The sequence below is a fragment of the Flavobacterium gelidilacus DSM 15343 genome, assembly GCF_000422685.1.
GTDB lineage: Bacteria > Bacteroidota > Bacteroidia > Flavobacteriales > Flavobacteriaceae > Flavobacterium > Flavobacterium gelidilacus.
In genome coordinates, this window is record NZ_AUGN01000001.1 from 403700 (window position 1) to 461370 (window position 57671).

52 protein-coding genes and 1 tRNA gene (2 of these 53 running past the window's edge) are annotated in these 57671 nt (G+C 29.1%); 20 read left to right on the plus strand and 33 right to left on the minus strand.

Features of this window, described 5'->3' with window-relative positions:
- The 6 genes from G507_RS0101850 to G507_RS0101875 form a co-directional block, all read left to right on the plus strand.
- A protein-coding gene (locus tag G507_RS0101850; protein WP_026715888.1) for a 16S rRNA (uracil(1498)-N(3))-methyltransferase crosses the window boundary here: on the plus strand, nt 1–335 show its final stretch. 370 nt of this gene lie to the left of the window's left edge; the window shows 335 of its 705 coding nt (coding positions 371–705); its start codon lies off the left edge, out of view; the stop codon is at nt 333–335.
- Nucleotides 336–977 (plus strand): DUF4159 domain-containing protein, encoded by a 642-nt coding sequence (locus tag G507_RS0101855; protein WP_026715889.1) that lies wholly within the window; start codon nt 336–338, stop codon nt 975–977.
- 119 nt (nt 978–1096) lie between these two features.
- Nucleotides 1097–2050, plus strand: a complete 954-nt coding sequence (locus G507_RS0101860; protein WP_026715890.1) for a zinc metalloprotease — start codon at nt 1097–1099, stop codon at nt 2048–2050.
- 68 nt (nt 2051–2118) lie between these two features.
- On the plus strand, nt 2119–3207 hold the full coding sequence (locus G507_RS0101865) for an AI-2E family transporter (protein WP_026715891.1): 1089 nt from the start codon (nt 2119–2121) through the stop codon (nt 3205–3207).
- Between the two features lie 2 nt (nt 3208–3209).
- Nucleotides 3210–4391, plus strand: a complete 1182-nt coding sequence (locus G507_RS0101870; protein WP_026715892.1) for a THUMP-like domain-containing protein — start codon at nt 3210–3212, stop codon at nt 4389–4391.
- On the plus strand, nt 4388–4960 hold the full coding sequence (locus G507_RS0101875) for a hypothetical protein (RefSeq protein ID WP_026715893.1): 573 nt from the start codon (nt 4388–4390) through the stop codon (nt 4958–4960). The genes G507_RS0101870 and G507_RS0101875 overlap by 4 nt, the downstream gene beginning before the upstream one ends.
- 57 nt (nt 4961–5017) lie before the next feature.
- Here G507_RS0101875 and G507_RS0101880 read toward each other — a convergent pair.
- The 3 genes from G507_RS0101880 to rpsA all read right to left on the minus strand — a co-directional run bounded on the left by G507_RS0101880 (nt 5018) and on the right by rpsA (nt 7417).
- Nucleotides 5018–5092: transfer RNA gene (locus G507_RS0101880), tRNA-Val, on the minus strand.
- 82 nt (nt 5093–5174) lie between these two features.
- Nucleotides 5175–5561 carry a DUF4258 domain-containing protein gene (locus G507_RS0101885; RefSeq protein WP_026715894.1) on the minus strand — a complete coding sequence of 129 codons (387 nt, stop codon included), beginning with the start codon at nt 5559–5561 and terminating at the stop codon, nt 5175–5177.
- Between the two features lie 86 nt (nt 5562–5647).
- Nucleotides 5648–7417: a 30S ribosomal protein S1 gene (gene rpsA / locus G507_RS0101890; protein WP_026715895.1), complete on the minus strand. Its 1770-nt coding sequence runs from the start codon at nt 7415–7417 to the stop codon at nt 5648–5650.
- 237 nt (nt 7418–7654) lie between these two features.
- On the opposite strand from rpsA, the gene G507_RS0101895 reads away from it, so the two are divergent.
- A complete protein-coding gene (locus tag G507_RS0101895; protein WP_157496460.1) occupies nt 7655–8530 on the plus strand; it encodes a hypothetical protein in 876 nt (291 codons plus the stop codon).
- Here G507_RS0101895 and cmk read toward each other — a convergent pair.
- Nucleotides 8493–9176, minus strand: coding sequence for a (d)CMP kinase (gene cmk / locus G507_RS0101900; RefSeq protein ID WP_026715897.1), 684 nt, complete (start codon nt 9174–9176; stop codon nt 8493–8495). The two genes, G507_RS0101895 and cmk, sit on opposite strands and share 38 nt — an antisense overlap.
- Nucleotides 9177–9191: 15 nt before the next feature.
- Nucleotides 9192–10211, minus strand: coding sequence for a type IX secretion system protein PorQ (gene porQ, locus G507_RS0101905; protein WP_026715898.1), 1020 nt, complete (start codon nt 10209–10211; stop codon nt 9192–9194).
- A gap of 134 nt (nt 10212–10345) precedes the next feature.
- Between porQ and G507_RS0101910 the strand changes: the two genes are divergently transcribed.
- The gene (locus tag G507_RS0101910; protein ID WP_026715899.1) at nt 10346–10882 is read left to right on the plus strand and encodes a hypothetical protein; all 537 of its coding nucleotides are present in this window, start codon (nt 10346–10348) and stop codon (nt 10880–10882) included.
- Between the two features lie 57 nt (nt 10883–10939).
- On the opposite strand, the gene sucC is transcribed toward G507_RS0101910, so the two are convergent.
- Nucleotides 10940–12133, minus strand: coding sequence for an ADP-forming succinate--CoA ligase subunit beta (gene sucC / locus G507_RS0101915; RefSeq protein ID WP_026715900.1), 1194 nt, complete (start codon nt 12131–12133; stop codon nt 10940–10942).
- A gap of 242 nt (nt 12134–12375) precedes the next feature.
- Here sucC and lysA point away from each other — a divergent pair, with 242 nt between their 5' ends.
- On the plus strand, nt 12376–13581 hold the full coding sequence (gene lysA / locus G507_RS0101920) for a diaminopimelate decarboxylase (RefSeq protein ID WP_026715901.1): 1206 nt from the start codon (nt 12376–12378) through the stop codon (nt 13579–13581).
- 70 nt (nt 13582–13651) lie between these two features.
- Here lysA and pafA read toward each other — a convergent pair whose 3' ends face one another.
- The 8 genes from pafA to G507_RS16250 form a co-directional block, all read right to left on the minus strand.
- Entirely contained in the window at nt 13652–15265 is a 1614-nt protein-coding gene (gene pafA / locus G507_RS0101925; protein ID WP_026715902.1) for an alkaline phosphatase PafA, read from the minus strand.
- A 121-nt stretch (nt 15266–15386) separates the two neighbouring features.
- A complete protein-coding gene (locus G507_RS16245; RefSeq protein WP_051191447.1) occupies nt 15387–15839 on the minus strand; it encodes an ArsR/SmtB family transcription factor in 453 nt (150 codons plus the stop codon).
- 173 nt (nt 15840–16012) lie between these two features.
- Nucleotides 16013–16420: a hypothetical protein gene (locus G507_RS0101935; protein ID WP_026715903.1), complete on the minus strand. Its 408-nt coding sequence runs from the start codon at nt 16418–16420 to the stop codon at nt 16013–16015.
- Nucleotides 16421–16425: 5 nt separating this feature from the next.
- Nucleotides 16426–17370, minus strand: coding sequence for an NAD(P)H-dependent flavin oxidoreductase (locus tag G507_RS0101940; protein ID WP_026715904.1), 945 nt, complete (start codon nt 17368–17370; stop codon nt 16426–16428).
- Between the two features lie 30 nt (nt 17371–17400).
- On the minus strand, nt 17401–19011 hold the full coding sequence (locus G507_RS0101945; protein ID WP_026715905.1) for a S8 family serine peptidase: 1611 nt from the start codon (nt 19009–19011) through the stop codon (nt 17401–17403).
- 43 nt (nt 19012–19054) lie between these two features.
- Entirely contained in the window at nt 19055–19990 is a 936-nt protein-coding gene (locus G507_RS0101950) for a calcium/sodium antiporter (protein ID WP_026715906.1), read from the minus strand.
- Nucleotides 19991–19998: 8 nt separating this feature from the next.
- Nucleotides 19999–21186: a tRNA 2-thiouridine(34) synthase MnmA gene (mnmA, locus tag G507_RS0101955; protein WP_026715907.1), complete on the minus strand. Its 1188-nt coding sequence runs from the start codon at nt 21184–21186 to the stop codon at nt 19999–20001.
- Between the two features lie 4 nt (nt 21187–21190).
- Nucleotides 21191–21982: a toxin-antitoxin system YwqK family antitoxin gene (locus G507_RS16250; RefSeq protein WP_211218967.1), complete on the minus strand. Its 792-nt coding sequence runs from the start codon at nt 21980–21982 to the stop codon at nt 21191–21193.
- Between the two features lie 150 nt (nt 21983–22132).
- On the opposite strand from G507_RS16250, the gene G507_RS0101965 reads away from it, so the two are divergent.
- Nucleotides 22133–23071 (plus strand): fasciclin domain-containing protein, encoded by a 939-nt coding sequence (locus G507_RS0101965; protein WP_026715908.1) that lies wholly within the window; start codon nt 22133–22135, stop codon nt 23069–23071.
- Between the two features lie 402 nt (nt 23072–23473).
- Here G507_RS0101965 and yidC read toward each other — a convergent pair whose 3' ends face one another.
- From yidC to corA, 8 genes are all read right to left on the minus strand, one after another.
- Nucleotides 23474–25360, minus strand: a complete 1887-nt coding sequence (gene yidC / locus G507_RS0101970; protein ID WP_026715909.1) for a membrane protein insertase YidC — start codon at nt 25358–25360, stop codon at nt 23474–23476.
- Between the two features lie 53 nt (nt 25361–25413).
- Nucleotides 25414–27048 (minus strand): CTP synthase, encoded by a 1635-nt coding sequence (locus tag G507_RS0101975; RefSeq protein ID WP_026715910.1) that lies wholly within the window; start codon nt 27046–27048, stop codon nt 25414–25416.
- Nucleotides 27049–27147: 99 nt separating this feature from the next.
- Nucleotides 27148–27378 carry a DUF3820 family protein gene (locus G507_RS0101980; protein ID WP_035665389.1) on the minus strand — a complete coding sequence of 77 codons (231 nt, stop codon included), beginning with the start codon at nt 27376–27378 and terminating at the stop codon, nt 27148–27150.
- Nucleotide 27379: 1 nt separating this feature from the next.
- A complete protein-coding gene (locus tag G507_RS0101985) occupies nt 27380–27784 on the minus strand; it encodes an OsmC family protein (RefSeq protein ID WP_026715912.1) in 405 nt (134 codons plus the stop codon).
- Nucleotides 27784–29712: an amino acid ABC transporter substrate-binding protein gene (locus tag G507_RS17200; RefSeq protein WP_026715913.1), complete on the minus strand. Its 1929-nt coding sequence runs from the start codon at nt 29710–29712 to the stop codon at nt 27784–27786. The genes G507_RS0101985 and G507_RS17200 overlap by 1 nt, the downstream gene beginning before the upstream one ends.
- 24 nt (nt 29713–29736) lie before the next feature.
- A complete protein-coding gene (locus G507_RS0101995) occupies nt 29737–30816 on the minus strand; it encodes a LysM peptidoglycan-binding domain-containing protein (RefSeq protein ID WP_026715914.1) in 1080 nt (359 codons plus the stop codon).
- A 92-nt stretch (nt 30817–30908) separates the two neighbouring features.
- Nucleotides 30909–32438, minus strand: coding sequence for a glutamine-hydrolyzing GMP synthase (gene guaA / locus G507_RS0102000; RefSeq protein WP_026715915.1), 1530 nt, complete (start codon nt 32436–32438; stop codon nt 30909–30911).
- 57 nt (nt 32439–32495) lie between these two features.
- The gene (corA, locus tag G507_RS0102005) at nt 32496–33566 is read right to left on the minus strand and encodes a magnesium/cobalt transporter CorA (protein ID WP_026715916.1); all 1071 of its coding nucleotides are present in this window, start codon (nt 33564–33566) and stop codon (nt 32496–32498) included.
- Between the two features lie 74 nt (nt 33567–33640).
- Here corA and hutI point away from each other — a divergent pair, with 74 nt between their 5' ends.
- Nucleotides 33641–34879: an imidazolonepropionase gene (hutI, locus tag G507_RS0102010; protein WP_026715917.1), complete on the plus strand. Its 1239-nt coding sequence runs from the start codon at nt 33641–33643 to the stop codon at nt 34877–34879.
- Between the two features lie 49 nt (nt 34880–34928).
- On the opposite strand, the gene G507_RS0102015 is transcribed toward hutI, so the two are convergent.
- Entirely contained in the window at nt 34929–35813 is an 885-nt protein-coding gene (locus G507_RS0102015; protein ID WP_026715918.1) for a hypothetical protein, read from the minus strand.
- Nucleotides 35814–35914: 101 nt separating this feature from the next.
- On the opposite strand from G507_RS0102015, the gene G507_RS0102020 reads away from it, so the two are divergent.
- Both G507_RS0102020 and G507_RS0102025 read left to right on the plus strand, forming a co-directional pair.
- Nucleotides 35915–36946 (plus strand): formimidoylglutamase, encoded by a 1032-nt coding sequence (locus tag G507_RS0102020; RefSeq protein WP_026715919.1) that lies wholly within the window; start codon nt 35915–35917, stop codon nt 36944–36946.
- Nucleotides 36947–37072: 126 nt separating this feature from the next.
- Entirely contained in the window at nt 37073–38326 is a 1254-nt protein-coding gene (locus G507_RS0102025) for a DEAD/DEAH box helicase (RefSeq protein WP_026715920.1), read from the plus strand.
- Nucleotides 38327–38367: 41 nt separating this feature from the next.
- Here G507_RS0102025 and G507_RS0102030 read toward each other — a convergent pair whose 3' ends face one another.
- The 5 genes from G507_RS0102030 to holA form a co-directional block, all read right to left on the minus strand.
- A complete protein-coding gene (locus G507_RS0102030; RefSeq protein ID WP_026715921.1) occupies nt 38368–38928 on the minus strand; it encodes a hypothetical protein in 561 nt (186 codons plus the stop codon).
- Entirely contained in the window at nt 38925–41021 is a 2097-nt protein-coding gene (locus G507_RS0102035) for a tetratricopeptide repeat-containing hybrid sensor histidine kinase/response regulator (RefSeq protein ID WP_026715922.1), read from the minus strand. The genes G507_RS0102030 and G507_RS0102035 overlap by 4 nt, the downstream gene beginning before the upstream one ends.
- Nucleotides 41022–41135: 114 nt before the next feature.
- Nucleotides 41136–42827: an energy-dependent translational throttle protein EttA gene (ettA, locus tag G507_RS0102040; RefSeq protein ID WP_026715923.1), complete on the minus strand. Its 1692-nt coding sequence runs from the start codon at nt 42825–42827 to the stop codon at nt 41136–41138.
- Between the two features lie 71 nt (nt 42828–42898).
- Entirely contained in the window at nt 42899–43081 is a 183-nt protein-coding gene (locus G507_RS0102045; protein ID WP_026715924.1) for a CAL67264 family membrane protein, read from the minus strand.
- Nucleotides 43082–43226: 145 nt separating this feature from the next.
- A complete protein-coding gene (gene holA, locus G507_RS0102050) occupies nt 43227–44231 on the minus strand; it encodes a DNA polymerase III subunit delta (RefSeq protein WP_026715925.1) in 1005 nt (334 codons plus the stop codon).
- 61 nt (nt 44232–44292) lie between these two features.
- Here holA and G507_RS0102055 point away from each other — a divergent pair, with 61 nt between their 5' ends.
- The 4 genes from G507_RS0102055 to G507_RS0102070 all read left to right on the plus strand — a co-directional run bounded on the left by G507_RS0102055 (nt 44293) and on the right by G507_RS0102070 (nt 47732).
- Nucleotides 44293–44745, plus strand: coding sequence for a type I restriction enzyme HsdR N-terminal domain-containing protein (locus G507_RS0102055; RefSeq protein WP_026715926.1), 453 nt, complete (start codon nt 44293–44295; stop codon nt 44743–44745).
- On the plus strand, nt 44738–45733 hold the full coding sequence (locus G507_RS0102060; protein ID WP_026715927.1) for a glycosyltransferase family 2 protein: 996 nt from the start codon (nt 44738–44740) through the stop codon (nt 45731–45733). Before G507_RS0102055 ends, G507_RS0102060 begins: the two co-directional genes overlap by 8 nt.
- 69 nt (nt 45734–45802) lie before the next feature.
- Nucleotides 45803–46639: an OmpA/MotB family protein gene (locus G507_RS0102065; RefSeq protein ID WP_026715928.1), complete on the plus strand. Its 837-nt coding sequence runs from the start codon at nt 45803–45805 to the stop codon at nt 46637–46639.
- A 193-nt stretch (nt 46640–46832) separates the two neighbouring features.
- Nucleotides 46833–47732, plus strand: a complete 900-nt coding sequence (locus G507_RS0102070; RefSeq protein WP_026715929.1) for a L,D-transpeptidase — start codon at nt 46833–46835, stop codon at nt 47730–47732.
- A 77-nt stretch (nt 47733–47809) separates the two neighbouring features.
- On the opposite strand, the gene G507_RS0102075 is transcribed toward G507_RS0102070, so the two are convergent.
- Together G507_RS0102075 and G507_RS0102080 are read right to left on the minus strand one after the other, a co-directional pair.
- Nucleotides 47810–48829 (minus strand): carboxypeptidase-like regulatory domain-containing protein, encoded by a 1020-nt coding sequence (locus G507_RS0102075; RefSeq protein ID WP_026715930.1) that lies wholly within the window; start codon nt 48827–48829, stop codon nt 47810–47812.
- 7 nt (nt 48830–48836) lie between these two features.
- The gene (locus G507_RS0102080) at nt 48837–49457 is read right to left on the minus strand and encodes an L-threonylcarbamoyladenylate synthase (RefSeq protein ID WP_026715931.1); all 621 of its coding nucleotides are present in this window, start codon (nt 49455–49457) and stop codon (nt 48837–48839) included.
- Between the two features lie 89 nt (nt 49458–49546).
- Here G507_RS0102080 and G507_RS0102085 point away from each other — a divergent pair, with 89 nt between their 5' ends.
- A complete protein-coding gene (locus tag G507_RS0102085) occupies nt 49547–50401 on the plus strand; it encodes an alpha/beta hydrolase (protein WP_026715932.1) in 855 nt (284 codons plus the stop codon).
- On the opposite strand, the gene G507_RS0102090 is transcribed toward G507_RS0102085, so the two are convergent.
- A complete protein-coding gene (locus G507_RS0102090) occupies nt 50402–52735 on the minus strand; it encodes an ATP-dependent helicase (RefSeq protein WP_415776820.1) in 2334 nt (777 codons plus the stop codon).
- 199 nt (nt 52736–52934) lie between these two features.
- On the opposite strand from G507_RS0102090, the gene G507_RS0102095 reads away from it, so the two are divergent.
- Nucleotides 52935–53456 (plus strand): DUF7935 family protein, encoded by a 522-nt coding sequence (locus tag G507_RS0102095; RefSeq protein WP_026715934.1) that lies wholly within the window; start codon nt 52935–52937, stop codon nt 53454–53456.
- On the opposite strand, the gene G507_RS0102100 is transcribed toward G507_RS0102095, so the two are convergent.
- Together G507_RS0102100 and G507_RS16260 are read right to left on the minus strand one after the other, a co-directional pair.
- Entirely contained in the window at nt 53457–54365 is a 909-nt protein-coding gene (locus G507_RS0102100; RefSeq protein WP_026715935.1) for a patatin-like phospholipase family protein, read from the minus strand.
- Between the two features lie 38 nt (nt 54366–54403).
- Nucleotides 54404–56464, minus strand: a complete 2061-nt coding sequence (locus G507_RS16260; protein WP_051191448.1) for a M1 family metallopeptidase — start codon at nt 56462–56464, stop codon at nt 54404–54406.
- Nucleotides 56465–56602: 138 nt separating this feature from the next.
- On the opposite strand from G507_RS16260, the gene recG reads away from it, so the two are divergent.
- Nucleotides 56603–57671, plus strand: the 5' portion of a protein-coding gene (recG, locus tag G507_RS0102110) for an ATP-dependent DNA helicase RecG (RefSeq protein WP_026715936.1). It continues 1037 nt past the right edge of the window; 1069 of the gene's 2106 nt are visible here — the first part of the coding sequence; the start codon lies at nt 56603–56605; its stop codon lies off the right edge, out of view.

Genomic DNA, 57671 nt, shown 5'->3' on the forward strand with positions numbered 1-57671 from the left:
AAAAAATTATTCAAGCAGCAATGAAGCAATCTAACCAGTTTTATTTACCAAAAATCAACGAACCTATTTCATTTATTGAGTTTATATCTAAAGAAACTGATTCTTTAAAATTTATTGCTCATTGTGAAGAAGATAAAAAAGATTTATTCAAAAATGGAATTCAAGCTAATCAAAATATTTTAGTATTAATTGGACCAGAAGGAGATTTTTCTCCTAAAGAAATTGCATTAGCCTTGAAAAATAATTTTATTCCTGTATCTTTGGGAAACACTAGGTTACGAACAGAAACAGCAGGTATTGTTGCTTGTCATACTGTAGCTTTAATTAACGAATAGATGAAAAAAATACTAACTTTTGGCGTTTTATTATTTTGGAGTTTAGGCTTCTCACAAGAAATAGCTTTAGCTAAATATGCTGGTGGAGGCGATTGGTATGCAAACCCAACTTCTTTACCAAACTTAGTAAAATATTGCAATCAAACTATCAATACAAGATTAAACACAAAAGTAGCAACTGTTGAAGTAGGAAGTGCAGAAATATTCTCTTATCCCTTTGTTCACATGACAGGACATGGAAATGTTGTTTTTAGTCCAAATGACGTAGAAAATCTTAGAAACTATCTAAATTCAGGTGGTTTTCTGCATATTGATGATAATTTTGGTATGGATGAATATATCAGAAAAGAAATAAAAAAATTATTCCCAAATAATGATTTAAAGGAAATTCCGTCCAATCATGAGATTTTTCAAGGACCAAATTTATTTTCAAATGGTTTACCAAAAATTCATGAACATGAAAATAAAAAACCACAAGCTTTTGGAATTTTCATAGAAAACAAATTAGTTTTACTTTATACATTTGAATGCGATTTGGGTGATGGTTGGGAAGACAAAGAAGTTCACAATGATCCAGAAAGTGTTAGAGAAAAAGCCTTTAAAATGGGAGCCAATATTATTAATTATGTCTTTAAGAATTAATAATCCTTTACGGTTTTTACGCATATTTAAATAATTTCATATAATTTTTGTAAAAATTTTATTTTTGTGTTAATATTTTAATTAAAATTGCATCATATTAACAAACCAAATTTTATTATATGAAAAAATTGATTTTATCAGCATCTTTATTGATGTTATTATTTTCTTGTACAGAAAATGATTCTACTGATTTAGTTTCTGCAACTAACGAAGTTGCGCACAGAGGTTGTGCCTCACACGATGTTCTTTTAAACAAATTAAATGAAGACCCACAATTAGCTGACAGAATGAATGAAATTGAATCATTTACTGAATTAGCTATGAAAGAAGGTAGATTAGTAAATGGTAGAATTGAAATTCCTGTTGTTGTTAATGTTTTATACAAAACAACAGCTGAGAATATTTCTTTAGCTCAAATTCAATCTCAAATCGATGTATTGAATAAAGACTTTAATGCAACAAATTCAGACTTTAACAATGTGCCTTCTACATTTTCTGGAGTTAAAGCAAACGTTGGGATAACTTTCGTTTTAGATGCTGTTGTTAGAAAAAGTACAACTAAAGTATCTTGGAAAACTGACGATTCAATGAAAAAATCAAATAGAGGTGGAATCGCTCCTACTAGTCCAACTACAAAATTAAACCTTTGGGTATGTAATATGAGTGGTGGAATCTTAGGTTATGCTCAATTTCCTGGAGGTTCTTCTGCGACTGATGGAGTTGTAATAGATAATAATGCTATGGGAACAAATGGATCTGCTTCTGCTCCTTTTAATTTAGGTAGAACTGCAACTCATGAAGTTGGTCACTGGATGAACTTAAGACATATTTGGGGCGATGCAACTTGTGGAAGTGATTTAGTAAATGATACACCTTCTCACAATACTGCAAATTATGGTTGTCCTTCTTTTCCTCATTATTCAACTTGTTCAGGAACTCCTTTAGAAATGACAATGAATTATATGGATTATTCGGATGATGCATGTATGTATATGTTTTCAAACGGCCAAAAAAGTAGAATGCTAACTATTTTCTCTACTGGTGGTGCAAGAAATTCTTTTGCTCAACCTTAATTATTATAAGTTTAAAATTAAATTTAAAAACTCGTTATTTTATAGCGAGTTTTTTTTAATTTAGCCGTATGACATCAAAATCATTAGCTAGCGGAATTTTAAGAGCAATAGGCATATTAATACTTGTTGCGCTAAGTCTTTATATAATTTACCAAGTATCTACAGTTATTGTTTATTTGATAATTTCTATTATTTTTACTTTAATTGCAAGTCCAGTTGTAAAGTTTTTAAAAGGAAAATTAAAGTTCAAAAATACCTTAGCTGTTGCCACTACTTTATTTATATTTATTTTAATTCTCGTTGGTTTTATTCTACTCTTTGTTCCATTAATAATAAATCAAGTTGATAAATTATCTTTACTTGATATTAATTCTTTAAAACAAAATTATACTACAATACTCGAAGAATTAACTACTTACTTTTCAAAATACAACATTAATCTCTCAAAAATATTTGATAGCTCTTCAATGGTTAAAAGTATAGATTTTAATTTTGTACCTAACCTAATCAACGGAATTATAAATGTTTTAGGTAATTTTAGTGTTGGTTTAGTTTCTGTAATTTTTATCACATTTTTTCTATTAAAAGATAAAGCTTATTATTTTAAGAGCTTCAAAAGTCTTTTACCGAATTCAAACAAAGAAAAAATTGTAGATTCAGTTAGAAAAAGTAATGCTCTTTTATCGAGATACTTCATTGGCTTAATGCTTCAATTGTTTATTGTTTTTATTTTATATTTAGTTGTGTTACTTGTATTTGGCGTTGACAATGCCTTTATAATTGCTTTATTATGTGCCATATTAAATATAATACCTTATGTAGGTCCTATAATTAGTACAATTTTAGCTGCTTTATTAACAATGATAAGTAACATTCAAGGAGATTTTTCTACAGAAATAATTCCAACAACAATTTATGTAGTTATTGGATTTATGTTGGTTCAATTTATTGATAATAATTTTAGCCAACCTATTATTTTTTCAAAAAGTACAGATTCACATCCTTTACAAATATTTTTAGTTATTCTTATGGCTGGTTATCTTTTTGGAATTACAGGAATGATTGTAGCTGTTCCAATGTATACAGTTTTGAAAGTAATTGCAAAAGAGTTTTTTCCGGAAAATACATTTGTAAAATTGATAACGAAAAGTAATTAATTTTGGGTTTTTCAATCTTATTATCAGAGGAAGTTCAGGATTTTATCCAAAGTATGTTAGAGGCAAATACTTCTGAATTAGCTTTAAAGAAAAATCCTTTTCCTACAATTGATTATCCTCAACTAATTAATCAAATTATTGCCAAAAAGAAAGCTAAAGATAAATTACCAACTTGGTTTGAAACTAAAAAGATCGTTTATCCTGCAAAAATTTCAATAGAACAAACTTCTTCTGAAAGTACAGCTAAATATAAAGCATCTCTAATCAATGGTGAAAAATTAATTGATCTAACTGGTGGTTTTGGAGTTGATGACTTTTATTTTGCTCAAAAATTTAAAGAAGTAGTTCATTGTGAGATGAATGCTGATTTATCTGTAATTGTTCAACATAATTTTAAAGTACTGAATCAAAAAAACATTACTTGCCATCATGGTGATAGTTTTGATGTTCTAAAAGACTTAAAAACCTCATTTGAATGGATTTACATTGATCCATCTAGAAGAAGTGATGTAAAAGGAAAAGTATTTCTATTAAATGATTGTTTGCCAAATGTACCTGAATTATTGGAAGATTATTTTAAATACTCCAATAACATTCTAATTAAAACAGCACCAATTTTAGATTTAACTTCTGGCTTGAATGAATTAAGTTTCGTAAAGAAAATTCATATTGTTGCTATTAAAAATGAAATTAAAGAATTGCTTTGGGAAATTGAAAAAGGATTTGATGATGATGTTATAATTTCTTCAGTAAACATTGAAAATGAAACCATAAATCATTTTGAAACTATTTATAGAAAAGAATATTACGTTTCCTATTCGTTACCAAAAAAATATTTATATGAACCTAACAGCTCCATAATGAAATCTGGAAACATGAATGCAATTTCAGATTTTTATAAAATAGATAAATTACACCAACATTCACATTTATTTACTTCAGATGAAATAGTAGCTTTTCAAGGTCGTAGTTTTCAAATTAATCAGGTTTTACCCTTTCAAAAGGAATTTATGAAGCAATTTCAAAATCAAAAAATGAATTGCACTACTAGAAACTTTCCTTTAAGTGTAGAAGAAATCAAAAAAAAGTTTAAAATTAAAGATGGTGGTACTATATTTGCTTTCTTTACAACAAATCTCAATAACGAAAAAATCGTACTTATATGTACAAAATTATACCTATGAAAAATTATATTTTAGTCTTGTTTTTATTAATTACAACCTTTTCATTTGCCCAAAAAAAAGATTGTAAAATTGATTTTGAAGAAAAAACAGATTCAACCTACATAAAAAAAACATCTGAAGTTTTAATACATGAAAGAGTTTTTGGAAATAACAAAGAAATGATTTTCTTTTCGTTACTAAATTCAGAAGGAGTTCCAATGCTTGGCTTACAACAAATTCAAAAAAGTACAGAGTTTATTCCAGCCTTGTGTTTTGATAAAAATTCAAAAATAATTTTTCAATTAGAAAACGGAAAATTTGTTACACTAGTCAATTCAAGTCAAGAAAATTGTAGTTCATTAACTTATGACGCTACTTCTAAAAGTAATATCAAAATTATAACTAATTATTTTTTATTTGTAAAAGACAATTATGAAGACTTAAAAAAATATCCTATTTCCATAATGCGAATAATTTATGTTGCTGACAAGAAAGATATTGCTTTAAAAAACAAAATGACTTCAGAACTACTTAAGGATACATCTGCTCCTTCTTCTTATTTTATAGATTACTTGCACTGTATTGAATAAGGATGAATATAAAAAAATAGAATAAAAAAATCCACTTTATAAAGTGGATTTTTTTTGTGGGCGATGAGGGGTTCGAACCCCCGACCCCCTCGGTGTAAACGAGGTGCTCTGAACCAGCTGAGCTAATCGCCCTTTTAGTTTGCTATACTTGTACCGTATTGCGAGTGCAAATATACACTAGAATTTGCTTATTACAAGTGTTTTTTGCTAAAATTTATTCTTTTTTAATATCATTTAAAATGACTTTGTCATCGTAGCTAATCATTTCTATTATAATATTCTGATTAGCAATTGTTTTGCCTTCAACAATATACAGTTTACCGTTCTCTAAGGGTTTGTTGCTTTTAGAAAAATCAACTTCTCCATGCTCTAAACTCATTTTTATATCGTCTAAAGTCACCCATTTTTCATCGAATTTTTTATTTGCTTCATCTCCTATTTTAAGAGGCTTAGAGCGAAGATCTTTTAAAACTCTACAATTGGGGAAATAACAAAAAGAAACTCCACTTGCTTCTGCTTTTTTAGTCATAAAGAAATAAACGAATACTATTCCGATCATTAATCCGAATAAATAAAATGCTAATCTATAACGTAAACTCATTGTTTAATTTTTTTTGCAAAAATACGCTTAAAAAAACAAAAGCCCTAAAAAATTAGGGCTTTTGAATATATAAAGGAAAAGAAAAATTATTTTTTCTCTTTTTTCTCCATTGCAGCTTTTAATTCAGCTAATGCATCAATATCACCTAAAGTAGATTTCTCAGCATTGTTGTTTGAAGAATTAGATTCAACAGCAGCTTTTACATGTTTTTCTTCTTCCTCACGGAAAATTGCAGTATGTGAAGCAACTACTCTTTTAAATTCTTTATTGAATTCGATAACTTTGAAATCAGCAGTATCACCTTTTTTCAATTTTTTACCGTCTTCTTTTTCTAAATGACGTGTTGGAATAAAAGCAACGATATCATCACCAAATTCTACAGTTGCACCTTTGTCAACAATTTCAGCAATTTCACCATTGTGGATAGTTCCTACAGCGAAAGAATCTTCATATTTGTCCCAAGGATTAGCAGTAGTTTGTTTGTGACCTAAAGATAATTTACGTCCATCAACATCTAATTCTAATACAATAACTTCTAAGTTATCTCCAACATTTACAAATTCTGATGGATGTTTGATTTTCTTAGTCCAAGATAAATCAGAGATATATACTAAACCGTCAATTCCTTCTTCTAATTCAACAAATACACCAAAGTTTGTAAAGTTTCTTACAATACCCGTGTGCGTTGAACCAACTGGGAATTTAGTAGTAATATCAGTCCAAGGATCTTGCGATAATTGTTTGATACCTAATGACATTTTACGGTCATCTCTATCTAAAGTTAAAACAACTGCTTCTACTTCATCACCGATTTTCATGAAATCTTGTGCTGAACGTAAATGTGTTGACCAAGACATTTCAGAAACGTGAATAAGTCCTTCAACTCCTTCAGCAACTTCTACGAATGCACCATAGTCAGCAATAACAACAACTTTACCTTTAACTTTATCACCGATAGCTAAATCAGCACCTAAAGCATCCCAAGGATGAGCGTTTAATTGTTTTAATCCTAATTGAATTCTTGTTTTCTCATCATCGAAATCAAGGATTACAACGTTTAATTTTTGATCTAATTCAAGAACTTCAGATGGGTGGTTAATTCTAGACCAAGAAAGGTCAGTAATGTGAATTAATCCATCTACTCCACCTAAGTCAATAAAAACACCATAAGAAGTAATGTTTTTAACAACACCTTCTAATACTTGTCCTTTTTCTAATTGACCGATGATTTCTTTTTTCTGAATCTCAATATCTGCTTCAATAAGCGCTTTATGAGAAACTACTACGTTTTTAAATTCGTGATTAATTTTCACAACTTTAAATTCCATAGTTTTGTTTACGTATTGATCGTAGTCACGAATTGGCTTAACATCAATTTGAGAACCTGGTAAGAATGCTTCAATTCCGAAAACATCTACAATCATACCACCTTTAGTTCTACACTTAACAAAACCGTTAACAATTTCTCCAGTTTCGTTTGCAGAGATAACTCTATCCCATGCTTTGATAGTTCTTGCTTTTCTGTGAGATAATACTAATTGACCTGTTTTGTCCTCACGGATGTCGATTAATACTTCTACTTTGTCCCCAACTTTTAATCCTGGGTTGTAACGAAATTCGTTTAATGAAATAACACCTTCCGATTTAGCATTGATATCAACGATAGCATCTCTATCTGTGATTCTAACTACGATACCATCAACTACTTCGTCATCTTTTGTATCGATGAACGTTTTAGCTACTAAATCTTCGAATTCTTGTAAGTTTTTTTGATCTACGACATCTATTCCTTCAGAATAATTATGCCAGTTAAAATCTGCTAAAAACTGTTCTTGTGTTTTTGTTGTTTCAGACATGCTGATAATAAATTTGTATTCTGTGTTTCTATTGAGTTTCTTATGTAGTTAAAAACAGCAGAAGTGATTTTTGTAAATTATTGATACCCAATGGAAACTCATCTCTACCAAAAGGTTTGCAAAAGTAATAATTTTTTATAATATAACAATGAGTTTGTTGAGAAATTTAATGGATACTATTATTGAAATTGTTTTATATTTACTAAAAATATAACTTAGCATATATTCAAGTTAAATATGATGACTGCAAAACAAAAACTACTTTCATTCTTTCTAATCTTTACAAGTGTTTATACTTATTCTCAAAACGAATATTTAGATTACATGGTTACCAAAAATAATGACACAATATACGGAACAATAAGGATTGGCTATAATGATTTTGTACTATTTGAAAAAAAAGCAAAATATAAAAAAGGAGGTTTAAAATCAATTAGTCACAAATTAAAAAGAAGTAAATCCTTAAGATATAATGACAAAATATATACTTATCAGAAAAGAGATAATAGTGATGGAATATATGATTCGACTTCGAAAGATGTCAAAAAACAAGAAAATATAATTGAAACTGAATTTACAAAAGATTATATTTCAAGCGAAGAAAAGTTGAGTGATTATGTTATTACAATTGAATCAGACACGATTTATGGATTAATTAATCAACCATTAATTGGTAAGCCTTATCTGTTATCTAAAAACGACTCTAAAATCAAGATTGAAAAAGATGAAATAATAGAATATCGTTTTAATAACACTATTTATAATTATATAAAAATTCCTAACAAAATACTTTTTGTTGATGAGAATGATTATCTTAGACTCGTAACTAGTGGAGAAATCAAAATTTATAAACTAATAACAAAAAGTGATTCAAATAACTTTCCATTAGATCCTCTTAACTACTTTGTAATTAAAGATGATGAAATGTTTCATATTCATTCATTAAATTACAAAAAAAAATTGAGTGAAATTCTAATAGAAAATCAAGAGTTAGTTGATAAAATTAATGATAATGGATATACTTTAGAAAACATGTATTTAATTGGAAAGTATTATAACAAACAATTAAGTCAACTTAAACCCTTTCCTCAACCAACTTCAAAACCAAATTAAATTGTTCTTCTTTGGTTAAAGTAGAATTATCAATTTCAATAGCATCATCCGCTTTTATTAAAGGAGAATCTTCTCTATGTGTATCAATATAATCGCGTTCTTGTACATTTTGTAGGACTTCTTCGTAAGTAACGTTTTGACCTTTTTCAATTAGTTCGTCAAAACGTCTTTCGGCACGCGTTTGTGCACTAGAATTCATAAAAATCTTCAATTCAGCATCAGGAAAAACTACGGTTCCAATATCTCTTCCGTCCATTACAATGGCTTTGTTTTTTCCCATTTCTTGCTGAGAAGCCACTAATTTTGTTCGCACTTCTGAAACTTCTGCCACTTGACTTACACAACGTGAAACATCAAGTGTTCTAATTTCATTTTCAACGTTTGTTCCGTTTACAAACATCTCTGCAAAACCTAGCGTTTCGTTAAAATGAAATTCTAACTTTATATTCGGCAAATCCTTAACAAGTGCTTCTTTATTTAAATGATTCTCTGAAACATAATCCTTTTGCATGGCATAAAAAGTCACGGCACGATACATAGCACCAGTGTCTACATAAACATAACCTAAATGTTTAGCTAATTGTTTAGCCAAAGTGCTTTTTCCTGTTGACGAAAATCCGTCTATTGCAATTGTAATTTTTTTCAAACTTCTAAATATATTTTATTGTAAATTAATCATCATTCCAAATAAACTAGTATTTGCGGCTACAGTATATCTTGAATACGAATAATCGAATCGAACTTTTCCAAATCGAATTCCAAAACCAGCTGAAATTCCAGAAAAATTTCGTTGGTCTACTATTCGTAATTCCTCTGCTCTTCTAAAATTATATCCCAAACGAATACTGAATCCTTTATCTGGAAACAACTCTGCTCCCATTATCATGTGACGCATTGCATTGTTTAAAAACGAAACTTTTTCTTCTTGCACTGAACCATCAAGGGAACCTTCTGCTCTATTTGGATTCGAAAATGCAATTTGCCATTGTTGTAGATTTTCCATCGTAAAATGCCAACGAATCGGTACATTTTCCATCAATTGTGAAACTCCAAAATCTATGGCTAAAGGTAATTTTTCGTTTGTATCTGCAAAGGGCTTAATTTGAACTCCCACATTTCTAATGGCTAAACCATAATTAATATCGTTAGGTTCATCAATGTATAAAATTCCGAAATCAGCTGCAACACCAAATGAACTATAGGTTTCTAAACTTGATGAAATCATTTTTGCATTAGCGCCAACATAAAAATCGGTCCAAGGAATATTTTGTGCATAACCAAACGATAAAGCTATTTCACTTCCAGTGAATTCTCCTGTTATGTTACCTAGCTCGTCTCTTCCTTCAAAATTTCCGTAGTTGATATAATTTACACCTGCATGAAACGTTTGTACATGTCTATCATACGTATAAGCATATGCAGCTGTTCCATAAGTTACTTCACCAAAATAGTTTCCATAATTGGCAGATAATTGATTATCCATTTGTGGATTAATAGTTGCAGGATTATAAAAGGCTTGATTCACATCATAATCAACCACTGTTACTGTTTTTCCACCTAAAGCAGCTTGTCTTGGAGACTGTGCTAAATTTAAAAATTGGTATACATATTTACCACCTATTTGACCAAATGAAATGGTCGAAAGGAAAATGAAACATATAATAAGGCAATTCTTTAACATAGCAAATGTTGTGTCAACGTTTATAACGCGGATGCGAAGATAAAATTATATAAATCAATATACAAAATTGTTTTAGGCTTGAATGCAATTTGAAATTTTATATATTTACTTTTTTAATAAGAGAATTTATTTAAATGAAATACGAAATACCATTTGACGCAGAAATATACAAAGAACAAATGACATTGAATTTCAATATCACTTGGCTCAAAAACGTAAAGAAAAATCAAAAAAACTTCTATTGGGGAATTGCCTATATTATTTTAGGACTTTTTATTATTTATCTTAAAAATAATTTAGGATATCTATTTATAGCTATTGCAATTCATGTTTTGATTAATTGTAATACGTATTATAATCATTATAAGAAAAATAAAAAAAGATATTTTGATGAAGTTACTACAGATATAGAAAAACAAGCAAATAAAGTAAGTAAATGGGAACTTAATGAAGACCATTTATTTTTTAAACAATATAATTATGAAACAACTATAAATTGGGAAGTTTTTAAAAGTTATAGTGTAATTAATAAAAATCTATTTGTTAATTTAAGTAAAGATAGAGGATTATCATATGTATTAGGTGAAAAAGAAGTTGGAACTAATGAGTTTAAAAAAATAATTGATTTTATTGACACTAAAATTAAAAACGTAAAAATAGTTGAGTTGTAAAAAAAAAATCCCAAGTCTAAACTTGGGATTTTCTATATATAAAACTTTATTTTCTACTTAAGAAAGCGCTTTTTTAACTTGATCAGCAGCTTCTTGGAATTGTACAGCAGATAAAATTGGCATTCCAGAATTGTCGATTAATTCTTTTGCAATTTCAGCATTTGTACCTTGTAATCTTACAATGATTGGCACTTTAATAGCGTCACCCATGTTTTTGTAAGCATCAACAACTCCTTGTGCAACTCTATCACAACGAACAATTCCACCAAAAATATTGATTAAAATTGCTTTTACGTTTTCATCTCTTAATATAAGTCTGAAAGCTGCTTCAACACGTTTAGCATCAGCTGTTCCACCAACATCTAAAAAGTTTGCTGGTTCAAAACCTGCATATTTAATTAAATCCATAGTAGCCATTGCTAATCCAGCTCCGTTTACCATACACCCAACTGTTCCGTCAAGATCAACATAGTTTAATCCAACTTCTTTTGCTTCAACTTCAATTGCATTTTCTTCTCTAACATCGCGCATTGCTTCGATGTTCTTTTGTCTGTATAATGCGTTATCGTCAATATTAACTTTAGCATCAACAGCCATTATTTTATCATCTGAAGTTTTTAATACTGGATTGATTTCAAACATAGAAGCATCAGAACCAATGTAAGCATTGTATAATGAAGCTACGAATTTTGTCATTTCTTTGAATGCATTTCCACTCAATCCTAAATTAAAAGCAATTCTTCTTGTTTGAAAAGCTTGTAAACCTACAGCAGGATCAATTTCTTCTGTAAAAATTAAATGAGGTGTGTGTTCTGCAACTTCTTCAATATCCATTCCACCTTCAGTCGAATACATAATCATATTTCTTCCAGTTCCTCTGTTTAAAAGTACTGACATATAAAATTCAGAAGTTTCAGATTCACCAGGATAATAAACATCTTCAGCAACTAAAACCATATGTACTCTTTTACCAGCAGCAGATGTTTGAGGTGTAACTAAATCCATTCCAATGATTTGTCCTGCAATTTCAGCAACTTGATCAAGGTTTTTTGCTAATTTAACTCCACCACCTTTTCCTCTTCCACCAGCGTGAACTTGAGCTTTAATTACGTGCCATCCTGTTCCAGTTTCTTCAGTCAAAATTTTTGCTTTAGCAACTGCTTCTTCAGCATTGTTAGCTACATAACCTCTTTGGATGCGTACACCATAACTTGCTAATATTTCTTTACCTTGGTATTCGTGTAAATTCATAATTTATATATCGATTATACTATTTTAAAAAAGTGATACAAAAATAGAAAACTATTCTGTAACTGACTAATGATTTAGTTTTTTTTTATTTAGCATATTTAATCCCTTTAATTATTTATACTTTATAATAATTAAAAGCTAATTTGTTATAAATAAAACAAATTGTTATATTATGTTAAAATTTATGATTTTTAAGGCAATTTGATTTTTTAACTATATTTTTGTGATCCTAAAAAAAGAAAATGAAAACACAAGATTTAGTTCAATTATCAGAAGATTTTGGAAGCCCACTTTATGTTTATGATGCAGAAAAAATTGAAGCACAATACAAACGATTAACGAAAGCATTTAATAAAGTAGAACGCTTTAGAGTACATTATGCTGTAAAAGCTTTATCAAATCTTTCTATACTTAAATACTTAAAGAGTTTAGGTTCATGTTTAGATACAGTTTCTATTCAAGAAGTTCAATTAGGTTTACATGCTGGTTTTGAACCTTCTCAAATTATTTATACTCCAAATGGAGTTTCGATGGAAGAAATTGAAAATGTTGCTGCTTTAGGCGTTCAGATTAATATTGACAATCTTTCTATCTTAGAACAATTTGGTACAAAACATCCTAAAACTCCAGTTTGTATTCGTATAAATCCACACGTTATGGCTGGTGGAAATGCAAATATTTCTGTGGGACATATTGATAGTAAATTCGGAATATCGATTCACCAATTGCCTCATTTGTTGCGAATTGTTGAAAACACGAAAATGCATATCAACGGAATTCACATGCATACTGGTTCTGACATTTTAGATGTTGGAGTATTTTTATATGCTGCTGAAATCTTGTTTGATACTGCTAAACATTTCAAAGAACTAGATTTTATAGATTTTGGAAGTGGATTTAAAGTACCTTACAAAAAAGATGATATTGAAACTGATGTAGAAGAATTCGGAAAAAAATTAACGAAAAGATTTTTAGCTTTTGAAAAAGAATATTGTCGTGAATTGACATTAGCATTCGAACCTGGAAAATTTTTGGTAAGTGAAGCTGGTTTCTTTTTAGCGAAAGTGAATGTTGTAAAACAAACTACTTCAACTGTTTTTGCTGGAATTGATTCAGGTTTCAATCACTTGATTCGTCCAATGTTATACGGTTCACAACATCATATTGAAAACATCTCTAATCCAAAAGGAAAAGAACGCTTCTACTCTATCGTTGGTTATATTTGTGAAACGGATACTTTTGCCAATAACCGAAGAATTTCAGAAATTACTGAAGGTGATATTTTATGTTTTAGAAATGCTGGTGCTTATTGTTTTTCAATGGCTTCTAACTATAATTCTAGAGTAAAACCTGCTGAAGTTTTATGGTTAAATGGAAAAGGTCATTTAATTAGACAAAGAGAAACGTTTGAAGATATTTTAAGAAACCAAGTTGAAGTTACTTTCTAAGCTAATTAATTATAAAATAAAAGCACGAATTAATACCATTTAATTCGTGCTTTTATTTATGCTTTTTTCTTTATTTTTTTATCAAAATCTCTTGTAACAACTCAGCTTTCGTTCCGTTTGGATAAGTTATTTTTAATAATTGTGATAAGGTTGGAGCAATTTGTGTTATTTCTTTTCTATCAAAAGATTCACCTTTTTTAATATGCCAACCGTAAAATAATAAAGGTACGTGAGTATCATAAGCATACGGACTTCCGTGTGTTGTTCCTGTTGAAGAATATTCTAAATAACCTGGTTTTTCAAGAATTACTAGTTCACCATTTTGTACAGGATCAAATCCGTTTGCTATTAACTTTAAGTAATAATCACTTCCAGATGAAGCTAAGATTTCATCTTCTGTATAAACTCTTTTTACAAATTTTTGAGTATGAAGATAATCTTTGAAAGTTTGTTTTACATCATTTAAATTCAAACCTTTAGCTTTAATAATATCTTTCTTAAAAAACACATTGGAATTCGAATAATCCAAAATTAAATCATCACCATAAGTTGTTTCAGAAAAAGCCTCTAAATCGTTGCGTAGTGTTTTAGAATTCGTATTTGTAACATCATATTTATTATCTTTTAAATACGTAACATTTTCAGCACCAGCGTGATCAGCCGTTAAGAATACCAAGTAATTACCTTTTCCGACTGTTTTATCTAAATAATTTAAGAAGTCAGCTATAGTTTCATCTAGACGTAAATATGTGTCTTGTAATTCGATAGAACGTGGTCCAAGAATGTGTCCGATATAATCTGTTGATGAGAAACTCACTGTTAAAAAATCTGTTATTTCGTCTTTACCTAAAGCTTCTTTTTCAATAGCTTTTTTAGCAAAATCAGCCAGTAAATTATTACCAAAAGGAGTTGCTCTTAAAACACCTGCATCATTATTTTCATACATGTCTTTTAAATTGTATGGAAAAAACGGTGTTTTCTTATATAATTTTCCTTCATAAGGATTATTATCTGTCAGACTTTCGTTGTAAGTTTCTTTTGGTTTTAATAATTCCCAACCTTTTTGAACATAAGTTTCATAATGTTTTTCATTATTGAAATCTGTTACCCAATTTGGTAAATTTTCACCATAAAAAGTACTTGAAATAAAAGAACCCGTTTTGCTGTACCAAAAAGCCCAATCCGCAAAATGTCCAGCTGGTAAAATTGCTCCTCTATCTTTTAAACTCATACCAATAACTTTTCCTTTGAAATTGGTTGCTAACTTTAATTCATCTGTAATTGTAGTGCTTTGTAAATTTTTTGGAGACATTTTTCCTTCACTTTCTACTCCATCACCAAGGGTTGAAACAGAATCATCATCAGTACAATACATGTCTTTCCCAGTAGCTTTGTTGAACCAATCGTTTCCTACAATTCCGTTTACTGAAGGAGTTGTTCCTGTGTAAATTGCTGCATGACCTGGAGCTGTATAAGTTGGCATGTAGTTATAATGTACGTTTTGAAAAGAATATCCGTCTTTTATTAAGCGCTTAAAACCATTTTCTGAAAAATCACTTGAAAAGCGATTTAAATATTCGTGTTTCATTTGATCTACAACGATTCCTACTACTAATTTAGGTTTGTCTTGAGCATTTGCAAGTATTGAAGTTAGAAGTGTAATTGCAATTATTAATTTTTTCATCAGTATTTTTATTGAATTACAAAAATAAGGAATAGATATGATTTGAATGTGATGAAAATCTTAAATTTATTACATCTAAATATAAATTCAGTTTAGAAGACAGAATTTTAAGAGCGCTAAATTACTTTTTATGCTTGAACTGATAATTATGCAGTTTCAAGTTGGAAGATATTTTTTTCTTTTTTGGAGAGAATTCTTTTCTTTCCTCAAGAACTTCAGTAATAGAAATTGTTTTATGACTTGTTTTCTTCTTAAAACTATCCGTACCTATATTATCAATATAATTACTTATAAACTGATTTAATACATTTAATTTATCTTTTTCTACCGAATATATTGAACTTTTACCTGAAAAAGTAATATTAATTAGGTTTGCTTTTTTAAGTTCAAGCAAATGGTTTGAAACGGTAGATTGTGCTAATGGTAAAATTTTAACGATATTCCCACAGGAGCAAGATTCTTCCATCATTAGAATATTCATTATTTGAATTCTTGCAGGATGACCTAAAGCTTTAAATACTTCCGCAATATTATTTATATCTTCCTTAAAATCAACACGTTTAGTTACTCCCATTTTGCCTAAGTTTTATATCAATCGCAATTTAACGATTATAAATTAAGAAAAACAAAAGTTATCAACAAAATTGGATTAAATGTTAATAAATTCAGATTAAACGCATAAAAAAACAATAAACATTACTTTAATCGTGATAAGTAGATATTAGATTGAATTATAATTGAAAACAATTACTTTTCTATTTCAATATTATATTCAATAATCATATCATCATAAGTAATGTAAAGTTGTTTTCTATTGTTTTGATTTTTTCTAGTATAAACTGATACAACACACTCAATACCGTTATTATCAATACAATTATAAGAAGAGATAATATCTGTTTCTGTTTTCTTTACTTCATTGTATTTGATTATATTAAAAAGTTGTATTTCTTCAGAATACACAACTACTCGATGACTTACTCCATCAATTTTAATAATCATTTCAGCTTTTGATGGTTTTGTCCATTCTGTCCATTTTCCTTTACTGTTCTTTTCTGTAACAGAAAAACTAGTTGTTTTAAATAAAAATTGTTGGCTATAAGATGATAAACCAATAAATAAAACGAATACTACTATTTTAAGCTTTTTGCTCATTTTTTTTAAAATTGAAATTGTTGTGTTTCTTTTTGGGCTTGTTGAAATTCATTCATCACATTATTGATAATGGTTTGAACGGGTAAAATATCATGAATTAAACCTGAAATTTGTCCAATTTCTAATTCACCTTCTATTAAATCACCTTCAAACATACCCCTTTTTGCTCTTCGTTTGCCTAATAAGGCTTCTAATTCTTCTTTTGATGGACCTTTTGCGTATAATTCTTGTACATCATTATAAAACTTATTCTTTACTAATCTAACTGGTGCTAATTCTTTTAAGGTCAATTGTGTATCACCTTCATTAGCATTTACAACTGTAGTTTTAAAATCTGCATGAGCACTTGATTCTATTGATGCAACAAAACGAGTCCCCATTTGAACTCCATCTGCACCTAAAATCATTGCTGCCATCATTCCTCTTCCAGTAGCAATTCCACCAGCTGCAATTAACGGAATATCAATTTTTTCTCTAACTATTGGTATTAAAGTTAAAGTTGTTGTTTCATCTCTACCATTGTGCCCTCCAGCTTCAAAACCTTCTGCAACTATAGCATCTACTCCAGCATCTTGTGCTTTCATGGCAAATTTAGCACTACTAACCACATGAACTACTTTTATGCCATTATCTTTTAGATGTTGTGTCCATGTTTTTGGGTTTCCTGCTGAAGTAAAAACGATTTTCACACCTTCTTCGATAATAATTTGGATAATTTCTTCAATATTTGGATAAAGCATTGGCACATTTACCCCAAAAGGTTTGTCTGTTGCTTTTTTGCATTTTTGAATGTGTTCTCTCAAAACATCTGGATACATTGAACCTGCTCCAATTAGTCCTAAACCACCAGCATTACTGACAGCACTTGCTAATTTGTATCCGCTATTCCAAATCATTCCTCCTTGAATTATTGGATATTTTATTTCAAAAAGGCTTGTAATTTTATTCATTAATCGTTGAGTTTATTCTATTGGTAAAAATTATTGTTTGATAATTTTACCTTTTAAATTTATATTTGGAGATGATATTTGGTAATAATATATTCCTGAATTTAAGTTCTCCACATCAAAATTCTGTATTTTTTGCGTAATACTTTCTTCTTTTACTAATTGACCTAAACTATTATATAACAATAGATTTCCGTTTTTAATTTCACTTGCTAAAGTAATTTGATTAACTGCAGGATTTGGATACAAAATCGGATTTTCTATGGTAAAATTCATTGAATTTAAAGCATTTGTCAAGGCTAACTGAAAATCTGGAACTCCATATCCTTTTTGAATTGTTGGATTAGCAAATAAATCCGCAGATTGTTTAATAAAATTAGTTACTTGAACATTTGTAAGTGAAGGAACTGCTGACCAAAAAGTAGCTACCATTCCGGCCATAACTGGACTTGAAAAAGATGTCCCGTTTGATGTAACTATATTTCCAGATGTATTACTAACAGTTGTTCCAAGACCTTTTGCACAAACATCAGGTTTTACTCTTCCATCAAATGATGGTCCAATTGAACTGAAACTTGCGATAGCTTCATTGCTATCAACAGCACCAATTGCTAGAGCATGAATAGCTTCTGCTGGAACTCCAACATGTGGTTCAGAACTATTTCCTGAATTTCCAGCACTAATAACAACCATAATACCTTTAGAGAAAGCCATATCTGCTCCTCTTGATGCAAAAGCTGTTGTTCCATTCATATCATTATAAGTATAACTATAGGCTGGATTATCGTATCCAAAATAACCTAAAGAACTGTTTATAACATCAACACCATAATAATCTGCTAATTCTGCTGCTTCAACCCAATAGGATTCTTCAACTGGATTTTCAGAATTTATATCTTCTGTAATAAATAAATAATATTGTGAATTTGGAGCAGTTCCGACTAATTGTCCATCAACAAATCCTCCCATGCAAGACAAAACAGAAGTTCCGTGATTATGACGTGAAAAATAGTTGGTATTTCTATCAGGGAAGTTATAACCTCCTAATATTTGGTTGTTTGTCATTAAATTCTGAAAAGGTAAAGCTAAATCAACTCCAATAAAACCTGAATCTAAAACTGCTATAATCTTTCCTTGTCCAGTATAATCTTGTTGGTGCAATAAATGTCCATTAAGCATTTGAATTTGATTATCAGAATTTCCATAATTGTATGTAACTAATTCTTCCAATTGTTTATTTACCTTGCTGTATAAGTTATCTTTTGGTTGAATTTGTCTGGTATTTAAAGCACCATTTGCAAAGTCAATTGAATTCACGAAAATTAAATTCGACAAGGCTTGAATATCTGATTGACTTCCTCTTACATGAATTGAATTCAGCCATTTTGATTTAGCCATAACTGTTATTCCAGAAATTGCTTCAATTTGGTCAATATATGGTTGATGCACAGGAGCGTCTGTTATATCTAAAGGAATGTTTTGAGCAGTTCTTCTATCTAATGCTCTTTGAGAAAGCATTGTTAATGGATTTGCTAAAAAGTTTGAAGCATTAGGTTTATTGGTAAAGTAAACCCAAGCATCTTGTTCTTGTGCAAAAGAATTATATGAAATAAATAAAACAATAAGAAGTAGTAACTTTTTCATTTTTCTATTTTACTTCAAATATATAAAATTCTTAAAGAAGCTTTTACTTAATTGTAAAATAAATGAAAATACAATATCCTACTAATAATAAAATTCCTTCTTTAAAACTTAGACTTCCTCTTTTTGGTAATAAAACTAAAGGTAATAATAACAAACTAAAACCAAGCATCCAATAAATATCTTGACTTAATATTCTTGGATCAATGTTTTGAATTGGTTTTATTATAGCTGTAATTCCTAAAACACTTAAAATATTAAATATGTTAGAACCAATAATATTTCCAATTGAAATATCATTTTCTTTTTTAATACTTGCAATAACCGAAGAAGCTAATTCAGGAATACTTGTCCCAATAGAAACAACTGTAACTGCTATAACTCGTTCACTTACACCTATAGTTTTTGCAAGATTTACAGCTCCTTCTACTAATAATTCAGAACCTGCCCAAAGTGCAAAACCTCCAATGGCTAGAAATCCGAAAATTTTGATATAAGGCATTGCTTCTTCTTTGATTTCAGAAATATCTACAATTACTTTTTTATTTTGTTTGACTAAATAAAGTAAAAATAGAATCAGTAAAACAATAAATGTAAAACCTTCACCTCTACTTAATTTTCCGTCCATAAGTAAGAAAACAAATAATAAAGTTGAAGCAATCATTTTTGTAGGCCAATCTGTTGAAAAAAAGCTTTTATCGATTTGAATGGCATTAATTAATAGTACAACTCCAAGAACTAAACCTATGTTTCCAATATTAGAACCTAAAACATTTCCAACCGCAATATCTGGATGACCATCTAAAGCTGCTTGCACGCTCACAATAAGTTCTGGTAAAGATGTTGCAAAGGAAACCACAGTCAAACCCACTATAATTTTTGAAATATTTAATCTATAAGATAATCCTACAGCAGATTTTAACAACCAATTTCCACCAACAACTAATAAAACTAACCCTGAAATTATATAAAGAAAATTCATGTACTATTTTATGAAATTACACCACTACCTAACAACTCTTCACCTTCATACCAAGCTACGAATTGTCCTTCTGTAATAGCCGATTGTGGGTTATCAAAAACAACATACATTCCTGATCCAAATTGGTACAAAGTTGCTTTATCTAAGGGTTGACGATAACGAATTCTTGCCATAACTTCTCTTTTTTCGTCAGGTTGTAATCGCAAGTCTTCTCTTATCCAATGAACTTCATCAGACTTAATGAATAAAGCATTTTTATATAAACCTGGATGATTTGAACCTTGACCTGTATAAATAATATTTTCTTTAACATCTGTCTGAATGATAAATAAAGGTTCTTTTGTTCCTCCAACATTCAATCCTTTTCGTTGTCCATTTGTGAAATAATGAGCTCCTTGATGTTTTCCTACCACTTTAGCTTTAGCATTTGAAAAATTTAATTTTCTCGCTTGATATTTAAAAGCATCTTCAATATTTACAAATTCTGTAGTGGCTAACTCAAATATATCATCTTCTGCATCAACTTCAACAATAACTCCTTCTTTTGGTTCTAATTTTTGTTGTAAAAATTCAGGTAAACGCACTTTTCCGATAAAACATAAACCTTGTGAGTCTTTTTTATCAGCCGTTACTAAATCCATTTGGGTAGCAATTTCTCTTACTTGCGGTTTTGTCAATTCACCTATTGGAAATAAAGCTTTAGATAATTGTTCTTGTGATAATTGACATAAGAAATAAGATTGATCTTTGTTATCGTCTTTTCCAGCTAACAATTGAAAAACTTCCTTTCCGTCATTTTCAATGCTTGATTTTCTACAATAGTGACCTGTTGCCACATAGTCTGCACCAAGTGACAAAGCAATTTTCATAAAAACATCGAATTTAATCTCTCTATTACAAAGCACATCTGGATTTGGAGTTCGACCTTGTTCATATTCATTGAACATGTAATCCACAATTTTTTCTTTGTATTCTTCAGATAAATCTACTGTTTGAAATGGAATTCCTAATTTTTCAGCCACTAAAAGTGCATCATTACTATCTTCTAACCAAGGGCATTCATTTGATATTGTAACCGTATCGTCATGCCAATTTTTCATAAAAAGACCAATAACATCATAACCTTGTTCTTTTAATAAATAAGCTGCAACACTAGAGTCTACACCACCTGAAAGTCCTACTACGACTCTTTTCATTCTATTATTTCTTATCTTTTTTAGTACTTTTTAGTTCTTTAACTTCTCTATTTTTCATTTCTCCAGGAACTTTTTCTCCTTTTGGATTCATAGTGTATTCAAAATTTTTTGACGTATATTTTCTTGCCGTTTCTTCTTTAACAACTTTCCCTTTTTCGTAAGTTTTCCAAACTCCAGATTTTAATCCTTCTTTATATTGACCTTGAATTGAAATATTTCCTAAACCATCATAAAATGTTGCATCACCATGAAGTTCGTCATTTTTATAATTTAAATCTTCTAGTATTTTTTCATTTACACCATATTTTTTATAGTTTCCATTTCGTTTTCCATCACTAAAATTCAATATTTCAGCTACAGCACCGTCATCATAAAAGATTTTTTTAATCCCATTAAGCTTTCCTTTTTTATAATTTTCGCTAGTCATTACAATTTTAGATTCTTTATGGTATATCTTCCATTCCCCTTCATATTCTTTATTTATTAGTAAACCTTCGCTAACAATATTATCTTTTCTGTCGAACATAGTAACATAACATGAACCATTTCCTTTAGAAAAATCTCTTTTAGCAATTACTTTTCCTGCTTTAGTATCATCAAAATATTTAAAAACACCCTTTTCTTTGCCATGTTCAAAAACACCTTCATATCTTGGACGCTTAGATTCTTCATAGGTTCCTTTCCATAAACCATGACGTTCTCCTTTAGCATCTAATTGATTTATAGTTTCTTGAGAAAACGACAAACCTGAAATTAAAAATAAAAGAATTGTCACTATTTTTTTTGTTATTAACATATGTTTTATGTTTTTTTAATATTTATTGAATTAATAATCAAATGATTAAACAAATTGTAAAAAAAGTTAATTAATACATGATTTTTTCAAAATCATTTTCTTTTGTGTCTAACTTTTATTAGTTTTGGTTAAACAAAAAATATAATTACTATGAAAAACATTGCAAAATTAATCAAATTAACTTTAATCATCACTATAAGTGTGATGATGTTTTCGTGCTCTAATGATGATGATAATCCTGCTGTTGTTACTCCGGTAGACAACTCAATTGCTGGTATTGCATCACGTACACCTGAATTTTCTTCTTTAGTTGCTGCTTTGGTAAAAGCTGATTTGGTACAAACATTGAGCCAAGATGGTTCATTAACTGTATTTGCTCCAGATAACGGTGCATTTGCGACGTTTTTATCTGATAATGGTTATGCAAATTTAGATGCTGTTCCTACACCTGCATTGAAAGAACTTTTATTAAACCATGTTGTTGCAGGTACAAATCTTTCAACAGGCCTATCTACTGGTTATGTAAAAACTCTAGGTAAAGGAGCTGCTTCAACTACAAACACATTAAGTATGTATATCAATACGTCAAATGGTGTTAGTCTTAATGGAGTATCTAACGTAACTCAAGCTGATATTATTGCAACAAATGGAGTAATTCACAAAGTAAGTGCGGTAATTGGTTTACCAACTGTTGTAACTCATGCCGCTGCAAATTCTAATTTTACAACTTTAGTAAGTCTATTAGACGCACAAGGTTTAGTACCTACTTTATCAGGAACTACTAGTTCACCATTTACCGTTTTTGCTCCATTAAATTCCGCTTTTACACAACCGGTATTAGATTTATACGGAACTTTAACATCAGCTCAAAAAACTGCATTATTAACTTACCATGTTGTTGGTGGAGCTAACGTGTTGTCTACTGGGATTCCTACAACACCTATTACTACACTTCAAGGTGATACTTTTTCAATTGCTGGAACTGTAATTACTGATGCAATTAATGCTCAAACAAACATTGTTCTAACAGATGTACAATGTTCTAATGGAATTATTCATGCTATTGATGGTGTAATACGTCCGTTTTAATTAAGTAAAAATGCTATGAAAAAAAAGTCATTCATTAATTTGAATGGCTTTTTTTATTCTTCATATATGAAAAGACTAATATCATTTAATTAGACTTTTTTACGTCATTTAATTTTTTGAATAATAAAATATATTTTTCTCAAAATTTTTTTTTAAACTAATACATCTTTTTAAACTAATAGTAATTATTACAATTATGTGAAAGCACTTGAAATTATTTTAAAGTAATTCAGCCAATAGAAACTTAAAAGTATATCAATAGAAAATCAATTATCTAGTTTAATAAACTAACTCATGTTCTAGCTTTATCAATGTAAATTTTATTTAGTTCATTGATTTAACCAATAAATAAAATCCCTGCCAAAAAAGCAGGGATTTTATTTTTTAATATGTATGTTTTATTTATTTTTTCTTTTGAGCTTTAGCTTCTTCTGCTTGTTCCATCATTTCTCTCATTTTTTTCTGGAATTTGCTTTCTTTCTTTTCTTTAGTTTTATTAACTTGAATTTTAGCGTGAATTTTTTCGTCATTCACAATGTATTTCTTAATAACTAACATAATTCCGATTGTAATTAAATTTGAAATAAAGTAATATAAACTCAATCCAGAAGCGTAATTATTGAAGAAAACCAACATCATTACAGGAGAAATATAAATCATGATTTTCATGATTTTCCCCATATCTGGCATTCCTTCTTGTGTTGGAGCACTCATTTGTTGGTCACCAGTAGTCATTCTCATATAAAAGAAAATAGCAACAGAAGCCAAAATTGGAAATAAACTCACGTGATCTCCATAAAAAGGAATTCTAAATGGTAATTGATAAATTGCATCATAAGATGATAAATCGTCTGCCCAAAGGAAGCTTTTTTGTCTCAAATCGAACATAGAAGGAAAGAACTGAAACAAGGCATAAAATACCGGAATTTGCATAACCGCTGGCAAACAACCTGCCATTGGATTTACTCCAGCTTTAGAATACAACTTCATTGTTTCTTGTTGTTTCTTCATTGCATTGTCCTTGTATTTAGCGTTTAATTCGTTAATTTCTGGACGCAATACTTTCATTTTTGCTTGTGACAAATATGATTTATATGTAATTGGAGACATTACCAATCTTACTAAAATCGTAAAAATGATAATTGATAATCCGTAACCTAATCCAATAGAAGAAATAAATCCAAATACTGGAATAAATACCCAACGGTTAATCCATCCGAAAATACCCCAACCTAATGGCATAATTTCGTCTAGATTTTTTTCATAACTAGTTAAAGTTTCATATTTAGCTGGACCGTAATACCAGTTCATAGCATAATTAAGTTCACCATTTTTAAAATCTAAAGGTACTTTTGCTACAAAGTTTTTTGTATAAAGGGTGTCAATTTCTTCATCGTGAACTAAATTTTGAGATTTTAATTCAGCCGTTTTAAAAGGTGTATCTGTTAATAAAATTGATGTAAAGAAATGTTGCTTGAAAGCAATATAACTTACATCTTTTACAATATCATCATCGTCTTTTGCTGCACTTAAGTAATCGTCTTTTCCTTCTTCATATTCATAAACCATTTCTGTGTAACGATTTTCATATGAAATACTTTTTTCGTTTCTAAAGGCTTTTAATTGCCATTCTAAATCTAATGATTTTGAAGTATTTATTACATCTGTTAAACCTTGCGTTTTGATTCCAAAATCTAACATATATTCTTTTGGTTTCAATACATAACGATATTCTAAAAACTTGTTTTCACCTGCTTTTAAACGCATTGTTAAGACTTGATTATCTCCATCTTTTGTTAAAGTTGGTTCAAAAAACATGTCTTTTGTATTTAAAACACGATTGTCTTTTGTATTTAGAGTAATGTTTAGATTAGCGTTATTTTCTTTGATAATTTGAACTTGTGTTTTAGAATTTCTTTCAAATTGTTCAATTCCTTTAACGGTTGCATTAACAATATAACCTCCTTTATTTGATATTTCTAATTTTAAAACATCATTTTCAATAGTTGTTATATTCTTTTTTGCTGATGGAAGAGTTGAAGAATACGCAAACGAACCTAATTGATCTTTAGCTTGTTCGTTTTGAAGTGAATCATTAGAAACAACTGTTGTAACTTCTGGAGTTAGTTCTGTTTTTACTGATTCTTTTTGTTTATCAACTTGTTCTTGTTTAGCTTTTGTTTCTTGTTCTTCTTTTGTAGGCGCGTTAGTGTATAACATCCACATTAAAATCCCTGAAATTAATACAAATCCAATAATTGAATTTAGATCTAATTTTTTTTCTTCCATTTTTAGTATTTATTCCTTTAGAGTTTAACCCAAAGGCAATTAATTTATTATAATTAAACTTTATAACTCTTAAGCCTATTTGTTTTATTTTTAACTACAGCTTTTACAAAACTCACAAATAAAGGATGAGGATTTACAACTGTACTTTTATATTCTGGATGATATTGAACTCCGATGAAAAATGGATGATCTTTTATTTCTACAATCTCTACCAAATTTGTATCAGGATTAACACCAGATGCAATTAAACCTGCATTTTGCAATTCATCTAAATACTTTGCGTTAAATTCGTATCTATGACGGTGACGTTCTGAAATTTCAGACGTTCCATAAACTTGATGTGCTAGTGTTCCTTCTTTGATTGCACATTTCCAAGCTCCCAAACGCATAGTTCCTCCTTTGTTCACAATGTTTTTTTGTTCCTCCATTAAATTAATGACAGGATACTTAGTCGTTTCATTCATTTCAGTTGAGTTTGCGTCTTTGTAACCTAATACATTTCTAGCGAACTCAATAACAGCCATTTGCATTCCTAAACAAATTCCTAAAAACGGGATTTTATTTTCTCTCGCATAGCGAACAGTATCTATTTTTCCTTCTATACCACGATTACCAAATCCAGGAGCAACTAATATGCCATCTAAATCTTTTAATTGCTTTTCTGCCGTTTTGGCATTTAAAAACTCAGAATGAACAGAAATGACATTTACTTTTGTTTCATTTGTAGCACCAGCATGAATGAAAGCTTCAAGAATTGATTTATATGAATCTTGTAATTCAACATATTTACCCACTAAACCAATATTGATTTCATGTTTTGGGTTTTTATGTTTTTGAAGAAACTCATTCCAATGTTTTAAATCTGGTGTGTTTTTTTCAGGTAAACCTAATTTCTTCAGTGTAACAGTATCTAATCCTTCTTCTAACATTAAATTTGGCACATCATAAATTGTTGATGCATCAATAGATTGAATTACAGCTTCTTTCTTAACATTACAAAATAAAGCTAATTTTTGACGTAATTCATCTGATAACTCGTGTTCCGTTCTACAAACTAAAATATCTGCTTTAATTCCGCTTTCCATTAATGTTTTAACAGAATGTTGCGTTGGTTTTGTTTTTAATTCACCAGCAGCAGCCAAATACGGCACTAAAGTTAAATGAATACAAATTGCATTTTCATCTCCTAATTCCCATAATAATTGACGAACTGATTCTATGTAAGGCAATGATTCAATATCACCGACTGTTCCTCCAATTTCTGTAATAACTATATCGTAATCACCTGTGTTACCAAGTAATTGCATACGTTCTTTAATTTCATTTGTAATGTGAGGAACAACTTGAACCGTTTTTCCTAAAAATTCACCTCTACGTTCTTTCTCAATAACTGAAAGATAAACTCTACCAGTTGTAACGTTATTCGCTTGTGAAGTTGGAACATTTAAAAAACGTTCGTAGTGACCCAAATCCAAATCTGTTTCAGCACCATCGTCTGTTACATAACATTCTCCGTGCTCGTAAGGATTTAAAGTTCCTGGGTCAACATTTATGTAAGGATCGAACTTTTGTATAGTTGCCCTATAACCTCTTGCTTGTAATAATTTTGCTAATGACGCTGCAATGATTCCTTTCCCTAAAGAAGAAGTCACACCACCAGTAACAAATATATATTTTGTTTGATTCATTGTGTAGTTGTTGTTTGTTGTGTTGTTGTTTAAAACGTGCAAAAATACGATTTATAATTGATAATTTACAATTGAAAATTAGCAATTATTTTAATTTGTTTAATTCGGTTTGTGGAAATTTCTTCGAATATTTCTAATTAGTTCTTCCAAACCATTTAGTTTAAGTTCATAAACTAGTTTAAGTTGTTCTCCTAGTTGACCTTTTGGAAAACCTTTGTTATGATACCAAACCACATAATACTCAGGTAAATCGATTAAATATTTACCTTCATATTTACCAAATGGCATTTTGGCATGAGCGAGTTTAACTAATTGTTCTTGATTTGTCAAATTACTTCCAATTAAAAGTAATTTCTTTTTTAATATCTGGGTGCAAACTATAATGAACAGGGCAAGTATTTGCCGTTCTTTCTAAAATAGTTTTAGTTTTTTCATCAACACTTATGTCGAAATTAAAAACAATATGGATTTCAGAGATTCTTCTTGGCTCACTGGCCATTATTTTTGTTACTTCAGCAGTTGAATTTGATAAATCAACATTCATATCCTGAGCTTTAATTCCCATAACAGTAAACATACAAGTTGCTAAACCATTTGCAATTGTGTCAGTTGGTGAAAATGCTTCTCCTTTTCCGTTGTTATCTAAAGGAGCATCAGAAATTATTTCTGAACCTGAATTTATATGAATAGAAGAAGTTCTTAAATCTCCTAAATAAGTAACTTTTGATGTTGTCATTATTTTACTTCTTCTATGGTTAATTCGTCTGTGTAGTGCATTAAATAAATTCCGGTATTGTAGTTACCTTCTTCTATTTTTCTATAATTAAATTTACTTTCTAATTGTTCAGAAGTTAAACCTGTTGTAGAGTTTACAAACCCGTTTTCTTCATACATTCTTAAAATCGTATCGAATGTAACATCAAAACCTCGTGAAGCAAAGAAATTAGGATTTACATTATTATCTTTCTTAAATTTTTCTCTAAAAGACTCGTAATAAGCACTCTTATTCGTTCTAGTTACTGAAGGAAACATCATTTTTAAATCAGTATATCTTTTTAAAGGTATTTCTTCAAATTCTAACGCATCATAAATTTCGAAAACAACTAATTGAATATCATATTTAGATTTTAATTTGGATAAAATACTTGTTGTATTTAAAATTATATTTGTTTTTTCAGTATCGAGAATTATAAAATTCTTTCTATTTGGGTCTAAAAGAGATGTAATATTTTCTGATGTAACGGCTCCTTTTTCTGTTAAAGGGATAATTTTTAAATCAGGAAACTGAGCCAATACTGTTTCTTTATTATCTTGTTTTTTATTACTAAAAATAGCTAATACATTTCCATTGTTTTTCTTGAAATGATTGAATAATACCTCTCTCATCAATTCATCTGAAGGTCTTGCATAATATATATTAGGATAAGGCCTTCCGTTAGTTACAGACAATGGAGAAATAATTGGAATATTATATTTTTCTAAAGCGATTGCCGTTTGTTCTACTTGAGAATTAATTAAAGGACCAACGACAGCGTGTACTTTTGAAAAATCATTTTTTTGAATAATAGAATTTAAGTTATTAGATGCTTTTTTGGATTCAAAATCAATTACTTTTACCTTTAAATTAGTATAACCCATTCTTTTTGCAGAATCAATTGCTATTAAAGCACCTGCATAATAATCTAGAGCAATGTTGGTTAATTGTCCATGTTTAGAATTTAAAAATTCTGACTTACTTCTAATAGAATCACTTTCCATCATTGGAATATTAAAAGGAAGAAGTAAAACTAAAGTTTTTTCAACATCGCTTTTTTTAGCTATTAGTTTGGTTTTATCTGAAGTTAACTCTAATGTTTTTAAGGTATCGCTTGGAATATTAATAATCAAACCTTCTTTAAAACCTTCGCTTAAAATTGGGTTTAACTTTAATATTTCCATCTGAGAAACGTTAAACTTTTTAGAAATTCCGTAAAGGGTTTCTTTTGGTTTAATTTCATATTGCTCATAATCCGATTTTTCTTTTGAAATTGCTCTTTTTCCTTTTTTAGTAACAGCAATGGCTATTCCGACAGGAAAACTATCTTTAATTTCAGGATTAAGTTCTTCTAGTTCTTCAATTGTTAATTCAAACTTTTTTGCAATACCATATTTTGTATCTTCTGGCTGAATTATATATTTGCCATAATCTAAAATCGAATCTTTAACCGTTGAAGGAATTACAAACTTTGGATCTAAAGGCTTTTTTACAATTAATACTTGTCCTTCTTGTAAACCATCTCTAACAATTACTTTATTCCAATTATCTAAATCATCTATAGTGATGTTGAATTTTTTGGCTAGACTATATTTAGTATCTTTTGCTTGTACTATATAACTTTCTAGTCTTTTAGGCTCATCAATTACTTGACTATCTTTTTTTGAATCTTTGGGATCAACTTTATACTTTTGTAAACTAATTAATAATACTTGATTTTCATTAATTCCATTTTTTGCTTCTGGATTTAACTTAAAAATATCATAAGGTGTTACTTTATACTTTTTAGCAATTTGAGTAACCGTTTCTCCTGCCAAAACAGTATGCTTAACATAATCCTTATTGGGTTGAGCAAAAGAACTAAATGAAACAAGAACTATTAATAGAAATATCTTTTTAATTTGATTCATAAAATTGAAATTAATTCAGGTCAATTATTTTTTTACTTTAAGTTGTAGTTCTTGACCTGCTTGAAGGCTTTTTGTTAAAAGAGATTCATTTTGTTGTTTAATATCATCAATAGAGACGTTGTACATTTTTGAAATACTATATAATGTTTCTTTTGGTTGTACAAGATGTTTTACCAGTTTAAAGTCATCAGGGTTTGAATTATCAACAGTTACTTCTTCTGATTTTATTTGTATTTCAGTTTCAGATTTAACCTCATTAACTACAATTGGTCTATTTGATTTTATCTTTAATACTTGTCCAGATTGTAATCCATGATTTAATAAAACGGCATTATCAGCAGTAATTTCCTCTACCGTAGTACCATATTTTTTTGATATACTATAAAGCGTTTCACCTAAGCTAACTTTGTGAGTGATTTCAGACAAAGGCTTATTATTGTTTTTCTCTGATGATATTGTTGAAATAACTTGTTCTGGTTCATTATTAATAAATAAATTTTTTGCAACAGGCATTTTTAATGTAGTTCCAGATTGAAGTCCATTTTTTAATACTTTTTCATTTTCTTTTTTAATTTCTTCAACAGTCACACCATATTTTTTTGACAAGCTAGTAAGAGTTTCTCCAGATGCTACTTCATGATCAATAAAATGATTTTTATCGGATATATTTAATTTTGAAATAGCTTCACGTCTACCATAATTTGGGTCTTTTGTTTCTTCAATGTTTGAAGCTTCAGCAAGCAGTTCTTTTTCTTTAGCTTCTGCAATTTTAACATTAGCTAATTCTCTTTCTTCTCTTTCTTTTGTGCGTTCAAGCAAGGCTAATTTTTCTTTTTCCCTTTTTTCTTTTCTTTGCGTTATTATTTCTTGGCTTTTTATAGGCTGAGGAATGTATAATATCATTCCCTCACTAACCCCATCAATTGCCTTTTTATTTAATCTATAGATTTCCGTTGGAGAAACAAGGTATTTTTTTGAAATCATTAAAATAGTTTCTCCTAATGCAACTTTGTGAGTAACAATCTCAACATCATCATCTTCTTGACTGTAACCAATTTGAAAAGTCAACAGCAAAACTAAAAATAAAACTAATTTTCTACTCATAAGTGTGAAATTGCTTTTCCTTATTTGGCGATCATTTAAAATCATAATTTAAGATTTGGGTTAAACTTCAATTATTATCAAGAATAAAATATTTATTCCCATTCGATTGTTGCTGGTGGTTTAGAACTGATGTCATACACTACTCTATTAACACCTTTAACTTTATTTATTATCTCATTAGAGATTTTCATTAAAAAATCATAAGGCAAATGAACCCAGTCGGCTGTCATACCATCAGTAGATTCAACGGCTCTAAGAGCTACTACTTTTTCATATGTACGTTCATCTCCCATTACTCCTACACTATTAACCGGTAATAAAATTGCACCAGCTTGCCATACTTTATCATACAATCCGTGTTCTTTTAATCCATTGATAAAAATTGCATCTACTTCTTGAAGAATATCTACTTTTTCTTGAGTAATATCTCCTAAAATTCTAATAGCCAAACCTGGACCAGGAAATGGATGTCTTCCTAATAATTCAGCATCAATTCCTAATGTTTTACCTACTCTTCTTACTTCATCTTTAAATAACATTCGAAGTGGTTCAACAATTTTTAATTTCATAAAATCAGGCAAACCACCTACATTATGATGCGATTTTATAGTTGCAGAAGGACCATTAACTGATATTGATTCAATAACATCTGGATAAATAGTTCCTTGAGCTAACCATTTTACATCTGTCAATTGGTTTGCTTCATCATCAAAAACTTCAATAAAAGCATTTCCAATTGCCTTACGTTTAGTTTCTGGATCATCTACACCAGCAAGAGCTTTCAAAAAGCGTGCCGAAGCATCAACTCCCTTAACGTTTAAGCCCATACCTTTATACTGATCTAAAACGCTATCATACTCATTTTTACGCAATAAGCCATTATTAACAAATATACAATATAAATTTTTTCCTATAGCTTTATGCAATAAAACTGCAGCAACGGTAGAATCAACTCCACCAGAAAGCCCTAAAACTACTTTATCGTCTTTGACTTTATTTTTTAATTCTTCAATCATTTCTTCCACAAAAGCGTTTGGAGTAAAATTTTGAGGAACTTCAGCAATTTTTACTAAAAAGTTCTCTAACATTTGCTTTCCGTCGGTTGAATGATATACTTCTGGATGATATTGAATTGCGTAAGTTGTTTCTCCTTCAATTTTGTAAGCTGCATTTTCTACATCTTTTGTACTAGCAATTCTTACTCCATTTGTTGGTAAAGTTTTGATTGTGTCTGAATGACTCATCCAAACTTGACTATCATTACTTATGTTTTCTAAAAAAGGCTCATTCTCTTTTATATAAGACAAATTAGCTCTCCCGTATTCTCTTATGTTTGAAGGAGCAACTTCTCCACCAGAAAAATGAGCTAAATATTGAGCACCATAACAAACTGCTAAAAGGGGCTTTTTACCTCTAATCTCTGACAAGTCTGGATGTGGTGCATCTTCTGCTCTAACAGAAAATGGACTACCCGATAATATAACGGCTTTAAAAGTTGACAAATCCTTTGGAGGATTGTTGTAAGGATATATTTCGCAAAATATATTAAGTTCACGAACTCGTCTAGCGATTAGCTGAGTGTATTGTGAACCAAAATCTAAAATTAGTACGTTGTGTTGCATTTGGCAAAATTAATTCTTTATTTGGGTTTTAAAAATTACTTAACAACAAATGTTAAATTAGAACCACTTTTTCTTTTTAAAATAATAAATCATCGATAAAACGATAAGAAACATAATTCCAAGGACGAAAAAATAACTGTATTTCCAATGTAATTCTGGTAAATTATCAAAATTCATCCCATATATTCCTGCAATAAATGTTAACGGCATAAAAACAGAAGAAATTACGGTCAGTATTTTCATAACTTCATTCATTCTATGACTTTGTGCTGTGTAAAAAAAGTTACTAGCACTGTCTAAAGCATTCATATCATATTCAATTTGCTCAATTAACTCAAGCGTTTTTTGATGTAGTCTTCCAAAATAAACAAAGTTTGATGGCTCAATAAAGTTTAATTCATCATCATCTTTAATTGTTTTTATTGTATAAAGTGCATCTCTCAAAGGAATTACAGAACGTTTTAGTAAATGAAAAATTTCTCTAGCCTTTTCAATATCTTGCATTATAAAAGGATCATCAGAAACTTTAGATAAGGCTAATAATTCTTCAATCTTATTTTCTTTTGCTTCAATTGTTATATAAAAATTCTCAATTATTGCATCTAATAAAAGATATAATAGAAAATCTACTTTCTTTTTTCTAACTATTCCAGTATTTGTTCTTAATCTTTCTCTAATGTGCGTAAAAAAATCACCTCTTTTTTCTTGAAATGAAACCACTAAATCTTCCTGTAATAAAAAACTAATTTGTTCAATACTTATTGATTCTTTGTCTTCATTAGGTAAAATTGATTTAACACTAAAGAATAATGTATTATCTAGTTCATCTAAACTTGTTCCTCTAGATATATTAACAATATCTGATACGATTAAAGGATTTAATTTTAAATTTTCTGTTAAGCTTTTAATAAGTTCAACATTATTTAATCCATGAATATTTAACCAATTACTTTTTGTGTCTACTTTAGATTTAAAGAATTCATCTGTTGAAATTTTTTGAAATTCAATTAAACTTTCATCATTATATACAAATAACTGTAATTCAGTTTCTTTATCTTTATAAATTCCGGTATATTCAACTTGAGTTGGTTGAATTTTTCTACCTTTTTTATATTTAATTTTTCTCAAAACTCTAAATTTTATACATCAAAGATAGGAGTTTTTAAAAATCGAGTTTACTTTTACAAAAATTATTACAAACAATGAAAACACTACTTATTAACATTAAAGAACTGCTTCAAGTCAGAGAAAAATCAGTAAATATGGTGTCTGGCAAAGAAATGAATGATTTACCTATCCTTAATGATGCATTTTTACTACTTGAAAATAATATTATTTCTGACTTTGGAAAGATGGTAGATTGTCCTACAAATAGCGATGCTAAAATCATTGATGTTACAGGGAAAATAGTTTTACCAACTTGGGTTGATAGCCATACACATATCGTTTATGCCGGAAATCGAGTGCAAGAGTTTGTTGATAGAATAAATGGGCTTACATATGAAGAAATTGCTAATCGTGGTGGTGGAATATTAAATTCGGCAAAAAAACTTAACGAAACATCTGAAAACGATATTTATGAACAATCTAAACTTCGATTAGAAGAAGTTATGCAACAAGGAACTGGAGCTGTTGAAATAAAATCGGGTTATGGATTAACTGTTGAAGGAGAGTTGAAAATGCTGCGTGTTATAAAGCGGTTAAAAGAAAATTATCCTATTGAAATTAAAGCTACATTTTTAGGAGCACATGCTTTTCCTTCTGAATTTAAAGAGAATCATAAAGTTTATATTGATTTAATTATTAATGAAATGCTTCCGAAAATTGCTGAAGAGAATTTAGCAGACTATATTGATGCTTTTTTAGAAACTGGCTATTTTTCAGTTGATGAAACTGTCAAAATAATACAAGCTGGAAAAAAATATGGTTTACAAGCAAAAATTCATGTAAATCAATTTACTGCAATAGAAGGAATAAAGGCTTGTGTAGAAAACAATGCTTTATCGGTAGATCATTTAGAAGTTGTGACAGATGAAGATATTGAAGTTTTAAAAAACAGCAAAACTATGCCTGTAGCTTTACCAAGTTGCTCTTATTTTATTACAATTCCTTATACTCCTGCACGAAAAATGATTGATGCTGGATTACCTTTAGCAATTGCAACTGACTTTAATCCTGGTACAACTCCATCTGGAAATATGAATTTTGTTGTAGCTGCAGCTTGTATAAAAATGAAAATGACACCTGAAGAAGCTATAAATGCTGCTACTATAAATGCTGCTTATGCTATGGGAGTTTCAGAAACTCATGGTAGTATTACTAAAGGGAAAAAGGCAAATATTATTATTACAAAACCACTGACCTCTTTTTATCAATTACCTTATGAATTTACTAGTAATTTGATTGATAAAGTTATGATTGAAGGCCAATTTATTTCATAAAAAAAAAGCATCACAAATGTGATGCTTTTTTTTTAATGTTAATTTTAAATTATCTCAAATCAAAAGTAGAGTTAGCAACTAAATCTCCTTTACTAAAAATATTGATGTAATATTTTCCTTTTGCAAAGTCTTTACCTGATAGTTCTTCATAAACATCTACTGTGCTGTTTTCGAATTTTACTTTTGAAATAAAGCTATATGTTAATAATTTATCATTAAAAGTAATTGATTTTTTATCTCCTAAAACATTATTAGCAGCATCGATTACCTGAACGTAATATTCTCTTTCACCAGATTTAGCCATTGCATTTTCAGCAATTGTGAAGCTAATTTTTAATTTATCTGCTCTACTTGCTTTTTCTGTTTCAATTTGTTTTCCAGAACTTCTCTCTTTTACTGCAATCGTTTTTAGATTAACAATAACTAGTTTTTGTCCTTTTTCAACTGTTTTTGATAACTTTTCATTTTGATTAACTAAAGTATCATTGTATTTTTTTGATTCGTCCAAAACTACATTAGTACTATCTAAATTTTTAGTTAGTAACATGTTTTCTTCTTTAAGTTTTGTGTTTTCAGCTATTAGACTGTCCATTTCTCTTTTTAAACGAATATAATCGTTTTTATAATTAGCAACAGATTCTCCTTTTTTAACTCTAACAATTAAAGCTTCAACTTTTGCTTTTTCAGCTTCTAGTTCTTCTTTTAAAGATGTATTACTAGCAATTTCACTATCATACATAGCTTTCATTTGCTCTAGATCGTTTAAAACTAACTCTTTCTCTGAAAGTATTTTATCATACTTACCTTCGCTTAACTCAATATCTCTTTTTGAGTCAGAACTCATTTTAAACATATAGGCCATACTACCTAGTAATAATAAAGATAATATTAGAATTATTGCCTTTAATTTTGAATTGTTTTGATTGCTTTCCATTTTTAATATTTAGTTTTTTAAAGTACAAATGTACATTCTTTAGATTTAATAACGAAAATATATAAGATTATAGTATTTTTGAATTCTATTTTTTTTTATTTATGGATAATTTAATACCCTTTAGTATTTCTAATTTAGCTGAAATTACAAACCATAGAAGTGGTGAAGTAAAATTTGGCGAAAGAATTATAACAATACCTAAAGATACTTCTTTTTTAGAATTTATTTCAAAATCTGACGCGCTTTTTGTTTTATTTGGCATTCCAGAAGACATCGGCGTGAAAGCTAATTTTGGAAGAGTTGGGACTGCTTCGGCTTATTCAAGTGCTATAAAAAGCCTTGTTAACATTCAGCATAATAAATTTTGCAAGGGAAATAAACTAATTTTATTAGGGCATTTAGATGTAGAAAATGAAATGAAGATAGCAGCATCTTTAAATCCAAATGACAAAGAAGAAAGAAAAGAACTTTTTAAATTAGTCGAACAAATAGATAAAGAAGTTTCTCATATAGTAAGTGTTATTGTAAAACATGGAAAAATTCCGATAATTATTGGCGGTGGACATAACAACGCTTATGGAAATATAAAAGGATTAGCATTAGGAAAAGGAAAAATGGTTAATGCCATTAATTTTGATGCACATACTGATTTTAGAATTATGGAAGGAAGACATTCTGGAAATGGTTTTACTTACGCTTTTGAAGAACAATTTTTAAAAAAATATTTCGTTTTTGGACTTCATGAAGGGTTTGTTTCTAAAAGTGTTTTTAATACTATAAAATCAATTCCTGATTCAATTAATTACAATACCTATGAAGAAATTGATGTTAGAAAAGAAAAAAATTTCGATACTGAATTAGATATTGCATTAGACTTTGTGAAAAATGACCCTTTTGGAATTGAATTAGACTTAGATGCCATACCAGGTGTATATTCAAGTGCTATGACTAATTCTGGATTCGGTGTTGATAAAGCCCGTCAATTTGTACATCATTTCGGAAAAAACAAAAATGCTTCTTATTTGCACATTTGTGAAGGTGCACCAGATTTGGATCAAACCAATAACAACCATTTAACAGGTAAATTAATAGCTTATTTGATTACAGATTTTATGAAAAGTAAAATGTTGTAGTATGATTTTCAGTTAAATGAATCTTAAATTATGTCTAATTTTTAAACTTGCACTTGATTTTTGTAAATGTTATTGACATTGAAAAATCTTATTTTAATAATGATTACCTTTGTAAAAAAATTACAAATGACTTTTAAAGAATTAAATTTAATTCCCAACATACAACAAGCGGTTGAAGAAATTGGTTATGAAAAACCAACTCCAATACAAGAACAAGCAATTCCAGCAGTTTTAGAAGGTTTAGACTTAGTAGCTTGTGCACAAACTGGTACAGGAAAAACAGGTGCTTTTGCCATACCAATCATCAATTTAATACATAGAATTGTTGGTTCATCCAACAAGAAATCAAAACATATTAGAACACTTGTGGTTACTCCTACTCGTGAATTAGCTATTCAAATTCAAGAGAATTTTGATTCTTATGGTAAATACACCAATATAAAATCAATGGTTATTTTTGGTGGTGTTAGTCAAGTTTCACAAGTTGATCAATTAAGAAAAGGAGTTGATGTATTAATTGCTACACCAGGAAGACTTTTAGACTTAAACAAACAAGGCTATATTGATTTAGATTATTTGCATCATTTGGTTTTAGATGAAGCTGATCAAATGCTAGACATGGGTTTTATTAATGATGTAAAGAAAATTGTTAAACTAACTCCAGATAATCGTCAAACCTTATTGTTTTCTGCTACTATGCCAGTTGCAATTAGAGAATTGGCTGATAAATTTTTAACAAATCCAAAATACATTTCTGTTGATCCAATTTCTAGTACAGCTGAAAAAGTAGATCAAAAAGTATATTTTGTTGACAAAGGTGATAAACGCAAATTATTATATCATTTAATTAAAAATGATGATTTAAAAAATATTTTAGTTTTTACAAGAACGAAACATGGAGCAGATAATGTTGTAAAAGCACTAGAAAAAGATGGTGTTAAAGCAGCAGCAATTCATGGAAACAAATCACAAAATGCTAGACAAAGAGCTTTAAAAGATTTTAAAGATCAAAAAATTTCTGTTTTAGTAGCTACTGATATTGCTGCAAGAGGAATTGATATCGATGACTTGCCTTTTGTAATAAATTTTGACATTCCAAATATATCAGAAACTTATGTTCACCGCATTGGTAGAACTGGTAGAGCAGGAAAAAGTGGATTAGCAATTTCATTCTGTGATAAAGAAGAAAAATCATATTTAAAAGATATTGAAAAATTAATTCGAATAAAAATTAAGGTAGTTGAAGATCATCCTTATGTCTTAGATGTAAACGCTGTTTCTGAAAACTCGGATAAGAAACCTGATTTAAGAAATAAGAAAAAAGATACTAATTCTAGAAAATCTGAGACTTCAAAGAAGAATAAGAAACGTTGGTATTAATTAATAAAAAAAGAAGCTTAATATAGCTTCTTTTTTTTATGTTATTTTGCAACAGTTTTACTTCTAATTTCTTTAAAAGAATAGGTCATCTTATCTAATTTTTCTTTAAACTTTTCTTTATTATCGAATAAAGTCCATGTCATAATTTGGTAGTAAGCCTTTTCTGATTTAACGAATGCTAATTGGTAGTAAACTTTATATTCATCCACTTTTCCTTCAAATTCAATAATCTTAGATTGTAATCCGTTTATTAAAGTATCTTGCTCTTTTGAAATTCTTTTTATGTCTGGTTCCGATTCAAATCCGTCAACTATTAATTTTGAGTATCCATTTAAATCAGGTTTATAAAGCTCACCTAAATCATTATCAGAAATAATGTCTTCAAATTCTTCTGCTTTTTCATCAATAACTACGATATATATTTCGTTAAAAATATCTTGATATTGCAAAGAAGCATCATCATTCAGTTCATTAGTCTTAGACATATTTGAATAAATATCCAATGAATATTGATTTTTAATAGTTATAGTTTCAATCTGTGAATCATCTTTACAAGATTGAAACAATACAAATAATCCTAAAAGCATGGTGAATTTTCTCATCTTAAATATTTATAAATAATTGAAACTAGTTCTTTTTCATCGAAAGGTTTTATAATAACTTCATCTATTTCAGATTGAGATATTTTATTTTTAATTTCGTTTACATCTGATGCAGTTAATGCTATTATTGGCATATTAGGATTTGTTTTTTTTATTCTAATTGCTGTTTCACAACCATCCATTTCGGGCATATTAATATCCATAAGTATAATATCATGCTTGCTAGTTTCTAATTCTTTAATTGCCTGAAAACCACCATCAACAACTGTTGCCGTGAAATTATTTTTTTCAATAATTTTTTTGGTTATTAATTGATTTATTTTGTTGTCTTCAACAATCAATACTTTAATTGGTTGAGAGGTTTTATTTGATTTCTTACTTACCTTTTCTAAAATTATGGCATTTTCATCTGGTTTAAGTCCAAAATTCAACTCTAAATGTATTTCAGTTCCAGCGTTTTCTTTACTTTCTAAAGTAATTTTTCCATTTAAAATTTCAACAAGATTTTTCACAATATATAATCCCAAACCAGTTCCTTGATAATCTGTTTGTTTTCTATTTAATTGAATAAATTTATTGAAAATTAATTTTTGTTCATTTTCATCAATTCCAATTCCATTATCTTTTATGCATATTTGAATATTTATATCTTTTTCTGTTTGATTAATAATCTTTACATTGATTTCAACAAGTCCATTATTTGTGAATTTTAGAGCGTTTGTAATCAAATTCATTATAATTTGAACAAATTTTGTTTTATCACCATAAACATATTTCGGAAAATTATCGTCTAGGGTAAGTTCTATTTTATTGTTGTTTTGTTTTCCTAGATATTGAAGTGAATTTATAATTTTTTTAATCACTTGTTCAATAGAAAATTTATTTGAGTCTAGAGCTAGATTTTTATTATCTAACTTATTGGTCTGCAAAATATCATTAATTAACATTAATAAATAATTGGCTGAAAAACTCAATGATTTAATTTTTTGATTGTTTTTTAATTCTTTATGCTCTTCAATAAGTAAGTTAATTAGTCCAATAATTCCATACAATGGTGTTCTTATTTCATGAGTAACTGTTGATACAAATTGACTTTTTAAGTTTGAATTTTCTTCAGCCTTCAATTTTGCAATTTCTAGTTTTGAATTTTGAGTTTCCAAAACAGTATTTAACTTGGACCTTATTTTATAATTTCTGTATAGAAGAATGAATAATATTCCAATAATTACATAGAGCGAAATTAATAAAATATTAATGGTTTTGTTTATGCTTAAGCTTTTTATGTAGGATTTGTTTTCTATTTCAATTCGATCAATTTCTCTTTTATATTCATCCAATTCAATTGAACTCTGGGTTTCTCTTATTGTAGAAATTTTTTCCTCATTATAAATTTTATCTTTTAAAATCTCAGATTCATTTAAGTAATAATAGGCTTTATTATATTTTTTTTGAGTAGCATAAAATTTTGAAAACTTCAAATACAAATCAGCAATGTTACTCTCAATTAATTCTAACTTGTTTTCTTTTGAAATTTCTACTGCTTTTATATAATATTTTTCGGTTAAAGTATCATTATTTAAGTATTGATAATATTCACCTAATAATGAGTTATATGTAATTCTTGCTTCTACTTGACCTCTACTATTGACATAATTTGCAATTTCATCTAAATAAACCTTTCCAATATTGTATTTTTTTTCAGCAAAATAAGCACTTGCTATATTCTGTTTTATATAGTTAATTTCGACTTCATCTCTTATTTTTACTGCATAAGTTAAAGCTTTCTTATAATATAATATACTTTTTGCAATATCAATTTTACTGTAAGCGTAGACATTTCCAAGGTTGTTATAAAGCCATTGTTTTACAGAATCATTTTCTGTTAAAATAGCGTGATTAATACCTTTCTCATAATATTCAATCGCTTTATCTGGATCTAAATATTCATCAAAATTTAGTCCAATAAGATTATAAGATTTTGCAATTAACTCATCATCATTTAATTTAACAGCAAAGTTTAAAGCAATTTTAGCTTTATCTAGAGATTTTTGGTTTTCTAGCTTGTTAAAATTATTCCCAGATTCAATTAGCATGGATAAAACTTCCTTTTTCGTTTTTGCTTGTTGGGCATAAAAGAAAAAGGAAGTAAATAGTAGTAGAAATGTTACTATGTTTTTTTTGTTATATAAAATAATGGACTTTTTAAATTATCGTATTAATTTTTTATATTTTATTCTTGTTGGGGTAACTTCTTTACCTAATCGCTTGCGTTTGTTTTCTTCATATTCAGAGAAACTTCCTTCGAAACAATATACTTCTGAATCTCCTTCAAAAGCTAATATATGAGTACAAACTCTGTCTAAAAACCATCTATCATGCGAAATAATCACGGCACAACCTGCAAAGTTTTCTAAACCTTCTTCAAGTGCACGTAACGTATTGATATCTAAATCATTTGTAGGCTCATCTAAAAGCAAAACATTTCCTTCTTCTTTTAAAGTCATTGCCAAATGCAATCTGTTACGTTCTCCACCAGAAAGTGTAGCTACTTTTTTGTTTTGTTCACTTCCACCAAAATTAAAACGAGAAAGATAAGCTCTCGAATTTACTTGTCTTCCACCCATCATGACTAATTCTTGACCATCGCAGAAGTTTTCCCAAATTGATTTTTCTGGGTCAATATTTGAATGGGCTTGATCTACATAAGCGATTTTTACTGTATCACCAATTTCAAAAGAACCTGAATCTGGTTGTTGCTCTTCCATAATCATTCTGAAAATAGTTGATTTACCAGCACCATTGGGACCAATAATACCAACAATTCCAGCTTGCGGAAGCGTAAAGTTTAAGTTGTCATATAATAATTTATCTCCAAAAGCTTTAGCTACATTTTTAGCTTCAATTACATTTGTTCCTAATCTTGGACCATTTGGAATATAGATTTCTAATTTTTCGTCTAATGCTTTTTGATCTTCGTTTAATAATTTGTCGTAGTTCTGTAAACGTGCTTTTTGTTTGGTTTGTCTACCTTTTGCTCCTTGACGAACCCAATCCAACTCACGTTCTAAAGTTTTTCTATGTTTAGAAGCCGATTTTTCTTCTTGCTCCATACGTTTTGTTTTTTGGTCTAACCAAGAAGAATAGTTTCCTTTCCAAGGAATACCTTCACCTCTATCTAATTCTAAAATCCAACCTGCAACATTATCTAAGAAATATCTATCATGCGTTACAGCAATTACAGTTCCTGGATATTGTTGTAAATGTTGTTCTAACCAAAGTACAGATTCAGCATCCAAGTGATTGGTTGGTTCATCTAATAACAATACTTCTGGTTGTTGTAAAAGTAAACGACATAAAGCTACACGTCTTCTTTCACCACCAGAAAGCACACTAATTGGTGTATCTCCTTCTGGAGTTCGAAGTGCATCCATGGCAACTTCTAATTTGTTGTCAATTTCCCAAGCACCAGCAGCATCGATTCTGTCTTGTAAATCGGCTTGTCTGTCCATTAGTTTTTGCATTTTATCTGCATCTTCATAAACTTCTGGCAAACCAAACTGATCATTAATTGTATTGAATTCGTCAAGTAAAGCATAAATTTCGGCTGCTCCTTCTTTTACGATTTCAAGTACTGTTTTGGTTTCATCTAATTGAGGTTCTTGTTCTAAATAACCTACTTTATAACCTGGTGCGAAAACCAAATCTCCTTGAAAATTTTTATCTAAACCAGCAATAATCTTTAATAAAGATGATTTACCAGAACCATTTAAACCTAGAATACCAATTTTAGCTCCATAAAAGAAACTTAAATAAATATTTTTTAAAACTTGTTTGTTTGTACTAGAGTAAATCTTATTTACTTTAGACATTGAAAATATTACTTTTTTATCGTCTGACATTTTTTGTTGTTTTTACTTATTGTCTATTGTATGAAAATCTGTTAATGGCCTTCTGAAAGCTGAAAAACTAATTACATTCTACCTTTTAAGGCATTAAAAACCCATGCAATTGAAAAGAAACCAATTCCTACTGCCGCAAATCCCCAACCGGCAACATCTGCATATCTATAAATTGCTAATCCAATTAGAATGATTCCCATAATAATCATAATGAATGTAGCCCAAGCTAATACTGTATTTTTATTCATTCCCATTTTATCGTTTTTATAAGGATAACAAATGTATCAATTTCATCAATCAATTGCAATAAACAAATAGAAAATTCGAATATTTGAAATTCCAAATTCCAATGTAAAAATCAAATCTATTTTATCCGAAAATCAGTTATCTAAAAATCCTTTATCTAAATATATGAATCAACATTTCTTTTAATAAATCGCTTTGAGGTAAAGCATTTGCTCCAACCCCTTTACTTTTGACATCAATGTCTCTTAATGTTGCAATTATATAACTGACTTTCTTCATAGGATAATTTCTGAAAGCTACATCATAGTCTTTTAAGAAATAAGGGTTTACTTTTAAAACACTAGCCAAATTTTTTGGATTTTTATCTTTTGTTCCATGATATTGTAACAATTGTGAAAAGAAACTAAAAACCAAACTAGTAGTAACTACAATAGGATTATCCTTTGGATTTTGAGCAAAATAATCAATAATCTTATAGGCTTTTAATTGATCTTTTTCGCTAATAGCTTTACGCAGTTCAAAATTATTGTAGTCTTTGCTTATTCCGATGTTATCTTCAATGTCTTTTGCAGAAATTGTATGTCCTTTAGGTAAAACTATTTTAAGTTTATCTAATTCGTTACTAATTTTTGATAAATCTGTTCCCAAAAACTCAACTAACATTAAGCTTGCTTTCGGTTCAATAGCATAACCTTGCCCTTTTAATACTTTCGTTATCCAGGTTCCAACTTGATTTTCGTATAATTTTTTGCTTTCATAAACAACTCCAACTTTAGCTAAAGTTTTTGTGATTTTTTTACGCTTATCTAACGTTTTGTATTTATACGCGAAAACTAAAACTGTTGATGGTTGCGGATTTTCGGCATAACTTTCTAACTTATCAATATGTCTTGATAGTTCTTGTGCTTCCTTAACAATAATCACTTGTCTATCAGCCATCATTGGAAAACGTTTTGCACTTGAAACTATATCTTCAATTGAAGAATCTCGTCCATATATTGTAGTTTGATTAAAATCACGTTCATGTTCTTGCAATACATTCTCTTCAATAAATTCAGTTAACTTATCAATATAATAAGGTTCTTCACCCATAAAAAAGTAAATAGGTTTGATGTTTCCTGCTTTTATATCTTTTGTAATTTGAATGACTTCGTCCATAATCAGTAATCAGTGTTCAGTTATTAGTTGGCAGTTTATAATTTTTGAGTAATTTTGGCTTATGCAAAAATTGAATTTTAACGATTATTCTTTCCGATTCAAAAATAGTGAAAATAAAGTGTCTATTTTTGATGAAATCAGAAAAAAATTTATTCTTCTTACTCCAGAAGAATGGGTTCGTGTGCATGTTGTTCGTTTTTTGATTGAAGAAAAAAAATATCCAAAATCCTATATAAACGTTGAAAAAGTAGTTAAAATCAACGGAATGAATAAGCGTTATGATATTATTGTTTTTAATAAAGATGGTTCAATTTTTTTACTAATTGAATGTAAAGCACCAGAAATCACTATCGACCAAACCACATTTGACCAAATTGCACGTTACAATATGATTTTAAATGCTAATTATTTAATGGTAACAAACGGACTAAATCATTACTTTTGCCAAATGGATTTTGAAAAGGAACAGTATAGTTTTTTAAGAGAATTACCTCATTTTACTTTACATGAATAAAATAGCAGTCGTCATATTAAATTGGAATGGTACAAAGTTGTTACAACAATTTTTGCCTTCAGTTATTGAGTATTCTGAAAACGCTACTATCTATGTTGCTGATAATGCTTCTACTGATGAATCTATAACAATTTTGAAACGCGATTTTCCTAGTGTTAAGATTATTCAAAATAAATCAAACTATGGATTTGCTAAAGGATATAATGAAGCGCTTCAATTTGTAGAAGAATCCTATTATGCTTTAATAAATTCTGATATTGAAGTTACAAAAAATTGGTTAAAACCTATTGTTGAGTTATTTGATAGTGAACCTAAAACTGCTATAATTCAACCTAAAATTCTTGATTTTAAGAAGAAATCACATTTTGAATATGCCGGAGCTGCTGGTGGATTTATTGATAAATATGGCTATCCGTTTTGTAGAGGTCGAATTTTTGATACTTTAGAAGAAGATCAAGGTCAATATAATGATGAAATCGAAATATTCTGGGCAACTGGAGCTTGCTTTTTTATTCGAAAAGAAGTTTATCATGAATTAAAAGGCTTTGATGCTGATTTTTTTGCCCATCAAGAAGAAATTGATTTGTGCTGGAGAGTTTTTAATTTAGGACATTTAGCAAAATACACTCGCAAATCTGTGGTTTATCATGTTGGTGGCGCAACTTTGGATGTTGCTAATCCAAGAAAAACCTTTCTAAACTTCAGAAATTCATTATTTATGTTGGTTAAGAACCTGCCTTTAAACCAACTTATTCAAGTCCTTTTTATTCGAATGATTTTAGACGGAATTGCTGCATTCAAATTTTTATTTCAAGGAAAACCAAAACATTTTCTTGCTGTTGGTAAAGCACATTTTTATTTTTACTTGAAATTTAACACCTTTTTTGCAAAAAGAAAATCAAATTTAAAAGCTAACTACTTCAAGATTAATTCAATAGTTAAAACATATTTTATCAAAAAGCAAAAAACTTTTTTGGAATTATTTTAACAATATTTTATCTTCCCATAGTTTTGTGAGAATCAAATTCTATATACATTTGTTAAAAATTTGAAGATTATGAAAAAATTAATTTTATCGCTGTTAGTAATCGCTTTCACAATGACATCTTGTGGATCGAAGAAGAAAATTGCTTCCTTAGAAGCTAAAAACAAAGAGACGCAAGATTTATTAAATACTGCAACCGTTAAGTTGAATAACTGTTTGACAGAAAAGAAAGCTTTTGCTGATCAACTTGATTATTTGAAAAAAAACAATTCAGATTTAATTAACAGTTCCAAAGAATTAACTGTTTTAACTTCAAAAGGTGCAACAAATCTTGAGAAATCGTTAGAGAGTTTAAAAGAAAAAGATTTAAAAATCAACCGTTTGCAAGATGCTTTAACTAAAAAAGACAGTGTTACATTGGCTTTAGTTACTAGTTTAAAGAAAGAAGTTGGAATTAATGATCCAGATATTAAAATTAATGTAGAAAAAGGAGTTGTTTTTATTTCAATTGCTGATAACTTGTTATTTAAATCAGGAAGTTATGAAGTAAGTGATGGTGCTAAAAATGTTTTAGCTAAAGTAGCAAGAGTAATTAACAGCAAACCAGATTTCGAATGTATGGTTGAAGGTCATACTGATAGTGTTCCATTTAAATCTAATGTTTTATTAGACAACTGGGATTTATCTGTAAAACGTTCTACAGCAATTGTAAGAGTATTACAAAACGATTTAGGAGTTGATCCAAAACAATTAATTCCAGCTGGAAGAAGTTTTTATGTTCCTTTAGTGGATAATGATTCTCCTGCAAACAGAGCAAAAAACAGAAGAACTAAAATCATCATTTTACCAAAAATTGATCAGTTTTATGACATGATTGAAAAAGAAATGAAAAACTTGAGTAAAGAGTAATTCTAATTCAAATTAGAAAATATATAAAAATCCAAAAGTTAATTCTTTTGGATTTTTTATGTTTATGAATGATTATAAATTACTTATGAGTTTTTTAATTCTAAAATATTTCTTATATTTAAAAGTAATTTGATAGCCATTTTAAGTGATAATTTAAAAGACATCTAGACTAAATTTGAAACAAGTAAAAAAAATGAAAAAAATCTTTATTGTTATAAATCTCATACTAGTTCTTTTTTCATGCCAACAAACAAAATATCCAACTGATAAAAATGGTGAATCTCAAGATCAAATGGAACTCAAAAAAGTATCTTCTGAAATTGAAAAATCGCAAAAAGCTATTGATACTATAACGATAACCTATAAATGGACAGATTCTAAAGAATGGCTTTTAGAACATGAAAATGACACTCTAAAACAAAGAATTGTTTTTACAATTAACAGAACAGACCAATCTAATTTTTCACGAATGGATTCTGTAGTTATACCAAATGATTTTAGTTATGATTTTGCAAACTATTTGCCATTTCCAAAAGAAATAAATTACCTAAAAGATATTAACAAAATAATTTTTTTCTCTTACCCAACACAGACTTTTGCAGCTTATGAAAAAGGAGTTTTAAAAATTACAGGTCCAACTAATATGGGTAGAGAAAAATATTTGACGCCAACAGGTCTTTACTTTACAAATTGGAAAGCCAAAGTTAAAATTAGTACAATTGATGACGATTGGATTCTAAATTGGAATTTTAATGTATTAAACAAGGAAGGTATTGGATGGCATGAATACAGTTTGCCAGGTTACCCTGCTTCGCATTCTTGTTTAAGACTTCAAAAAAAGGATGCAGAATTTCTTTATTATTGGGCTGATCAATGGGTATTGGCTGATCAATATTCCATATTAACAAAGGGAACTCCAGTAATAATCTTTGGAAAATATGATTTTACTTCAGACAAACCTTGGTTTAAGTTAATTTCGAATCCGAAATCAATTGACATCACAGAAACGGAAATGGAAAAAATAGCAGAGCCTTATTTAACCGAAATTCTAGCTGCACAAAGAAATAAAGACTCCATACAAATACTCAATTAATAAATAATATGCTTACATAGCTTTTTTTGAGCTTGAAAATTTTGTTTGAATTTAATTTTATAAAACAAACTCTTAGGTTACTCAATCCCATAATTAGAAGGCAACAAATCCCCTACTTTCTTTTCAGATAAATCTCCTGAAAAATAAATTTTATCGTAGTTAGAAAATAATCCATATTTATCAATTACAAAATTATCGGTGTGAAATATGATTTTTGATTGTTCTCTTCTGTTGTATAATAAACTAAATTCAGCTACAAAATCTTTTGCATGTAAACCTCTTTCTTGTTTTTTAATGAATATTTGCTTTAGTCCTAGTGTATCTTTAATGTATAAATGTTCCTCTGGAATTGTCTGAAAACTTCCTTTAAACAATGTGAATTTATTTTTACTCCATTCTTTATTAGCCATATTTCTAAACAATTCTAGAAAAGAGCCATTGAAAACTTTTTCTCTATTTTTTAATTTTCTATTACTATTATCTATTTCTTCAAAACGAGAAGTTCCTACATAAATACTTGAGTAAACATCATTTCTTTCAATACTAAACTGATTAAATTTTGCATCAAATGTGGTTAAGTCAAAATAAACTTTATAGCCTAAATACGGATTATCTATAATTAAAGGTTTGTCAGCATAAGCTGTAAGCACAAATCTATCGTTATCATACGAAAAGTAAATTTCATCCTCATTCTCTATTTTACATTGATTTCCAGCTCTTGTTGTGCCTAAAAACTGATTTTTAAACAGAGCCATCATTTGTTTCCTTGAAAATTTATTGTCCATAAGAACAATTTCTCTTAAATCTTCAGTGGATTCTTTTAATATGATTTTATAAGGTTTATCAAAATTTAATTTATTGAGATATACTTTGTCAAAACCTACAAAGCTTACAACCAACGTAGCGCTAATTTCTGAAGGAAGTGTGATTTTAAATTCTCCATCAAAATTGGTCGATGTTCCAAACGAAGAACCGTCAAAATAAACTGTTGCTCCTGCTAATGGCTCATCATTTTTATCTACAACAATACCTGTAATACTTTGCGAAAACAAGGCCGAAAAACTCAATATTAAAATTAATGTAACTACTTTTTTCATATAAAATTTATAATATATCTAAACTTCCTTTTCCTTCTCTAATAACTTCTGGTTCATGTCCAGATAGGTCAATTATTGTTGAAGCAACATTATCTCCATAACCACCATCAATTACTAAATCGACTTTATTTTGCCATTTTTCAAAAATTAATTCTGGATCAGTTGAATACTCTATTACCTCATCATCATCGTGAATAGATGTTGAAACTATAGGATTCCCTAACAATTTAACTATTTCCAAAGCTATATTATTAGCAGGAACACGTATTCCGACTGTTTTCTTTTTTCTAAATTCTTTAGGTAGATCATTATTACCTGGCAAGATGAATGTATAAGGTCCAGGTAAAGCTCTTTTAAGGATTTTGAATGTAGCTGTGTCAATTTGCTTAACATAATCAGAAATATGGCTTAAATCGTTACAAATGAACGAAAAATTAGCTTTTTCTAACTTGATGTCTTTGATTTTAGCTATTCGCTCTAAGGCTCTAGAATTTGTTATATCACAGCCTAAACCATAGACAGTATCTGTTGGATAAATAATTAATCCACCATTTCTTAAAACCTCAACCACTTTTTTTATAGAAGCTTCGCTAGGTTTGTCTTCGTATATTCTTATGAATTCTGCCATTGCAACTTGTTTTTGATCTATTTTTGATACTTTTTAAACTAAATAAACGTTTTAATTAAGTAACTTTAGTTCAAAGATATAGATTCGCTATGAAAACAAACAATTTATTTTTCGGTTTACTGTTATTTTTACTTATTCCTATTTACTCCTGTTCTGATGATAATACATCAACTACAGAAGATTTATCAGTAGCAAAAACTATGATGAATGTAAGTTATGGTTCAAATTCGCAACAAGTGTTTGATTTATATCTTCCTGCAAATAGAAGTTCAACTTCAACAAAAACTTTGATTTTAGTTCATGGTGGTGCTTGGATTGAAGGTGATAAAGTTGATATGAATTATGCTGTTGATATAATCAAACAATTTTTACCTGATTATGCTATTGCAAACGTAAACTATAGATTAGCAACAACTGAAAATTATGCTTTTCCCATGCAAATTGATGATATTGATGCCATTGTGCAGAAATTAAAAGTTGAAAATTATGGTATTTCTGATGATTTTGGATTTATAGGGACAAGTGCTGGTGGTCATTTATCGCTATTATATAGTTATGGATATAATTCAGATAATAATATTAAAATGGTATGCAGTATTGTTGGACCAACAAATTTTACAGATTCAAATTACATCAATAATCAAGCTTGGTTGGATTTATATTTTAGCTTAACAGGTGTTCATTATGCAGATAACCAAGCCTATTATGAACAATTAAGTCCTCTTTTTAGAGCTACAACCTCATCGGTACCAACTATTATGTTTTATGGAAATGCTGATCCCTTAATTCCAACTTCACAAGGAGTAGATTTACATGCAAAGTTAGACCAATTAGGAGTTTATAATGAATTTAACTTGTACAATGGTGGTCATGGAAATTGGTCTCAAACAGATTTACTAGATGCTAATTTAAAAATGATAGCTTTTATTCAGAATAAATTTTAATTAGCCTAAAACCTGCAATTTAGCAAAACGAAGCAATAATTTCTTAATTCCACCAACTTCAAATCTAATTTCTGCTTTTTTGTCTCCACCTACTCCTTCAATGTTTAGAATTTCACCTCTTCCAAAACGTTCGTGCATAACCACATTTCCAACATTTAAATTCGTGTCAAATAAATTCGTGTTAGAAGGTGAATTACTTGAAACAGGTTTCAGCTTTCTTATATTTACACTTGGTTTTTCATCATCACTCAAATGTTTTGGTGGTGTTCCTGCTGTTGGTTTAGCTAAACGTAATTTAGATTTATCAATGTCTCCAAAAATATCAACATCCATCATAGGTTTATATCTATAATTTGAGGTGTCTGTTGGGTTTAAATATTCTACATATTCGCTATTAATTTCTTCAATAAAACGAGAAGGCTCGCTATCAACAAGTTTTCCCCAACGATATCTTGATTGTGCATAAGTCAAATAAGCTTGATGTTCGGCACGAGTTAAGGCTACATAAAATAAACGTCTTTCTTCTTCTAAATCGCTACGCGTACTTAAACTCATAGCACTTGGAAATAAATCTTCTTCTAATCCAACCACAAACACATACGGAAACTCTAACCCTTTTGCTAAGTGAATAGTCATTAGCGCTACTCTATCGTCATCACCTGTATCTTTATCTAAATCAGTAGCCAAAGCAACATCTTCCATGAATTCTGCTAAAGCTCCTCTTGCGCCATCAATTTCTTTTTGACCTTCGATAAAGTCTTTCATACCATTAAGAAGTTCCTCTATATTTTCTATACGAGCAATTCCCTCTGGAGTAGCATCTTTCTTTAATTCTTGAACTAATCCTGTCTTTTTAGTCACATGATCGGCTAAATAAAAAGCATCTTGATTTTCATTAATTACCTGAAAACTCTTAATCATGGTTACAAAATCTTGCAACTTATTTTTGGTTCCTGAATTTAATTTTAAATCGATTTTATCAATATGTTCTAATATTTCAAAAATAGAACGTTTATAATGATTGGCAGCAACAGTTAATTTTTCTATAGTTGTATTACCAATTCCTCTAGCTGGATAATTTATTACACGAATTAAAGCTTCTTCATCTTTTGGATTAATGACCAATCGTAAATAGCATAAAACATCTTTAATTTCTTTTCTTTGGTAAAAAGATAAACCTCCATAAATTCTATAAGGAATATCACGTTTACGTAAAGCATCTTCCATAGCACGTGATTGTGCATTGGTTCTATATAAAATAGCAAATTGACCGTTGTTTAATTGCTTATTCATTTTTTGATCAAAAATGGTTGCAGCTACAAAACGACCTTCTTCACCATCAGTCATACTTCTGTGAATCTTTATCTTTTCTCCATCATCATTGGCAGTCCAAACAATCTTATCTAACTTTGTCTTGTTTTTGTCTATGATGTTATTTGCCGCTTCAACTATGTTTTTAGAAGAACGATAATTTTGCTCCAAACGATACATTTGAACATTTTCGTAATCCTTTTGGAAATTCAGAATATTATTGATGTTCGCTCCACGGAATGCGTAAATACTTTGTGCATCATCTCCAACGACACATATATTTTGAAACCTATCAGACAAAGCCCTTACAATCAAATACTGTGAGTGATTTGTATCTTGATACTCATCTACTAAAATATATCTAAATCTGTCTTGATATTTAGCTAAAACTTCAGGAAAACGATTTAACAACTCATTAGTCTTCAATAACAAATCATCAAAATCCATAGCACCACTTTTGAAACATCTATCCACATAATTTTGATAAATATCACCTAAACGTGGCTTTTTTGCCATTGCATCAGCTTCTTGTAAATCTTGATTATTGAAATATGCTTTTACTGTAATTAATGAATTTTTATAAGATGAAATTCGGCTTAAAACTTGTTTCGGCTTATATACATCTCTATCCAATTGCATTTCTTTGATAATGGCTGAAATTAATCGAACACTATCTTGCGTATCATAAATGGTAAAGTTTGACGGATAACCAAGTTTGTCTGCTTCAGAACGAAGAATTCGAGCAAAAACAGAGTGAAAAGTTCCCATCCAAAGGTTTTTGGCTTCACTATTCCCTACAATGTCAGCAATACGTTTTTTCATTTCACGTGCTGCCTTGTTAGTAAATGTTAAAGACAAAATATTAAAAGCATCAACACCTTGACTCATTAAATTGGCTATACGAACAGTCAAAACACGAGTTTTACCAGAACCTGCACCAGCAATAACAATCATTGGTCCGTCTTTCTGAATAACTGGAGCTCTTTGTGCTTCGTTTAATTTATTTATGTGATCTTGAATCATAGGAATTTAAGTAATGTACAAATTTAGGTGTTTACAACTTCAAGTGCAATAGCAATTTCAAAAATCAATTTAAATATATTTTGGAACAAAGATTTAAGAAATTTGAGAAATCTGAATAATTTATTTTTGGATTTTGGAATTTAAAATATTGGAATTTTATCATATATATGTTTTCTTTGTCATTCATAAAATTACTAAAATGAATATTGACAAAATACTTGAGATTGTTTCTTACACTTTACCTTCATTAATAACTGGTGGAGTTGCTTATTTCTTCTTTACTTCCTATTTTAAAGATCAGCAAAATACAAGACGTTGGTTATTATTAAAAGAAAACCAAAAAGAATCTTTGCCTTTAAGATTACAAGCTTATGAACGAATGGTTTTGTTTTTAGAGCGTATTCATCCTGCACAATTGTTATTGAGAGTTGTTCCACCAACTGAAGACAAAAACGATTATGCTACTTTATTGATTCATGCTATTCAGACTGAATTTGAACATAATTTAACACAGCAAATTTATATTACCAATGAATGTTGGGATGTGATTAACAAATCAAAAACTACAACCGTTCAAATGATTCGTAAAGCTTCATTAAATATGGAAATTGCTAATGCAAGTCAATTAAGAGAGGCTGTTTTAAGAGAGTTAACCGAAATGGAAGCTCCAACAAGTGTTGCTATTAGCTTTATTAAGGAAGAATTGAAAAGTGTGTTGTAATTATTCTTCAATTGGAATTTCTTGGGTATCAACATCTTTAGATTTTGCATAATCATAACCAATTTGCCACCATTCCTTCATTTTTTCTTTGTTAAAGATTAATGAGTTTGTGGTTAATACTGAAGGTGTGAAATAGAAATTGATTGTTGCTCCTTTAAATTTAGCTTCATATTTTCCAATTTTGATGTTTTGGAATTCAATTCTGTCCATCATAAAAGCAAACAGATTGGTTAAAGCTGTAAAAGGACTTCTAGCGGGTAATCTATTATACAAAGGTGTTTCTGTATGAAGAATTATAGCATCAACTTCTGTTGCTCCATTTTTTATGGCTTCCTCAATGGGAATCATATTAGCAAAACCACCATCAGCATATTCACAACCATCTTTTTTAACTAAAGACATGAAAGGAATATAATTGCAAGAAATCCAAATCCAATCGCAAAAATCTTCATAAGTACATTCGTTTATAGATTTATACTCAACTGTATTTAAAGATAAATTGGAAACGGTAACTACTATTTCTTTATTGCTGTTTTTTAGAAACACAAATTCTTCTTCTGTGAATACTCTTTTAAGTAATTTTTTAAGGTTTTTACTTTCTCCAAAAGTTTTTGAACCTCTCCAAAAGTTTTTCAAAACATTAAAGTGACTGATTTCAATAACATCTTCTCCAAATTTCTTTTTAATGATAAAAGGACAATTACTAAAAATACTTTTTTGATTTACTGAAGTATAAACATCTTTGATCTTTTCTACTTTTCTTAAAGCTAAATGCGAAACTAATAAACTTCCTGTTGAAGTTCCATAGTACATATCATATTCTTTATTTAAATCTTCAATTAAGTATTGGGCTACACCACCTGCAAAAGCTCCTTTACTTCCACCTCCCGAAATCACTAATGCTTTCATTCAACTATTTTTTTCTTAAAGATATAAAAAATGTAATATTATTCGTTTAAAAAATAATCTATTCTTGAACTAATACTTGATTTAGACAAGCTTTTTAAATTTTCTAATCGTAATTTAACCTCACTCGATTTAATAAGTTCTCTCAAGGTATCTTTCGCAAATTTAACTGCTTGCCATTTTTGATGCAAAGATAATTCTACAAGTGATTTTAAAACTGTATCTGTTACTTCATTTAGTTGTATTAGATTTTCAATAGCTTTTTGTCTTACTGAACTATTAAAGCCATCCGTGGTCATTTGCTCAAGTTCAGTAATTGCACTTGTTCGCATAACTGGATCATTTTTATAAGTAATTGCTTTTAAAATTAAATGAGCAAATTTTAAATTATAATCTTGCCCAATCCAAGATCTTGAAATATCAATATATTTTTGTCTATCCTCTTTAAATGTTGTCCAAAGCCTATATAAAGCGATTTCTCGATTTATATATGAATTATCAATAAACATGGTTTCAAATTCTGTTTTAAGTTCTTTTGGAACTTGTTGAAAAGATTCTGCTAAAGTTTGTTTTGTTTTAACATCTTTTAAAGCAAAAAGTTGAAAAACAAACTCTCTTTTGTCTAAATAGGGTACATCTTTTAATTGATAAATTACTTCTTGATAAATTGGATGAAAAAATTTCTGTTGAATAATAGCATTAAAATTGGCTTTCTTATTCATGAAATAAACATCTTCTAATTGCCTAACAGCTAAGTAGTCTTTCATAAACTTACTATCTTTGATACATGACATTGCTTCATTCCACTCAAAAAAAGAACTTTCTAACCATTTCTTTTTAAAATTGTCAACATCGTAATCTGAAACATTTTTAATTTCAGCCAAGAAATCATCTGTTTCTACTGTTCCATATTGATATTTTTTTAAATAATTCTTAACCGCTTTATCAAATTTGCTTTCACCAATATTAGCTTGAATAACAAATAAAGCCCAAGCACCCTTTTTATATAAAGTTAATGTGCTGGCTTTATCACTTAATATAGAATTATCATCTTGCAAGGAAGCATCTCGTAATTGTTCTGCCATTTTTAGTAACTCATTATTAAAATAATCATCACCAAAAACTTCTCTTTCAGCTAAAAGTGCATAATAAGTTGCAAATCCTTCTTGAAGCCAATGATGCTTACTTTCTTTGGCAGTAACTAAGTTACCAAACCATTGATGCGCTAATTCATGAGCATTTACATTTACATAATTCTTATCATTAAATCCAACGGCATCAACTACATATTCGTCAGAGAAAATAGTAAATGTTGTGTTTTCCATTCCTGCATATAAGAATTCTCTAACAGGTGCTTGTCTATAAACTTCCCATGGATAATCTACTCCTATTTTCTTTTCTAAAAAATCAAAAATATCTTTTGTGTACTTGTAGGTAGATTCAAATTTATCAGCATCTGTTTTTCCAATATATAATTCAATAGGGACTTTTGAACTAGAATTGATAATTTGTTTTTCATACTTACTAATTACTAAAGCTACAAGATAAGAACTCATAGGATTTTTCATTTCATAAGTCCACTTAGTTTTACTAGCTTTAAAATCTTTATTGATTAATTTACCATTCGTAAGTACATAAAATGACTTGTCAAATGTAAATGACAAATTGAAAATTACTTTCTCATTTACGTTATCAAAACTTGGCAACCAATTGCTTGTGTTTTTACCTTGTCCTTGCGACCAAATTTGCAAATCATCACCACTACCATTGAAATACAAAGCTTGTTTTGGAAAGGCTTTATACTCAAATACAACTGTGTTTTTTCCGGTTTTTACTCCTTCAAGGAAAGTTAATTGTTTGTCATCTGCAACAAATTCAACTTCTTTTTTATTTACAAAAACCTTTTCAAAGGTCATATTAACTGCATCTATTTTAATAGTAGTTATAGCTTCTTTTACTTCAAACTCACAAGTGACTTTTCCACTTACAGATTTATTAAATTGATCAATTTCTATATCAGCAGTTAGCGTTTTAAAATCAACATTCTGTGTTTCTTGAGCAAAACAAAACGAAGTAATAAAGAATAATAATAGGTATTTCATAGGTAAAATATATTAGTAGCTAAATTTCTATTAATTTGTCAAATATTTATTGTTCGACTATCAAATTTAGTAATTTAAACTTATCTTCGCTTTATAGTTTTTTATAAAAAAATCAAACTTATAAACAGGAATTAGAATATGAACAATCTCTTAGAAACTCCCATAGAATACCTAAAAGGTGTAGGTCCAAAGCGTGGAGAGTTATTTCGAAAAGAATTAAATGTTCATAAATATGTCGATTTAATCAACTTATTTCCCAACAGATATATCGACAGAACCCATTATTTCAAAATCAATCAACTACAAAATACAAGTTCTGAATTTCAAATAATTGGTAAAATCATAAACTTAAAAACGGTTGAACAAGGCAAAGGAAGGTCACGTTTAGTAGCAACTTTTATCGACGATACTGGTCAAATGGAATTGGTTTGGTTTCAAGGTCAAAAATGGATTAGAGAAGGTGTAAAAATCAATGAAGTTTATGTCATCTTCGGAAAAGTAACCCAATTTGGTGCTACTTATAACATGGCTCATCCAGAAATGGAATTATTAGCCGAACACAAAGCAAGTCTTCGTTCTGCTATGCAACCGGTTTACCCAAGTACAGAAAAGTTAAACAACAGAGGAATTACAAATAAAGTTGTCAATAAATTAATGCAACAATTATTTGTAGAAACTCAAGCTTTATTTTCTGAAACTTTACCCGATTATTTAATTGATCAACTGAAATTAATTCCCAAAAATGCCGCTTTATTCAACATTCATTTTCCGAAAAGTCAGGAATTATTAGCTAAAGCACAATTTCGTTTAAAGTTTGAAGAATTATTTTTTATTCAGTTACAGCTAATCACAAAAAACTTAATTCGAAAACATAAAATAAAAGGTCATCCTTTTGGAACAGTTGGAGAGAATTTCAATAATTTCTACAATAACCATTTACCTTTTGAATTGACAAATGCTCAAAAAAGAGTACTAAAAGAAATTCGAAATGATATGGGCAGCAATGCTCAAATGAACCGTTTACTGCAAGGAGACGTTGGTTCAGGAAAAACTATTGTGGCCTTGATGTGCATGTTAATGGCAAAAGATAATGGTTTTCAAAGTTGTTTAATGGCTCCAACAGAAATCCTAGCTAAGCAACATTTTATCGGTTTAACTGAATTAGCTAAAGATTTAGACATCAACATACAAATCCTTACTGGTTCAA

Excerpts from the sequence above, each read along its gene's own strand:
- G507_RS0101985 (WP_026715912.1), bottom strand. The coding sequence starts at position 27,784 with ATGACAACATCAAAAGTTACTTATTTAGGAGATTTAAGAACTTCTTCT.
- mnmA (WP_026715907.1), bottom strand. The coding sequence starts at position 21,186 with ATGAAAAGAGTCGTAGTAGGACTTTCAGGTGGTGTAGACTCTAGTGTT.
- G507_RS0102060 (WP_026715927.1), top strand. The coding sequence starts at position 44,738 with ATGAATAAAATAGCAGTCGTCATATTAAATTGGAATGGTACAAAGTTG.
- G507_RS17200 (WP_026715913.1), bottom strand. The coding sequence starts at position 29,712 with ATGAATCAAATTAAAAAGATATTTCTATTAATAGTTCTTGTTTCATTT.
- G507_RS16250 (WP_211218967.1), bottom strand. The coding sequence starts at position 21,982 with ATGTTAATAACAAAAAAAATAGTGACAATTCTTTTATTTTTAATTTCA.
- ettA (WP_026715923.1), bottom strand. The coding sequence starts at position 42,827 with ATGTCAGACGATAAAAAAGTAATATTTTCAATGTCTAAAGTAAATAAG.
- yidC (WP_026715909.1), bottom strand. The coding sequence starts at position 25,360 with ATGGAAGAAAAAAAATTAGATCTAAATTCAATTATTGGATTTGTATTA.
- G507_RS0102030 (WP_026715921.1), bottom strand. The coding sequence starts at position 38,928 with ATGAGAAAATTCACCATGCTTTTAGGATTATTTGTATTGTTTCAATCT.
- G507_RS0101945 (WP_026715905.1), bottom strand. The coding sequence starts at position 19,011 with ATGAAAAAGTTACTACTTCTTATTGTTTTATTTATTTCATATAATTCT.
- lysA (WP_026715901.1), top strand. The coding sequence starts at position 12,376 with ATGAAAACACAAGATTTAGTTCAATTATCAGAAGATTTTGGAAGCCCA.
- guaA (WP_026715915.1), bottom strand. The coding sequence starts at position 32,438 with ATGCAACACAACGTACTAATTTTAGATTTTGGTTCACAATACACTCAG.
- G507_RS16245 (WP_051191447.1), bottom strand. The coding sequence starts at position 15,839 with ATGGGAGTAACTAAACGTGTTGATTTTAAGGAAGATATAAATAATATT.
- G507_RS0102035 (WP_026715922.1), bottom strand. The coding sequence starts at position 41,021 with ATGCTAATTGAATCTGGGAATAATTTTAACAAGCTAGAAAACCAAAAA.
- G507_RS0101975 (WP_026715910.1), bottom strand. The coding sequence starts at position 27,048 with ATGAATCAAACAAAATATATATTTGTTACTGGTGGTGTGACTTCTTCT.
- G507_RS0102065 (WP_026715928.1), top strand. The coding sequence starts at position 45,803 with ATGAAAAAATTAATTTTATCGCTGTTAGTAATCGCTTTCACAATGACA.
- G507_RS0102055 (WP_026715926.1), top strand. The coding sequence starts at position 44,293 with ATGCAAAAATTGAATTTTAACGATTATTCTTTCCGATTCAAAAATAGT.
- G507_RS0101865 (WP_026715891.1), top strand. The coding sequence starts at position 2,119 with ATGACATCAAAATCATTAGCTAGCGGAATTTTAAGAGCAATAGGCATA.
- pafA (WP_026715902.1), bottom strand. The coding sequence starts at position 15,265 with ATGAAAAAATTAATAATTGCAATTACACTTCTAACTTCAATACTTGCA.
- G507_RS0102095 (WP_026715934.1), top strand. The coding sequence starts at position 52,935 with ATGAATATTGACAAAATACTTGAGATTGTTTCTTACACTTTACCTTCA.
- G507_RS0101885 (WP_026715894.1), bottom strand. The coding sequence starts at position 5,561 with ATGAGTTTACGTTATAGATTAGCATTTTATTTATTCGGATTAATGATC.
- G507_RS0101855 (WP_026715889.1), top strand. The coding sequence starts at position 336 with ATGAAAAAAATACTAACTTTTGGCGTTTTATTATTTTGGAGTTTAGGC.
- G507_RS16260 (WP_051191448.1), bottom strand. The coding sequence starts at position 56,464 with ATGAAATACCTATTATTATTCTTTATTACTTCGTTTTGTTTTGCTCAA.
- G507_RS0101875 (WP_026715893.1), top strand. The coding sequence starts at position 4,388 with ATGAAAAATTATATTTTAGTCTTGTTTTTATTAATTACAACCTTTTCA.
- G507_RS0101895 (WP_157496460.1), top strand. The coding sequence starts at position 7,655 with ATGATGACTGCAAAACAAAAACTACTTTCATTCTTTCTAATCTTTACA.
- G507_RS0102070 (WP_026715929.1), top strand. The coding sequence starts at position 46,833 with ATGAAAAAAATCTTTATTGTTATAAATCTCATACTAGTTCTTTTTTCA.
- rpsA (WP_026715895.1), bottom strand. The coding sequence starts at position 7,417 with ATGTCTGAAACAACAAAAACACAAGAACAGTTTTTAGCAGATTTTAAC.
- hutI (WP_026715917.1), top strand. The coding sequence starts at position 33,641 with ATGAAAACACTACTTATTAACATTAAAGAACTGCTTCAAGTCAGAGAA.
- G507_RS0101910 (WP_026715899.1), top strand. The coding sequence starts at position 10,346 with ATGAAATACGAAATACCATTTGACGCAGAAATATACAAAGAACAAATG.
- G507_RS0101995 (WP_026715914.1), bottom strand. The coding sequence starts at position 30,816 with ATGAGTAGAAAATTAGTTTTATTTTTAGTTTTGCTGTTGACTTTTCAA.
- G507_RS0101940 (WP_026715904.1), bottom strand. The coding sequence starts at position 17,370 with ATGAATAAAATTACAAGCCTTTTTGAAATAAAATATCCAATAATTCAA.
- porQ (WP_026715898.1), bottom strand. The coding sequence starts at position 10,211 with ATGTTAAAGAATTGCCTTATTATATGTTTCATTTTCCTTTCGACCATT.
- G507_RS0102100 (WP_026715935.1), bottom strand. The coding sequence starts at position 54,365 with ATGAAAGCATTAGTGATTTCGGGAGGTGGAAGTAAAGGAGCTTTTGCA.
- G507_RS0102015 (WP_026715918.1), bottom strand. The coding sequence starts at position 35,813 with ATGGAAAGCAATCAAAACAATTCAAAATTAAAGGCAATAATTCTAATA.
- G507_RS0101860 (WP_026715890.1), top strand. The coding sequence starts at position 1,097 with ATGAAAAAATTGATTTTATCAGCATCTTTATTGATGTTATTATTTTCT.
- G507_RS0101950 (WP_026715906.1), bottom strand. The coding sequence starts at position 19,990 with ATGAATTTTCTTTATATAATTTCAGGGTTAGTTTTATTAGTTGTTGGT.
- G507_RS0102080 (WP_026715931.1), bottom strand. The coding sequence starts at position 49,457 with ATGGCAGAATTCATAAGAATATACGAAGACAAACCTAGCGAAGCTTCT.
- G507_RS0102020 (WP_026715919.1), top strand. The coding sequence starts at position 35,915 with ATGGATAATTTAATACCCTTTAGTATTTCTAATTTAGCTGAAATTACA.
- G507_RS0101965 (WP_026715908.1), top strand. The coding sequence starts at position 22,133 with ATGAAAAACATTGCAAAATTAATCAAATTAACTTTAATCATCACTATA.
- sucC (WP_026715900.1), bottom strand. The coding sequence starts at position 12,133 with ATGAATTTACACGAATACCAAGGTAAAGAAATATTAGCAAGTTATGGT.
- G507_RS0102090 (WP_415776820.1), bottom strand. The coding sequence starts at position 52,735 with ATGATTCAAGATCACATAAATAAATTAAACGAAGCACAAAGAGCTCCA.
- G507_RS0102045 (WP_026715924.1), bottom strand. The coding sequence starts at position 43,081 with ATGGGAATGAATAAAAATACAGTATTAGCTTGGGCTACATTCATTATG.
- G507_RS0102075 (WP_026715930.1), bottom strand. The coding sequence starts at position 48,829 with ATGAAAAAAGTAGTTACATTAATTTTAATATTGAGTTTTTCGGCCTTG.
- G507_RS0102025 (WP_026715920.1), top strand. The coding sequence starts at position 37,073 with ATGACTTTTAAAGAATTAAATTTAATTCCCAACATACAACAAGCGGTT.
- G507_RS0101935 (WP_026715903.1), bottom strand. The coding sequence starts at position 16,420 with ATGAGCAAAAAGCTTAAAATAGTAGTATTCGTTTTATTTATTGGTTTA.
- holA (WP_026715925.1), bottom strand. The coding sequence starts at position 44,231 with ATGGACGAAGTCATTCAAATTACAAAAGATATAAAAGCAGGAAACATC.
- G507_RS0102085 (WP_026715932.1), top strand. The coding sequence starts at position 49,547 with ATGAAAACAAACAATTTATTTTTCGGTTTACTGTTATTTTTACTTATT.